Here is a 56,152-nt window from a genome sequence, read left to right as displayed (position 1 = left end):
TCAAGCACTTCAAGTGGATCCCGCGCGGCAAGCGGCGCCTGCACAAGACGCCGGGCCAGCGCGAGGTCGAGGCCTGCGCCCATTGGCTCGACGAGGAACGGGCGCGGGTGCGGCCGGCGGTCATCGTCACGTTGGGCGCGACGGCGCTGGCGGCGATCCTGGGCCAGAAAGCCAGCCTGCGGGACTACCTGAACCGGCCGGTGCGGCTCGGCGACGCCTGGGTCGTTGCCACCTGGCACCCGTCCTATGCGTTGCGCGTCGATGACGCCGGCAAGCGCGAGGACATCGTCGCGGCCATCGGCCAGGCCATCGCGCAGGGCCGGGAACTGGCCGCGGCGCCTGCCCCGCCTGCCCGGCCCCCCTCGCCTCCTTCGCCTACCCCGCCATCGCCGCCGCCTTCTGCTGCAGAAAGGCAATGAGCGTCGTCACGGCGCGCGTCTGGTAGCGCGCCGGCATATACAGCAGATACATCGTGGTGCGCAGGAAGGCCAGGTCATGCGGCGGCAGCGGCAGGCGAACCAGGGTCCCGGCCGCCAGATCGGACGCCACCATGTACTGCGGCACCAGGCCCACGCCGATGCCTTGAAGGATGGCGTCGCGCAGGAAGAAGAAGTTGGCCGACATCAGCCGCGGGCGGATCTGCGCCCGGCCGGCGGCCGTTCCCGCCAGCCCGGCCAGCTGCAGCCGCTCGCCGGTCAGCTCCGAAGTGATCAGCGGCAGGTCGCGGAACTGCTCCAGCGAACTCGGCATGCCGACCTCGCGGGCCAGTTCCGGCGTGGCGCAGGCAACGTATTCGATGTCCCCGAGGCTGCGCGCCACGGCATTGGTCGGCGTCTCGCCCATCACGCGGATGGAAAAGTCCACCGCGCCCTTGATCAGGTCCTCGATGTCGTTGTCGAAGATCACGTTGAGCGTGATGGCCGGATACATCCGCATGAACTCGATGAACCAGGCCGACATCGTGTGCTGGCCGAAGCCGCTCGGCACGCTCAGGCGCACCGTGCCGCTCAGCCGCTTGCCCAGGTTCTGCACGGACTCGCGCGCCGCCATCAGTTCCTGCCGGATGGCGCGGCCGTGTTCGTAGAGTTGCCGGCCCAGTTCGGTCGGCTCGAGCTGGCGGGTGCTGCGCCGGAGCAGTTCCGCGCCCAATTGCCGCTCGAAATGGTTCAGGCGCTTGCTGACGTTGGCGCGGCTCATGCCCAGCTGCCGGGCCGCCCGGCTCAGGTTGCCGGCGTCGATGATGTCCACCAGCAACGACAGCGCGCTCAAATCCATTGTCAACTCCGAGTTGTCATCTATGTTGATTCCCGGTTGCAATTGTCAAACTTTATCAACATATAGACAATCTGCGCTGACCAAAATAACCGGACCGTTCCCGGCAGGGGACGTTGCTCAATGCATCAGGAAAACAAAGGCGCATCGCTGCCGCTGGCCGGCGTGCGGGTACTGGACCTGTCGCGCGTGCTGGCCGGGCCGATGTGCGCGATGGCACTGGCCGACCTCGGCGCGGACGTCATCAAGGTGGAACACCCGGCCCGCGGCGACGACACCCGCGACTGGGGTCTGCGGATCGGCACGCGCAACACCTCGTACTTCAACAGCGCCAACCGCAACAAGCGCTCGATCACGCTGGACCTGCAAAGCGAGGCGGGTTTGAAGTTGGCGCGCGAACTCGCAGCGCGCAGCGACGTGGTGATCCAGAACTTCAAGGTCGGCGGCGCGGAAAAGCTCGGCCTGGGCTACGAGCAGCTGTCCGAGCTCAATCCCGGCCTGGTGTACTGCTCGATATCCGGCTATGCGCGCTTCACGCCCGAGGCCGAGCGGCCCGGTTACGACCTCGTCGTGCAGGGCGAGGCCGGCGTGATGGCCACCAATGGCGAGGCAGGCCAGGGCCCGCTTAAATTCGGCGTGGCGGCGGTCGACATGTTTACCGGCATGTATTCGGCGCAGGCGATCCTCGCCGCGCTGTACGCGCGCCAATCGAGCGGCCGCGGGCGCCACGTGCAGATGGCCCTGTACGACTGCGGCCTGATGATTACCTCGTACTACGGCATGGAAGCGCTGCTGCAGGGCGGCGACCCGGCCAAGTTCGGCAATGCGCATCCGTCCATCGTGCCCTACGGCGTGTTCGAGGCCGCCGATGGCCCGCTGGTGATCACCGTCGGGAACAACGGGCAATTCCAGCGATTCTGTCGCGACGTGATCGATCGGCCAGAGTGGGCCGAGGATGCGCGCTTCGCCACCAACACCGCGCGCTCGCAGCATCGCGACACGCTGCTGCCGCAGCTGCGCGAGGCCCTGCGCCGATTCACGCGCGCCGAGCTGCTGCAGCGCCTGACCGCCGCGCAGATTCCCTGCGGCGAGGTGCTCGGCATGTTCGAGGCGCTGCAGTCCGAGCGCACCGCGCAGGCCGGCCTGCTGCATCGCTACGAGGACAGCGAGGCGGGCGCGCAGTCGGTGCTGGCGCCGCCGTACGCCATCGACGGCCAGCGGATGCCGGTGCGCATGCCGCCGCCGCATATGGGCGAGCACACGCAGCAGGTGTTCAAGGAACTGCTGCAGCTCGAAGACAACGAGATCGCGGATCTGCGGTCCCGCGGCGTCATCTGAGCATCGAATTTCGCCTTTCCCAGTTCCCAGTTCCCAGTTCCCAGTTCCCAGTTCCCAATAGACGCTCTCAATGGACGGAGACAAGACGATGACCAAGCTGATCCTCAGCCGCCGCCAGATACTGAAGGCCGGTGCCGCCGCATCGATGGCCGCGATGATGCCCGCCGCGTTCGCACGCAGCGGCTGGCCCGACAAGATCATCAAGATGGTGGTGGCCTTCCCCGCCGGCGGCCCGACGGACACCGCCGCGCGCATCGTCGCGCAGAAGCTCTCCGAACGCCTGGGGCAGCAGGTCATCATCGAGAACAAGCCCGGCGCGTCGGGCTCGATCGGCACCGCCAGCTTCATCAAGAGCGCGCCCGACGGCTACAACCTGTCGATGTTCGGCATGCCGGCGCTGCTGGCCCCGCTGATGTACAACAACAGCGCGTATGACGTGAAGAAGGACTTCCAGTCCGTCGCCACCGTCTACGTGCTGCCGATGGCCATCGTCATCAACCCGAACGTGGTGCCGGGCGTGGAAACGCTGGCGGACCTGATCCGCTTCGCCAAGGCCAGCAAGACGCCGCTGAACTACACCAGCTCGGGCACCGGCAGCTTCGGCCATCTGGCGATGGAGCAGCTCAAGGACCTGGGCGGCTTCGACATGATGCACGTGCCCTACCGCGGCAGCGCGCCCGCGGTCGCCGATCTGCTCGGCGGCCAGGTCGGCACCATGTTCGCCGATGTGGTGGCGGCATTGCCGCATATCCGCGCCGGCAAGCTCAAGGCGATCGCGCTGAGCTCGCCCAATGCCAAGGTGCTGTTGCCGGGCGTCAAGACCGTGTCGGAGCAGGGCTTCCGCGGCTTCGACTTCGATTCGTGGGGCGGCCTGATCGCGCCGCTCAATACCCCGCAGCCGATCGTCGACCGCATCGCCAGCGAAACGCGCGACATCCTGTCCAACGACAAGGAACTGCAGCAGAAGCTGGTGACGGCCGGCGCGATCGCCTCGTTCCAGGACGGCAAGCAGATGCAGGCGCGCCTGAACAAGGACTACGACCGCTGGAGCGCCATCGTCAAGGCGAAGGGCATCAGCGCGACGTAATCGCGGTCGCACCGCGGTCTCTCATACCGCGGGCTCATGGCGCAGGCCAATGACGCGGCCTGATGGCGCAGCCCAATGACGCGGCCTCATGGCGGGGCCTGATGGCGCGCCGTCACCCCGCTGCCCTCTCCTTCACGGCGTCGGCAGCGGAAACACCAGCTCCAGCACCGTCAGCCCCTGCCGGCTCGACACGGTCGCGCGGCCGTCGTGCAGCCGCATGATGGAATCGACGATGGCCAGGCCCAGGCCCGTCGAGTGCGCCGAATTGCTGCGCGCGGGATCGCCGCGGTAGAAGCGTCCGAAGATATGCGCCAGCCGCTCGGGCGGGATGCCGGCGCCGCCATTGGCGACGCGAATACGGGTCGCTTCGCGCTCGGCGCTGACGATCACCGAGACCCGGCTGCCCTGCGGCGCATGGCGCAGCGCGTTGTCGAGCAGATTGGTCAGCGCGCGGCGCAGCAGGGTCTGGTCCGCGCGCACCGGCGCATGTCCCTGCAGCGACAGCGAGATCGCGCGCTCCGCCGCCACCGCCTCGAAGTACTCCGCCACGGCTTCCACCTCGGCGCGCGCGTCCAGCGTGCGCGGCGCCAGCGCGACCTGCGCGTGGTCGGCGCGGGCGAGAAACAGCATGTTCTCGATCATGCGGGAGAGGCGGTCGTATTCTTCCAGGTTCGATTCCAGCAGGGCCTCGTATTCCGCGACATTGCGCGCCTGGGCCAGCGTGACCTCGGTCTGTCCGATCAGATTGCTAAGGGGCGTGCGGAAGTCGTGCGCCAGGTCGGCGGAGAACTCCGACAGCCGCGAGAAGCTGTCCTGCAGGCGCGCCAGCATGCCGTTGAAGGCGTCGGCCAGCTCCCGCAATTCGCTGGGCGCGGTGCCGGCATCGAGCCTGGTCGCCAGACGGCTGGTCGTGACGGCCGACGCCTCCTCCGCCATCCTGCGCAGGCCGCGCAGCCCACGGCGCGCCAGCAGATAACCGAGCGCCGCGGCGGCGACGGTCGCGCACAGCGTCGCCCAGAAGACATGGAACTGGTAATCGCGCATCAGCACCGCGCGGTAACCGGCGTCGCGCAGCACGACGATCTCCACGGCCTCGTCGGTGTCGCCGAGCCGGCCCAGCGCGGCGATCGCGCGCGAGGGCACGCCATTGCGCGGATACCAGGTCTGCAGCATCGACGGTTCGGGATGCACGTCGGCCGGCAGCGCTTTCAGCGGCGGCACCGCCTCGTGGCGCGGATTCAGTGTCACCAGCGGCTCGCCGTGCCGGCTGCGCACCAGCAGGATCAGCCCTTCGTGACCGAGCGCGATATCGGCAAACCGGTGCATGCCCTCGCGCACGGCGGTTTCCGAATCCACCTCGGACAACAGATGCCGGACCAGGACCACCTCGCCGACCAGCTCGGCCTCGTCGCGCTCCTGCAGCTGGGTCGACAGCGCGCACGCGAGATAGGTACCCATCGCGGCCATGATGGCCGCTGCCACCGCGCCGAAGGCCAGCGCCATGCGGGCCGTCAGCGATTGAGGAAGCAGGCGCGCGGCCAGCGCCTTCGAGATGGCGAGCATGGCCGCTACCGCGCGATATCGTCCAGCACGTAACCCATGCCGCGGCGCGTGTGGATCAGCTTGGCCGGGAACGGGTCGTCGACCTTGGCGCGCAGGCGCCGGATCGATACGTCGACGACGTTCGTGTTGCTGTCGAAGTTCATGTCCCAGACCTGCGACGCGATCAGCGAGCGCGACAGCACCTCGCCGCGCCGGCGCGCCAGCAGATGCAGCAGCGCAAACTCCTTGGACGTCAGCTCGATCTTCTGTCCCGAACGCGTGACCCGCCGGCGCACCGCGTCGATGCGCAGGTCCGCCACCTCGATCCACTCGTTCTCGCGTACCGGTCCGCGGCGCAGGATGGTGCGAATCCGCGCGACCAGCTCGGCAAAGGCGAATGGCTTGATGATGTAGTCGTCGGCCCCGAGCTCGAGGCCCTTGAGGCGATCGGCCAGATCGTCGCGAGCGGTCAGGAACAGCACCGGCGTGTCCTGGTCGCGCCGCAGTTCTCGCAGCATCTGCCAGCCATCCATGCCGGGCAGCATCACGTCGAGCACGATCAGGTCGTAGGGCTGCGCGCGGGCGTGCGACAGGCCATCGACGCCGTCGCGGGCCAGATCCACGATAAAGCCGGATTCGGTCAGGCCCTTGTGCAGGTAGGCACCGGCCTTGGGTTCATCCTCGACAATCAGTACACGCATCGACATTCAACGAATCGCCGGACCGCCGGCAAGACGGTAACGGTACCGCAATCCCGGCGCCGGCGGCCGATCATGACAAATTTGTCATGTCGTCGTCAGATTGCGGCGGCGTGGCGCAACGTCGCGCGACGCATGTCGCGCTGGCGCCGCGACGGCGCGGGGTGGCCGTGGCGATGGCGTGGTGGTGGCGTGGCGATGGCGTGGTGGTGGCGTGGCGATGGCGGCGTTCGTCCAAATGACAGCATTGTCATGGGGTCGTCATGCTCCTGTGGCGGGCGTCTTCGTAGACTGCCTTCACCGGTCGCTACCGATCATTACCGGCCACCCTTTCGGAGAACACTGACGATGAAGCTGCTCAAGCACGCCCTGCTCACCACCACCCTGGCCCTGGCCGCCTTGCCCGCCCTGGCGGGCGCGAGTGCCATCGACGCCGGCAGTCTCGGTGCACGCAATGTCTACGCGGATGGCGCCCATCAGGGCCACGTCGATCCCTTCACCGACGGCGCACGCGGGGGAACGCGCGATGTGTTCAGCGACGGCGCTGCCACGGGCGGCCGCGACGTCCATGCCGACGGCGCCTGAGACAGGCGTTCAGCGCGGGGCATTGACGCCGCGCGCGCCTGGACCGCCGCGCCAGGCCATGAAGCGGGCGCGGATGCGGCAGGCCTCGCAGGTCCTCATCGGTCGCCGCAAGCCCTAATAACTTCTTAAACCCACCTCGGCACGATTCGAACCGTGGACGACGGCCATCGCCGGCCGCCACAGCAAACAGCAAGGTTCCTCGTGCCAATCCCCATGCTCCCTCCGCGCGCTACCCTGCGTGCGCCCGCGACGTCGGATGGCGGCCCTGCGGCCGCCATGGACGGTCGATGCCTTTGTCTGCGTTGCCGGACCCTTGCCGCGGCACGCCGGAACCAGGCGCCGCCCATCGGCGGCCGCCCTGCTGACTTTCCGATCGACTCTTGCCCGACGAAACCCGAATGAACGCAACAAGACCCGGTCGCCATGCGGCCTCCTTTCGAACCCCGGCCGCCGCGGCGGCCATCGCGTTGCTGGCCAGCCTGTGGACGCCACAGGGATGGGCCCAGGGCGGCGACGCCGCGCTCGAGCCCGCCGAACCGCAATGGGGACTCGGCGTCGGCGCGGCTGCCCGCCGCAAGCCCTATCGCGACGTCGGCACGGATTACCGGGCGATTCCCGTGCTGTCGTACGAAAACCGCTGGCTGCACGTGTCCGGCCTGACCGCGGACCTGAAGCTGCCTTCGCTCGGCCCGGTTTCGTTCCGGCTGCGCACCCGCTACGGCCTGAGCGACGGCTATGAGGCCTCCGACTCCGCCGCGCTCGAAGGCATGGCCGATCGCAACGCCCGCCTCTGGTTCGGTGGGGCGGCGATCTGGCACAACCCCATTGCCGATGTCTCGGCCGAATGGCTCGGATCGGCCGACGGGAACAAGGCCACCCTCCAGGTCAGCCGCGGCTTCCAGTACGGCAATTTCCGGCTGACGCCCCACGTAGCGGCGCAATGGCTCAGCACGGACAACGTGGACTACTACTACGGCGTCAGGGCATCCGAGGCGCGCATCGGCAGGCCGCAATACCAGGGCGATTCGACGGTGAACCTGACCGCGGGCTTGCGGGTGGATTACCGGCTTGCGCGGCATCACCAGCTGTTTCTCGATGTCAGCGCGACGCGACTGGGCTCGGCGATCAAGGACAGCCCGATCGTCGATCGCTCGAACATGACCAGCGTGGCGGTGGGCTACCTGTACCGGTTCTGATCGCCGGTTCTGATCGCCGGTTCTGACCGGCCGCCCCGTCAGGCCACCGGCGCGGCCTGCGCGAAGACGACGCGTACGCGAAAGCCGCGCCCATCCAGGCCGCGGCCCGTCTCGATGGTGGCCCCATGCGATTGCGCAATGGTGGCCACCAGCGAGAGTCCGATGCCGCTGCCGCGCACCCGATTGCCGCTGGCACGGTGGAATCGCCGGAAGATCGCCTGATGCTCGGCTTGCGGCACGCCGGGCCCGTCGTCCGCGACTTCCAGATAGACCGCATCGCCGGCACCCGCGGTGCCGCAGGCAATCCTGATCCGCCCACCCGGCGCCGTATACCGCAGCGCGTTGTCGACCAGGTTGCGCAGCAGGATGCCGATCTCGTCGATATTGCAGGCGATGCGGCCGCCGCCCGTTTCCACCGACAGCCTGCGCGCCTGCAGTTCGGCCTGCACCTCGAATTCGCTGGCGACATGCTGCACCAGGTTGCCGAGGTCCGCCGGTTCGTGCGGCGCCTGGCCGCAGGCATTCAGCCGGGCAAGGTCGAGCAGTTGTTCGGCGAGCCGCGTCGTCCGTTTGGCGGTGGCCAGCAGCTTTTCCAGCGCCGTGTCCTTGTCCTTGCCGCTCGGCGCGCGCAGCGCGATCTCGACCTGCGCCTGCAGCGCGGACAATGGCGTGCGCAATTCGTGGGCCGCATCGCCGATGAAACGCCGTTCGCTCTCCACCGCCTGATCGAGCTGCGCCAGCACGCGGTTGAACGACTGCACCAGCGGCTGCACTTCGGTCGGCAGCGACGTCGATGGCAGCGGTGTCAGGTCGAAGGTCGTGCGATCGCGCACCAGCCGTTCGAGGGCGGCCACGGGCTTCAGCGACCGGCGCATGGTGTGCCACAACAGCACGCCGACCAGCGCGAGCAGCACGCTGGTGGCCAGCAGCGCCTGCATCGCGGCCTCGCGCACCTCGGCGTTGATGACCTCGTGCGGGATGCCAACCTGTGCCTGCATGGTGCCGGTGCTGTCGGAGACGGCATAGACGCGCCAGCGCTCGCCATCGATGACACGCGTGGCAAATCCATCCACGAAGTCCGGCTTCAGCGCGGCCACCGGCGTATTGGCCTGCACGCGGGGACGCGGGCTCTGCACGGTCAGCAGCCTGCGCTGCGACCAGATCTGGATCACCAGGTCGAATTCGCTGGCGCGGTCGTCGTCGCGCACCTCCCGGCCGGGCCCGACCAGATTGAACGACTGCTTGTTCGCCGGCAGCGCGCGCACGATGCGGGTGGCGAAGGCCTGCAGCTTGTCGTCCCAGATACTGGAGCGGCTGTGCTGCAGATAGACCATCAGCGCGGCCAGCGACACCACCCAGCACAGCACGATGACACCGACCATCACCGCGAGCAGCCGTCCCTGCAGCGACTTCATGCGCCGGACTCCCCGATCATGTAGCCGTGGCCATGGACCGTGGTGATCAGGCCCTCGCCCAGCTTGCGGCGCAGCTGATGGATGAACACCGCGATGGTATTGCTCTCGATCGTGCTGGCGTTGCCGTATACCACGCGCTCCAGGTGTTCCCGCGTGACGACGCGGCCCGGGCGTTCGAGCAACGCCAGCAGCGTGCGGTACTCCTGGGCGCTCAGCGGCACCCGGGCACCGGCGCGCGTGACCACGCGGCGGCTGCGGTCGAGCTCGATTTCGCCCCAGCTGAACACGGGCACCACCCTGCCCTGGCTGCGCCGGATCACGGCGCGCACCCGGGCCCACAGTTCGTCGACCTGGAACGGCTTGACCAGATAGTCGTCGGCGCCGGCGTCCAGCCCTTCGATCCGCTCGCTCAGCTGGCCGCGTGCGGTCAGCATCAGCACGGGCGTCACGTCGTAGCCGGCGCGCATGGCGCGCAGCACGGTCAGGCCGGACTCGCCCGGCAGCCCGATATCCAGCAGCACCGCGGAATAGGCATGGTCGACCAGCGCGGCGCGGGCCGCGGCGGCGCAATCGGCATGGTCGATATGCCAGCCGTTCTGCCGGGCGCCATCGCAGATGACCTCGGCCAGCATGGGATCGTCTTCGACCAGCAGCAGGTCCATGGCGCTTGTCATGGGAAACGGTAGGGAAAGTCGCTGGGGCGCGCGATGATGACAGGGCGACATTAAGCGTTGATTAAGAACGGGAAGATCATTGCATCCGGCGCAACGTTCATTGCGGCGGCAGCGCCGAGCCTCAGATCAGCGGGAAGGCCTTGACCACATGCCGCAGCAGGCGGTCGGCCACCGGTGACAGCGGCCTGCCGGCCCGGGTAATGACGTGGATCCGGCTGTTGTTGAGGATCGGACTGGCCAGCGGCAGCGACACCAGCTGCTTGAACTGCGGCCCCTTCAGCGGCACCGAACGCGGCGTCAGGATGTAGCCGAGCCCCATCGCCGCGAATTCCCACAGCACCTTGAACGAGTTGGTCACCAGCATCGGCTTGAGCGTGATGTGTTCCTCCAGCTCGGCCGCCTGCACGTGCTTGCGCACGCCGAACGATTCGGCCAGCGCGGCGCCCTGGTGGGGCGCGAGGTCGGCCAGCGTCAGCGCGCGGCGCCGGCGCGCGAGCGGATGGTCCTTGCGGACATGCGCGCGGATCGGCGACACCCGTGAATAGTGCGAGCGCAGCCGGACATCGTTGGGCGGCTGGAAGGCAAAGCCGATATGCGCCAGGTCTTCGAGGATATGCCGCACCGTTTCGTCGGTGCCGGCCACCTGGATGCTGTAGGTCACGTCGGGGTGCGTGCGCAGGAAGCCCTGCAGCACCGGCTCGAGCACCAGGTCGACGAAGCCCTCGCCGAAGACCAGCTCCACGTGCCCGCGCTGCGCGTTCTTCAGATTGTTGATCTCGGCCAGAAAGGTATCGCTCAGGTCCTGCTGGCGCCGGGCGAACAGCGCCAGCAGCCGCCCGGCATCGGTCGCCACGACGCCGCGCCCTCGCCGCTCCAGCAGCGTCACGCCGAGATCCTGCTCCAGCTTGGCCACGGCCCGGCTCACCACCGAGGGATCGAGCTCCAGCACCTCGGCGGCGCCGCGCACCGTGCCGGTTTCGATGATCTGCAGCAAACACAGCGCCCGCTTGCGGTCCAGCACATGGTCCATGACGTCTCTCCCCTTGTCGACGCGGCGGGCCGTCCGAAGCACCGGCGCGAGTTTTTTAATGTTGCTATTTATACAACGATTTACGCCCATCATTGTCATGGATGCGGGACGGTCCATGGAAGCAGAATGGTGCGCATCATTCGCTCGCTGACCGCCATGCATACTTCCCACCTTGCCGACCTGCGGCAGTCCATCGCCACGCTGTCGGCCGAATTCGTCGAGATCCGCCGGCGCATCCACGCCCATCCCGAGCTGGCGTTCGAGGAACGCCAGACCAGCGAGCTGGTCGCGCAACGGCTCGCGGCCTGGGGCTACGAGGTGCATCGGGGGCTGGGCACCACCGGCGTGGTCGGGAAACTGACCAAGGGGCGCGGGCAGAAGACGCTCGGCATCCGCGCGGACATGGACGCGCTGCCGATCCAGGAAAAGACCGGCCTGCCCTATGCCAGCACGGTCGCAGGCAAGATGCACGCCTGCGGCCATGACGGCCACACCGCCATCCTGCTGTGCGCGGCCCGGTATCTGGCCGAGTCGGTGGATTTCAACGGCACGCTGAACCTGATCTTCCAGCCCGCCGAGGAGAACGAAGGCGGCGCGCTGCGCATGGTCGAGGAAGGACTGTTCGACCGGTTTCCCTGCGACGAAATCTATGCACTGCACAACTCGCCCGGCCTGCCGGTCGGGCAGATCGGTCTCATCACCGGGCCGGCCATGGCCTCATTCGACCGCGCCACCGTCACGCTGCGCGGCCGCGGTGCGCACGGGGCCATGCCGCATCACGGCATCGACCCGATGCAATGCGCCGCCAGCATCGTGCTCGGGCTGCAATCGATCGTCGGCCGGGAAATCGATGCGCTGAAGTCGGCCGTCATCACCGTCGGCTCCATCCAGGCCGGCAGCACGTACAACGTCGTGCCGGAAACCGCGACGATCAAGATCGGCGTACGCACGCTCGACCCGAAGGTGCGCGACCTCGTCGAGGAACGCATCCGCGGCTTCGTGGCGGCGCAGGCCGAGAGCTTCCGGCTGCAAAGCGAGGTGGTCTACGAGCGCAAGTATCCGGTGCTGGTCAACCATGCCGCGCAGACCGAATTTGCGCGGCAGGCCGCGATCCGGCTGCTGGGCGCCGACAACGTGGTCGAGCGGCCGCCGGTGATGGGCAGCGAGGATTTCGCCTACATGCTGGAGCACCGGCCCGGCGCCTATGTCCGGCTCGGCAACGGCCTGGGCGAGGACGGCGGCTGCATGGTCCACAACCCGCTGTACGACTTCAACGACAAGGCTCTGCCGGTGGGCGCCGCGTTCTGGGCGCACCTGGCACAAAGCTATCTGGTTTGACAACCGATCCCCGGGGACATCGATGCCATCTCTGAATCGCCGCCGTTTCCTGCAATATGCCGGCTCTGTCGCCGGGACCTCGCTGCTCGGCGCGCTGCCCGCGCGCGCGGACGGCTTTCCCGTCAAGCCGCTGGCCCTGGTGGTGCCCTACCCGGCCGGCGGTGCCAGCGACACGTCCGCCCGCATCTTCGGGGAATCGATCGCCAAGACGGTCAAGCAGCAGGTCGTCGTCGAAAACTACGGCGGCGGCACCGGCCTGATCGGCGCCAACAAGGTGCTGAGCGCGCCCGCCGACGGCTACACCTTCTTCCACGGCTCGATCAACGAGGTCTTTCTGGCGCCGATGCTCAATCCGGCCGCACGCTACAAGCCGCAGGACTTCATGCTGGCCGCGCCGATCAGCGACGCCACCATCGTGCTGATGGTGCGCAGCGGGCTGTCGGCGGAGACCTTCGACCGGTTTCTCGAACAGGCCAGACAGGGCAAGGACAAGCCGCTGACCTATGCCACGGTCGGCATCGATTCGATCTACCACCTGATGGGCGACGCGCTGGCAGCCAGGCTGGGCACCACCTTCCTGCATGTGCCATACAAGGGCGGTGCGCCGGCGCTGCAGGGCCTCGCGGGCGGCGAGGTGGACTTCGCCATCCTGCCCTACCAGTCGAGCTTCGACGCCATGCAGCAGCAGGGGCGGCTGCGCATCCTGACCAGCTTCTCGAAGGCCCTGCCCCCGGCGCTCAAGCACATTCCCTTGATCTCGCAGAGCCGCCCGGTGCCCGACTTCGAGTACACGATCAGCGGCGGGTATTTCGTCAAGGCCGGCACGCCCGAGAACCGGGTGGCGGTACTGCGCAAGGCGATCGGCGAAGCGCTCGCCAAGCCCGACATCCGCGCCCGGCTCGAGGCCGAGGGCCGCACCGTCGCGCAGCCGATCGACACCCAGGCCCACGCCAATCAGGTCTTCGACCGCTACATGACGCGGGTCACGCAGCTGGTTCGCAGCGTGGGGCGCAAGACCAACGGCGGCTAAGGCACGGCGAGCGCTGCCCCCAACGGTATTCGTGCAGTGCCGCAGCCGTGCCGGCGCCGACGCGGTGATTGCCTTTGCCGCGTCTCGCTGCGTCTCGCTGCGTCTCGCTGCGTCTCGCTGCGTCTCGCTACGTCTCGCTGCGTCTCGCTGCGTCTTGCCGCGTTTGGACCCGCATGTCTGCATTGTTCTTCGTGGCGACCCGCATTGACATTTCGGATCCATGCGCGCCGCTTTTCGGGGCGCGCATCGCTTGCGTTGCACGGTCTGCCACCTGTTGGCCCGTTCCTTGCATTTTGCTAAAAAACGTCATAGCTTTCGTCATGCTTGTCGACCGAACAGTCCTTGTTCGCCGATGGCACGAGGGGTCGAGAATCAGCCTGACAAAGCGCGGACAACGAACTCGCGCAGCGGGCTGATTCGATAAATCGAACTGGGAGGAATCGATTTGTTCGGCGGCGTCGGCATGTTGCGCGGCGCCGCCTCGGTGTTTCGTCGGCGGCCATCCGATCGGCTTGCCGAACCCGAATACGACCGGCTCTTGGGCGCCCCCTCGATGATCCATTTGCCCCCACGTGTGCAAAGCCTGACGATCCGCATGAGAACGGTCGCGCTGTCCGCGGCCTTCATGCTGGTGGTCTTCGTGTTGGTGACCTGGGCGGTCTCGTACCAGATGGTCAGCCATTCGCGGCAGGATCGTCAGCAGGTGCAGGCCGTCTACGTGGCCAGCAAGGAAAAGGAGCTGCGTCACTACGTCGAGCTCGGACATGCCACGCTGGTGCGCATCGCCCACGGCAGCGGCGAGGAGGCGGACCTGCAGCAGCAGGCGCTCGCCGCCCTGTCGCGCATGCACTTCGGCAATGACGGCTACTTCTTCGTCTACGACCGCCTCGGCAATGTGCTGCTGAACCCGGGCAGCATGGGAATCCAGGGCGTCGATTTCTGCGATCCGGCCGATGCCGGCAGCGACCAGGCCATGTTGCTGATCAACAAGGCCCGTTCCGGCGGCGGTATTGTTCGATACAACTGGATCAAGCCCTCTTCCCGTACCGAAGCGCCCAAGATGTCCTATGTGCGGGCCGCCGACCAATGGGGCTGGATTCTGGGCGCCGGTCTCTACATGGACGACATCGAGCGGGAGCTGGCGGCCTTCGATGCCAATGCCGCCCGCACGCTGCGCGAGACGCAGATCCGGATCAGCGCCTTCGCGCTCGGATCGATCATGCTGATCAGCCTGGGCGGCCTCGCCTTGAACCTGCACAACTCCCGCATATCGGGCGAGAAGCTGCGCCGGCTGGCGCGGCGCGTGGTCAGCTCGCAGGAAGAGGAGCGTGCCCGCGTCGCGCGCGAGCTGCATGACGGCGTGGTGCAGGTGCTGGTGTCGTCCAAGTACCTGCTGGAAACGGCGCAGGTCCATCTGGAACAGGAACAGGAAAAAGGACCCGTACAGGGCCGGAACGACGCCCCGCCGCCGGCGCGGCGCCACGCCCCGCATGAACTGCTGGCGCAGGGGCTGGGCCGCCTGCAGGAGGCGCTGATCGAGATCCGCCGCGTCTCGCATGGGCTGCATCCGGCCCTGCTGAGCGACCTGGGCCTGGCCGCCGCGCTGCGCATGCTGGTCGAACAGTTGCGGCCGCAGTGCCCCGTCGATCTGCGCTTCACCGAGCAGGGCGCGATACCGGCGCTGTCCGAGGCGCAGGCCACGGCGCTGTTCCGCGTCGCGCAGGAAGCGCTGAACAACGCCCTCTCCCACGCCCATGCCGGCTGGGTCCAGATCGCGCTGACCGGCACCGACCGCCATCTCGTGCTGACGATCGAGGACAACGGCCGCGGCTTCGATCTGAAGAAGGTGCGGGCCGACCGCAAGGGCGGCATCGGCCTGCGCAATATGCGCGAACGCATCGAAAGCCTGGAGGGCAGCGACTTCGCCATCCATACCGGAGCGGACGGCACCCGCGTCGAGGTACGGCTGGCGCTGCGCGCGCCCGAGCCCGACTCCGACAGCCGCGCTGACTTCCGCGCCGACTTCCGCGCGGAGATCCGCGCCGACGGCCGCCCCGGCATCCAGCCCGACATTCCGGCCACCGTTCCCCTGCAAGGAGCCCTGCTGCATGACCTCGAACCTGCGAGTGCTGCTCGTCGATGACCATCCCTTCGTGCTGGACGGTGTCCGCCTGCGCCTGGAGGCCACCGGCGAAATGACGGTGGTCGGCGAGGCGTCCAATGTGGAGGACGCCGTCGTACTGGCCGAGCAGCGCCGTCCCGACCTGGTTGTCTCGGACATTCACATGCCCGATGCCAACGGCCTGCAGCTGGCGACACGGTTCGCCGAGCGGTTTCCGTCGATACGGGTGGTCGCGTTGTCGATGCACAAGGACCCGGAGTACGTGCGCCGCGCCTTCGCGCTCGGCGTCGCGGCCTATGTCCTCAAGGAAGCGCCCGCGCATGAGCTGGTGACAGCGATCCGTACGGTCGCCGCGGGCGGCACCTATCTGAATACCGAATTGCAGGCCTTCCTGCAGACCGACGAACCGCCTCCCTCCTCGCGCCGGACGCTGACGCCCAAGGAGGCCACCGTGCTGAAGCTGGTGGCCGAGGGCTACTCCAACAAGGAGATCGCCGAGCGGCTCGGCACCTCGGTACGCACCGTCGAGACGCATCGTCTGCACGTCCGCCGCAAGCTGCAGGTCGGCGGGCGCGCCGAGCTCGTCAAATACGCGGTGCATTTCTCCGATCTGCATGCGATCGGATTGGCCGACGAGGCATTAGCGGCAGACTGCTGACGATCTTTCCTGTTGCGGTGCCATCCCCTTGATGGTGCCGTTTGCACTGCGCAAGACCGCTTGCGCATCGCCCTTGTGCATGCCCGGAAAGCCCACTCTCGGTATTACTGCGTAGGGGAAAGTCGTCCTGATGCAGGAACCGTAGTTTGCGTAGACTTTTTTTGGACAGGCGCCATGCGTTCGAACACGCGGACGCGCCGATGCGCCGATCGCTGGACGAAAACGGGAGAGCACCATGGACGAGTTGAAGCAAACGCAGAGACGGGCTGTCGCGACGCAACCGCAGGTGGACGACTTGTCGACGTGGACGCCCAAGCGGCGCGAATTCCTGCGCATGCTGGCCTACGGCGCCGGCTCGCTGGCCCTGGGGCCGCTGATCGGCGCCTGCTCCGACGACGCGTCGGCGCAGGCCTCGGACCTGCGCTCGCGGCTGACGCAGGACGAAGCCTTCTGGGCGCAGGTGCAGGGCATGTTCGTGCTCAAGCCCGAGAAGGTCTACATGAACATCGGCACCGGCGGCTCGATGCCGCAGGTCGTGCTCGATACCTTCCAGCAGGAGAACTTCGCCAAGGCAGCCGACTCGGCCAGCGGCTATGGCAACCTCGCCGACCTGCGCGAGGCCGTGGCCAAGGGCTTCGGCGTCGATCGCGACGAACTGGCCTTCTCGGCCAACACCTCGTCGGGCATGTGCCATGCGATCCTGGGCATCAAATGGGAGCCGGGCGATGTCGTGGTGACCACCAACCATGAGCACGGCGGCGGGCTGACGCCGCTCAATATCGCGGTGGACCGCTACGGCATCGAGGTGTCGATGATCCCGCTGCCGACCGGCAACCGCCAGAGCGCCAGCACCTATGTCCAGTTGTTCGACGAGCGCATCCGTGCGTTGAAGGGCCAGGGCAAGCGGGTGCGCGCGATGATGTGGTCCTCGCCCACCTACAAGACCGGCACCATGCTGCCGATCGCCGATCTGATGGAGGTGGTCAAGGCCCACGGCCTGATCAGCATCGTCGACGGGGCACACCTGCCCGGCATGATGGCGTACGACTACGGCGCTCTCGGCATGGACTTCATGTCCGGCGCCGGACACAAGTGGCAGTGCGGCCCGGGCTCGACCGGCATCCTGGTCATCCGCAACAAGATGCGCGCATCGAACCCGCTGCCGCTGCCCGACTGGTTCCCGATCCATACCAGTTCCTACGCGAGGCAGCAGCCGCGCGGCTCCTATGACATCGCGGCCACGGTGACGTCCTGCGGCAGCCTGCACGTGCCGATGTTCAAGTCGCTCGCCCGCGCCTGCGAGATGTGGGACTCGATCGGCCGGAAGAAGATCGAGACCTACGACCTGACGCTGTCGGCCTATCTGAAGGAAAAGATCGTCGAGCGCTGGGGCATCGATTCGCTGTACTCGCCGAAGGACGATCCGAAGCTGGTCTCGGCGCTGACCTGCTTCAACCCGTTCCGCAACCGCGACGATGCGATGAACCAGCAGAAGGCAACGACGTTCGTCAACCGCATGCTGAGCGACTTTTCGCCGGGCTTCGTGATCCGCTCGGTCAATTTCGAAGTCATCGGCGCGCCCGCCCAGCACTACGGCATCCGCATCTCGACGCACCTGTGGCACGACGCCAACGACATCGACCGGCTGGTGGATTCGATGTGGAATCTGTCCGGCGCCATGGCGTAACCGACCCCAATCCAATTCCAACAAGAGTCAGCCCATGAAACGATCGATCGCATTGATTGCCGCCGCGGCTTGCGGGGTGGCATCGCTGTCCGCCTGCGCCCAGCATGGCGGCGCCATGCAAGGTGGTGCACTGCGTGCCGTCTCGTCGCCCGATGCGCCCAAGGCCATCGGACCCTATTCGCAGGCGGTCCGTGCCGGCAATGTGCTGTACCTGGCGGGGCAGATCCCGATCCATCCGAAGACCGGGGAGTTGATGAAGGACGCGCCGATCGAGGCGCAGACCCGGCTGGTACTCGACAACCTGAAGGCGGTGCTGGCCGCCGACGGGATGACGATGGCCAACGTGGTTTCCACCACGGTCTACCTGAAGGACCTGAACGACTTCGCCAAGATGAACGAGGTCTACGGGACCTACTTCACCGGCGTCACGCCGGCGCGCGCGACGGTGCAGGTAGCCAGGCTGCCGCGCGATGTGGCCGTGGAGATCGGGGCGATTGCAGTGAAGCCCTGAGCGGGCTGCATTGCGGTAGGGAGGCCCTTTCGGCGGGGCGGGCGGGGCGCGGCGCGAGTCGCGCCCCGCCGCGTCGTTGTTCGCCTCATTCCGGGCAGCGGATCGCTTCGATCACCAGCCTCAGCGCCCGGGAGGCATGGCGCCGGTTCGGATAGTAGGCAAACAGTCCCGGAAACTTCGGACAGAAATTGTCCATGACCCTGCGCAGACTCCCGTCGCGCAGATAGGGTTCGGCCAGGTCCTCCGTCACGAAGGCCAGGCCGCCGCCGCTGGCCGCGGCACGCACCATCTGATAGGCGGTGTTGAAGGTCAGCTGCCCGCTGACGCAAACCTGGACCGCGCGCCGCTTGTGGCGGAGTTCCCAGGCATACAAGCCGCCGCCGCTGAGCCGCAGCGTGATGCAGTTGTGCCTGAGCAGGTCTTCGAGAGAGCGTGGTTCGCCGTGCGCCGCGAAATAGTCCGGCGCGCCGACGATCATCATCTGTACATCCGGCGTCAGCCGCACCGCGATCATGTCCTTGGCGATCTGGTCGCCCCAGCGCACGCCGATATCGTATTGCTCGGCCGCGATATCGACCATCCGGTAGTCCGAATTCATTTCGACGCGCAATTCGGGATAGGCCGCCAGCAGGCTCGACAGCCGCGGCATCAGGATATTGTCGATGACATGATCGATCGCCGTGATGCGCACGGTGCCGATCGGCTTGTCGCCCAATTCCCTGACCGCGGAAATTTCGGCCTCGACCTCTTCCAGCCTGGGCGCCACGGTCTGGATCAACCGTTCACCGGCCTCGGTCGGCGATACGCTGCGCGTGGTGCGGGTCAGCAGCCGCACGCCCAGCCGCGTCTCCAGCGCGCGGATGGTATGGCTGAGCGCGGATTGCGAGACGCCGAGCCTGGCGGCCGCGCGCGTGAAGCTGCGTTCCCGGGCGACGGCCAGAAAGGCGAGAATGTCGTTGATGTTATCGCGTGCCATGCGAGCTGCGGTTGGGGTTTGCGGTTGCAATTGCCGTTGCGGTGACTGCCCGCATTCCATACGGATAGCGGGATGGCGGGATAGCGGAATATCGTCTTCGTCGTCCCCTGCAGGGGAAAACATTGATGAATACAATACATGAGTGCTTGCCGATTGGCGTAATGATCCATTCCAAATAACCGAATATCATTGCGCTGACGCGCAGCCCGGCTGCAGGCTCGCCGCCGAATAAAAAACCCACCCCCATTCCATTACTCCCCTATTGCACCATGGCACGCCTCCAATTGAACGGTCAGATCAAGGAAGTCGACGTCCCGGGCGACACCCCACTGCTGTGGGTGTTGCGCGATGAGCTGGGCATGACCGGCACCAAGTTCGGCTGCGGCATGGCACTGTGCGGCGCCTGCACGGTGCATATGGACGGCTCGCCGATTCGCGCCTGCATCACCGCGGTCTCCGCGGCGGACGGGCACGCCATCACGACGATCGAGGGCGTGGAAGCCGATCGCGTCGGCCGCGCGGTGCAGAAGGCCTGGGTAGAGAACAACGTCGCGCAGTGCGGTTACTGCCAGGCCGGGCAGATCATGTCCGCGGTCAGCCTGCTGAAGGCCACGCCGGCCCCCAGCGAGCGCCAGATCGACGAGGCGATGAGCGGCAATATCTGCCGCTGCGGCACCTATCCGCGAATCCGCGCCGCCATCAAGCAGGCGGCCGGCGCCCTGGCCAAGGGAGGCAAGTGATGCGCGACAACGACTCGATCCAGGCACCGGACCTGTCCCGCCGCGGCTTCCTGCAGGGAACGCTGCTCGGCACGCTGTCGCTGGCGGTCGGCGCCAATGGCGTCATTGGCGTCATTGGCCTGGCGCACGCGGACGACGACGCGCCGAAGAAATACGGCGCCGACTCCATGCCCGGCGGCACGGTGTCCGACCCGCTGGTGTTCGTCTCGATCGGCGCGGACGGCACGGTGACCATCGTCGCGCACCGCGCCGAGATGGGCACCGGCGTGCGAACCAGCCTGCCGATGGTCGTCGCCGACGAGATGGAGGCGAACTGGGACCGCGTCAAGGTGGTGCAGGCCGAGGCCAACGAGACCCGCTACGGCAACCAGAACGTCGACGGGTCCCGCAGCGTGCGGCACTTCCTGATGCCGATGCGGCGCGTCGGTGCGGCGGCACGGCAGATGCTGGAAGCAGCGGCCGCCGCGCGTTGGGCCGTGCCGGTCGGCGAGGTCCGCGCGCAACGGCATGAAGTGGTGCACCTGCCAACGGGCCGGCGCCTGCCTTATGGCGAGCTTGCCGCCGACGCCGCGAAGCAGCCAGTCCCTGCCGAGGGCACGCTCAAGCTGAAGACGCCAGACCAGTTCCGCTACATCGGCAAGGACCGCGTGCGGATGGTCGATCTGGAAGCGATCGGCAAGGGTCAGGCCACCTACGGCATGGACGTGCGCCTGCCGAATATGGTCTATGCCGTGGTGGCACGGCCGCCGGTGGTTGGCGGCAAGGCGCGGGCCGTCCGCGCCGAGAAGGCGCTGGCCGTACCGGGCGTGCTGAAGGTCGTCGAAATCCCGCCGTTCAGCGGCGCGCCGGCCTTCCAGCCGCTGGGCGGCGTCGCCGTGGTGGCGCGCAATACCTGGGCCGCGATGCAGGGCCGTGCCGCGCTCGAGATCGACTGGGACGATGGGCCCAACGCCGGCTACGATTCCGCCGCGTATCGCCGCACGCTCGAGGTCGCCGCGCGCAAACCGGGCAAGGTCGTGCGCAACGAAGGCGATGCGCCGGCCGCGTGGAACAACAGCGCGGAGGCCGAGCGCTACGCCGCCGAGTACTACGTCCCCCATCTGGCCCACGCCTCGATGGAGCCTCCGGTTGCCACCGTGCGCGTCAGCGGCAAGTCCGCCGAGGTATGGACGTCGATCCAGAATCCGGTTGCCGCGCAGACCGCCGTGGCCAAGCGGCTCAAGCTCGAGCCCAAGGACGTGCGCGTCAACGTGCTGCTGCTGGGCGGCGGCTTCGGCCGCAAGTCCAAGCCGGACTTCGTCGACGAGGCCGCGATCGTCGCGCAGGCCATGCCGCGTACGCCGGTCAAGCTGGTATGGACGCGCGAGGACGACATCCATCACGACTACCTGCACACGGTGTCGGTGGAGCGGATCGAAGCCGTGGTCGGCAAGGACGGCAGGCCGCAGACCTGGCTGCACCGCAGCGCGGCGCCGACCATCGGCTCGCTGTTTACGCAGGGCGCCAAGGGCCAGCAGCTGTTCGAGTCGGGCATGTCGGCCATCAACATGCCGTACCGGATTCCGAACGTCCGGGTCGAGACCGCCGAGGTCGAAGCCCACGCCCGCATCGGCTGGTTCCGCTCGGTCGCCAATATCCCGCATGCCTTTGCCGCGCAGTGCTTCATTGCCGAACTGGCGCATCGCGCCGGCAAGGACCACAAGCAGTTCGCGCTGGACCTGATCGGCCCGGCACGCAAGATCGATCCGCGCACCATGGCGGACACCTGGAACTACACCGAGTCGCCGGAGCGCTATCCCTACGACACCGGCCGGCTGCGCGACGTGATCGAGGCCGCCGCCCGCGGCGCGCGCTGGGGCCGCAAGCTGCCGCGCGGGCATGGCCTGGGCCTGGCCTTCTGCTACAGCTTCATGAGCTACACGGCCACGGTGGTCGAGGTCGCCGTGAACGACAAGGGCGAGGTGCAGGTCGTCGCCGTCGACATGGCGATGGACTGCGGGCCGCAGATCAACCCGGAGCGCATCCGCGCGCAGATGGAAGGCGGCGCCATCATGGGCCTGAGCCTGGCGCTGACCAGCGAGATCAGCTTCGAGAAAGGACGCGTGAAGCAGAGCAATTTCCACGACTACGAGGTGCTGCGCCACCACGCCTCGCCGCGCGTGATCCGCACCCACCTGGTCAACGGCAGCCACGACACGCCGCCCGGCGGCGTCGGGGAGCCCCCGGTGCCGCCCGTGGCGCCCGCGCTGTGCAACGCGATCTTCGCGGCCACCGGTAAACGCATCCGCAGCCTGCCGGTCCGCACGGTCGCGTAAGCGCCGCGCTTTCCGCCCCGATCGCCGTCCCGATCGCCCCCCGCGCAGGTCACGCTGACCTGCGCGGGGCCCCCTTTTACTCCGACGTGCCCTCCGACGTGCCCGCCATTGCGCTGAACGGCCGCAAGGGCTCGTCACGCCTTCGTGGATTGATATTCAGACGTCGATGCGCTTCGATACCGTGACAAATTCCGCAGCCCTGCCCCTTGCCTCATCGCGCCGCGAGCGCTGGAGCGCCATCGGCACGATGACCATGTGCGTGGCCATGCTGATCGCCTCCGAGTTCATGCCGATCAGCCTGCTGACGCCGATCGCCGCCGACCTGCATGCCACCGAAGGGATGGCGGGACAAGCCATCTCGATTTCCGGCCTGTTCGCCGTCATCGCCAGCCTGTTCATCGCCACGGTCGCCGGCCGCTTCGACCGCCGCCGCGTGCTGATGGCGCTGACCGGCGTCATGCTGGCCTCGCTGGTGCTGATCGCAATCGCGCCGAACTTCGCGGTGCTGATGGTGGCGCGCGGGCTGCTGGGCATCACCATCGGCGGCTTCTGGGCCCTGGCGACCGCGACCATCATGCGGCTGGTGCCAGCCGCCGACGTACCCAAGGCGCTCGGCATCATGTACACCGGCAATGGGATGGCCACGGCGTTTGCCGCACCGATCGGCAGCTACCTGGGCGGCATCATCGGCTGGCGCGGCGTGTTCTGGGTACTGGTGCCGTTCGTGCTCGCCAATCTGCTCTGGCAATGGTTCAGCCTGCCGTCGATGCCGCCGCGGGCCACCAATCCGGTCGGCAAGGTCTTCCGACTGCTCGGGCGCCCGCATGTCGCCATCGCGATGGTCGCCGTGATGCTGACGTTCGGCGGGGCCTTCGCGGCCTTCACCTACTTCCGGCCGTTCCTGGAGCGCTACACGCAGGTCACCGTGCCAGAGCTGTCGCTGCTGTTGCTGGGGCTCGGCGTCGCGGGCTTTATCGGGACGTACTACGCCTCGGCGTGGGTGGGCCGCTCGCTGTATCGGCTGCTGATGGGGCTGCCCTTGGCGCTGGCGGCCGCGACCGTCGCCATGCTGGCGTTCGGGCACAGCTTCTGGGCGGTTGCTGTCGCGATGGTGGCATGGGGCGCGCTGAACGCCGCGATCCCGGTCTGCTGGTCGACCTGGCTGTCCCGCGGCATCGAGGACGAGCCCGAGAGCGGCGGCGGCCTGATGGTGGCGGCGATCCAGCTGGCGATCATGCTGGGCGCCGCGTTCGGCGGCATGCTGCTGGACCGCATCTCCATCGCTGCGACCTTGATCGGCGGCGCGGTGCTGCTGGTGTTGGCGGCGCTGACGGTGGGCAGCGGCCGGCGGCTGATGGGGCGCGGCTGAGCGGCCTGCTTCGCCGCCACCTCGCCGGCCACATGGACACCACCTCGCCACTACTTCGCCGCCACCTTCACCAATATCCGCTCCTGCCCCCTGCGGACAGCGAGTGCGGCGCGCCGCCGTGTACCCGGTCGCGCCGCCCGGCATCAGGCCTGGGCCCGGGCGCCGTCGAGGTAGGGATTGAAGCCGCGCGCGCCTTCGCTGAAGGCATCGAAGCCGCGGGCGCCGTCCGTGTACGCATCGGCGGCCCGACCGGGCGTGGCCGAGACGCCCACGCGATCCAGGCCGGCAACCTTGCGCGCGCCGTCGACATAGGGGTCGGCCTTGCGGGCGCCCTGCGTGTACGGGTCGAAGCCGCGGGCGCCATCGCTATGCACGTCGAAGGTGCGGGCACCATCGGTGAACGTCTGCGGCGTGCGGAACTCGTAGCCGTACTTGTCCGCGGGGACCGTCGCGGCCTGCGCGATCCCGGCACCGGCGAGCGACAGCAGCAGAGCGGAGGCGATCTTCAGGGTCGCGTTCTTGGGCATGGCTTTCTCCTTTATTAGTCAGCAGATTTGAATCGATCCGGACGCTGCCGCGCTTGGGTTTGTTGCGCCGTCGCGTTGTCCATGTGCCGAACTATAGAGGTCCGCCGAGCCTGAAGAAGTACGTTGGTTTGGTCTTTTTATTCAAATATTTTGATATTTCGTTGGTGGCGCTATTCGGGACCTTGGAGGATACGGAGATCATCGATGTACCGAGCGGGCGCGCTGGCCGGGCGGAGAAGACGAGCCAATCCCCGTCAGGTTGACACCGCCATGGCGCGTACCAATACTGCCGCTTGGCAGTCGCTTTGGTTCGCATCACGCCTGCGCCCACGTCGTCCTCGCCCACAACGCCCGGAGGAAGCCATGCCACAAGCGCGCCCCCTTCTGCTCGCCGCCCTGCTGACGTTGCTCGGTGCATGCGCCACCGCGCCTACAGGCCCGACCGCCCCCACCGCGACGTCCGCCTCCACACCGGCCCTCCTGCCGTCCGCCGCGGGCCAGACTGCCGCAGGCAAAACCGAGGTCCTGTGGCTGGGCCAGGCCGCCACGCGCATCACGACGCCCGGCGGCAAGGTCATCGTGATCGATCCCTGGCTGACGGGGAACCCCAAGACGCCCGCCCCATTCAAGCAGCTGCAGACGCTCGGCAAGGTCGATCTGATCCTGGTCACGCATGCCCATGGCGACCACCTGGGCGATGCGCCGGCGCTGGCGAAGATGCATAACGCACCGATCTACAACGGTGGCGGCATGGGGCAGACGCTCGTCAGCCTCGGCATGGTGCCGGCCAACCTGTCGCAGCGCTTCGGCAAGAGCGGTACGGTCACGCCCTTCGGTGCCAACGGTCCGAAGATCACCGCCGTGCATGCCGAGCACTCTTCCGAGCTGGTCTGGAAGAACCCGAGCTCGGGCAAGGACGAGGTCCACTACGGCGGCGAGCCGGTGGGCTACATCATCGAGATGGAGAACGGCTTTCGCATCTGGCACATGGGCGATACCGGCCTGTTCGCCGACATGCGGCTGGTGGCGGAGCTCTACAAACCGGACCTGGTGCTGATCCCCATTGGCGGGCATTTCACCATGGGGCCGCGCGAGGCGGCGATCGCCGTGCGCGAGATGATCCGCCCCCGGTATGCGATCCCGATCCACTATCTGACCAGCCCCATGCTGCGCGGCACGCCGGCGGAGTTCACCGCGGCGCTGGGCGCCACGGATGCGACCCGCGTCATCGTGCCGGAGCCCGGGCAGAAAGTGGATTTCTGAATCTCCGCCGACGCGGCCGAGGCTGAAGGAAGGGCATCGCCCTGCGGCCAGTCTCGGCCCTACGCGTTCTCGCGCCTCATTTGCGCGGTTCAGGCGCGAAATACGTCATCCAGGCACGCCGCCTCCAATGCCCGGTCCTGCCAGGCGTCCAGCTGATCCGTTTAGGACGCGCGGCGAAGCCCTGCATGCGCCGGGCGCTTCGGGCGATTGCGGCTGCCCGTTCCCTACCTCCTTCAGCGCCCGCGATGGCCCTCCCTTAGACCCATCCATCTCCCTCCTACCGCCGTTAGTGGTAACCTCCGCTATTTTTAAAACGCATATCTGGTCTCTGAAAATATGACTTCGCCCGCTCCACTCCCGCCCTCTAGACTTGCTCCAGCCCAGCGGGACCGGCGCCATCCGGCCGCGACAAGCCAGCAACACGACTGGTTCGGGACATCCCAAACAAGGAGACAGACGATGAAGAAGGCGTTGCTCGCCCTTCTGGCGGCCTGCGGCATGGCCGCCGTCGCCCCGGTGCAGGCCGACACGGCCTGGCCTGCCAAGCCGATCCGACTGGTGATTCCGTTCCCTCCGGGCGGCGGCACCGATATCCTCTCCCGCCTCGTCGCCAATCAGCTGACCCAGAGCGCCAAATGGACCGTGGTGCCGGACAATCGCCCGGGCGCCGGCGGCACCATCGGCATTGCCGAGGTCGTGCGCGCGGCGCCGAGCGGCTACGAGCTGGTGATGGGCCAGAAGGACAACCTCGTCGTGGCCCCGTGGCTGTACAAGACGGTCAAGTACGACCCGAGCAAGGACCTGGTCGCGGTGACGCATGTCGCCTACACACCGATCATGATCGTCGCGCCGGCCAATTCGCCGTTCAAGAACATCGCCGACGTGGTGGCCGCCGCCAAGCGCGCGCCCGGCTCGATCAAGTACGGCTCGCCCGGCAATGGCACGACCATTCATCTGGCCGCGGAGATCTTCAGCCAGGCCGCGGGCATCAAGCTGCTGCACGTGCCGTACAAGGGCTCGAACGCCGCGATGATGGACGCCATCGCCGGCAACGTGGACCTGATGGTGGCCTCGGTGCCGTCGGCCATGGCGCAGATCAAGGCGGGCAAGCTGCGCGCGCTGGCCGTGACCTCGGCCACGCGCAGCACCTCGCTGCCGGATGTGCCCACGCTGGCCGAAAGCGGCTACAAGCAGGTCGACGTCAGCACGTGGTACGGCATCTTCGCGCCGGCGAAAACGCCGCGCGAGGTGGTCGACAAGCTGGCTGCCGAAGTGAACAAGCAGCTCGCCACGCCGGCGATGATCCAGGCGATTCACGAGCAGGGCGCCGAGCCGAAGCTGATGTCGCAGAAGCAGTTCGCCGATCTGGTCCAGTCCGACTACAAGAAGTGGAAGACCATCGTGCAGGAGTCCGGCGCAACGGTGGAATAAGCCGCAGCGCAGCTTCGCCGGGCGTCTCGCCGACGCCTGCATGATCCCGGTGCCGCCGCCCCGCCGGCGGCACCGGCGCCCCATCTCCCCCCTCCCCCTTCCCCGCTCCCCCTTCCCCGTTCTCCGTTCTCCGTTCTCCGTTCCCCGTTCTCCGCCTCCCCTCCCCGCTCCGCGCCTCCCCGCACCCGCGCCTTCCCTGCACTGCCGCCGTTCCCCGCACTGCCACCTTCCCCGCACCGCCGCTCTCGCCCGCCATCCCGAGGCAAAAATCACTGACTTTGCCGGCCCCGCCGGCATCCCCCGCCCGCTCACCTATATTCCAGTGAATCGGTACACGCGAAACCGAGACGCCGCGTACCGCCCGCTCCACCGCGGTACGAGAGTGCGGTCCGGGACGCAAGGCAAGGAGGCAAACCATGGCCACGCCCAACTGGAACATCGAGGGTCAGTATTACGAGACCTGCAACTGCGACTTCATCTGCCCGTGCCTGCCCGGACAGCTGGCCGCGCCGCCCACCAAGGGGCACTGCATCTTCGCCATGGGCTTCCAGATCGAGCAGGGCCGATATGGCGAGGTGTCGCTCGATGGGCTCGGCTTTATCGTGCTGGGGTCGACGCCGGAGGAAATGGGCAAGGGCAACTGGTCCGTCGGCGTGATCGTCGACGAACGCGCCGATGCCTCACAGCGTGATGCGATCACCGCGATTGCCAGCGGCGCCGCGGGCGGGCCGATGGCGGCGCTCTCCCCGCTGGTCGGCTCGTTCGCCGGGGTGGAATCGGCGCAGATCCGCTTCGACCGCAACAGCCGCAGTTGGTCGGTCACCGCGCCGAACCTGGTCGACATGGCGGCCGAAGGCGTGATGGGCATCAATCCGAATGCGACCGAGCCGATCCATCTGGATAACACCGGTCACCCGGCCGCAGACCGCGTCGCGCTGGCGCGCCCCGCACGCAGCCACGTCCATGCGCTGGGCATGGTCTGGGACGATGACAGCGGCCGCAACAATGGCCAATATGCGCCATTCTCCTGGCAGGGAGCCTGAGCCCGCCGGCGCGGTGCCGCTACCGGCCGGCGTTCGGGACAACGATCGGGACAACGATCGGGACGGCGGTAGAGACGGCGGTCGGGACGCCGCCCGGTACGGCGCATTGCAGCGGCGCGACCGGCTGTTCGGCTGGGCCTGCATGCTCGCCATAGCGGCGCTTGCGTGGGGCTATCTGATCCATCTGGACCGGTCGATGCCCCCCACTGCGGATCACGACGCCATGATGGCCGGCATGGGCATGGGCAAGGACATGCCGATGCCCTGGACGGCCGCGGACCTGCTCTACACCTTCGCAATGTGGGTCGTCATGATGATCGGCATGATGGCGCCGGCCGCCGCGCCGGTGGTGCTGATCTACGCCGGACTGCAACGCCGGCGGGAGAACCGCAGGCTGCCGGCGACGGTGGTCTGCTTCGGGCTTGGCTATCTGGCCGTCTGGACCGCTTTCAGCGCGGCCATGACGCTCGTGCAATGGGCCCTGCACGAGGCCCTGCTGCTGTCGCCCGCGATGGCGATGTCGAGCCGCGTGGCCGCGGGCGCGATCCTTTGCGTGGCGGGCCTCTATCAGCTGACGCCGTGGAAGCGGGTCTGCCTGACCCACTGCCGCAGCCCGCTCGGCTTCCTGATGACGAACTGGCGCGACGGCAAGCGTGGTGCGCTGACGATGGGCATGCGGCATGGCGCGTTCTGCCTGGGCTGCTGCTGGGCGCTGATGGGCGTACTGTTCGTGACCGGCGTGATGGCGCTGGCCTGGGTCGCCGCGCTGGCCCTGCTCGTGCTGCTGGAGAAAGTGGGGCCCGGGGGCTTGCAGGTGGCGCGCCTGTCCGGAATCGTGCTGATCGCAGCAGGGGCGCTGCTGATCTGGCTTGGCGCGGCGCCGATGGCGGCCTGATCCTGGGGCCTGTCGCGGCTGTGTCAGCTGTCGCCATTGGGGGCCGCTGGGGCCGCTGTTGCAGCTGTGGCGGCCGTCGAGGCTGTGGAGGGCGTTCGCCCCCGGTACACTGCGGTATTCCCCCTCGGAGACCGCATCCATGCCCTCGCTGCGCACGCTCTATCCCGAAATCGAACCCTACGAGACCGGCACGCTCGATGTCGGCGATGGCCACGTCATCTACTACGAGCGTGCCGGCACGCCGGGCGCCAAGCCGGCGGTGTTCCTGCACGGCGGGCCGGGCGGCGGCATCTCGCCCGACCATCGGCGCCTGTTCGATCCGTCACGCTATGACGTATTGCTGTTCGACCAGCGCGGCTGCGGCCGCTCGACACCGCATGCCGGGCTAGAAGCCAATACGACCTGGCATCTGGTCGACGACATCGAACGGCTGCGCGCGCTGGCCGGTGTCGAACGCTGGCTGGTGTTCGGCGGCTCGTGGGGTTCGACGCTGGCGCTGGCCTATGCGCAGAAGCATCCCGAGCGGGTCAGCGAGCTGGTCTTGCGCGGCATCTACACGGTCTCTCAGGCGGAGCTCGACTGGTACTACCAATATGGCGTGTCGGAGATGTTCCCCGACAAGTGGGCACGTTTCCAGGCGCCAGTGCCCGAGGCCGAGCGCGGCAACATGATGGCGGCCTACCGCAAGCTGCTGACCGGCGAGGACAAGGCCAAACAGATCGAAGCCGCGCGCGCATGGAGCGTGTGGGAAGCCGAGACGATTACGCTGCTGCCCGATCCGGCGATCGCCGCCAGGCACGACGACGGCCATTTCGCGCTGGCGTTTGCGCGGCTGGAAAACCACTACTTCACGCACCGCTGCTGGCTGGAAGAAGGCCAGCTGCTGCGCGACGCGCACAAGCTGGCCGGCATTCCCGGCGTCATCGTGCATGGCCGCTATGACATGCCATGCCCCGCGCGCTATGCCTATGCGTTGCACCAGGCCTGGCCGCAGGCCGATTTCCATCTGATCGAGGGCGCCGGCCATGCGTGGACGGAGCCGGGCATCCTCGATCAGCTGATCGCCGCGACCGATCGCTTCGCCGACGCGCAAGCCCTCACTGCACGCGAATCTTCGCGGTCTTGACGATCTCGCTGTACTTCTTCAGGTCGTTCTGGATCTCGCTGGCGAAGGCCTCCGAAGTATTGCCCGACGGCACGATCCCCAGCGTCGCCAGCCGCTCGCGGGTATCGGGCATATTGACGACCGCATTGAGCTCGCGCGCCAGCTTGTCGACGATCTCCTTCGGCGTATTGGCAGGCGCCAGCAGCCCTACCCATGAGTCGCTGACGAAGCCGGGCACGCCCGACTCCGCCAGCGTCGGCACGTCCGGCAGCGACGGCACGCGCTTCGCGGCGGACACCGCGATCGCGTTGGCCTTGCCGTTCTTCACGTATTGCTGCGCGCCGGCCACCGCGGTAAACAGCACCGGCAGCGTGCCCCCGACCAGATCGCCCATGGCCTGTCCGCCGCCCTTGTAGGGCACGTGGACCATGTTCAGCCCGGTGCGCGCCTTCAGCAGTTCGCCGGCCAGATGCGGTGTGCTGCCGGTGCCGGCGCTGCCATAGGACAGGCCCGCCGAGGTGGTTCGCGAGTACGCCACCAGCTCGCTCAGGTTCTTCGCCGGCACCGACGGATGGGTGATCAGGATCAGCGCGGCGTCGCCGATCTTGCTGATCGGCACGAAATCCTTGACCGTATCGAACGGGACCTTGGCGAACACATGCGGGTTGATCACCATGGTGCCGTCGAAGCCGAGCAACAGCGTATAGCCATCGGGCGCCGCCTGCGCGGCCATCGCGGTGCCGATATTGCCCGACGCCCCTGGACGGTTGTCGACCACGACCTGCTGACCGAGCCGCTGGCCCAGTTTGTCGGCGATCACGCGCGCGCTGGTGTCCGAGACCCCGCCGGGAGCGAACGGCACGATCAGCCGGATCGGCCGCGCCGGATAGTCCTGGGCCAGGGCGTTGGAACCCGGCCCCGCGGCGAGCGCCAGCACGGCGGCCCCCAGCGCCTGAATCAGTTTGCGGCGTTGCATCTTGTCTCCTCCTGCTCGTTATATCGCGGGTCGTTGCGTCCGCGCTGCGCTACTCGGGGCGAATGCCGCCGCGGCGTGCCACTTCGGCCCACTTCTGCGTCTCGCTGCCGATAAACGCGCGGAACGCGTCCGGCGGGGTCAGCACGATGGCGGCGCCCTGGTCCCGCATCTGCTTGGCGACCGTGGGGTCGGCCGTGACCTCGCGCAGGTCGCGGTGGATCTGTTCGACCGTGGCCGCGGGCATGCCGGCGGGTCCGAACAGGCCATACCAGTTCAGCGACTGCACGCCCTCGAGGCCGGCTTCCTTGAACGTCATCGCGTCGGGGAAGATCGGCATGCGCTCGTCCGCGGCAACGCCGATCACGCGCAGGTTGCCGCCGTTGACGTGCGGCAAGGCGGTCAGCACGCTGGTAAAGCCCGAGGCGAGATGGCCGCCGATGATGTCGACCATGATCTGCGCCCCGCCCTTGTACGACACCGGGATCGTCTGCAGCTTGCCGACCTGGCGCAGCAGCTCGCCGGTCAGGCGGGTCTGCCCCTCCGAATAACCCACGCCGAGCGGTTGCTTGCGCGCGGCCTCCACCAGGTCGTTCAGCGTCTTGTACGGGCTCGACTTGGCGACCACCAGCACCATCGGCGACACCGCCAGCCGCGTGATCGGCGTGAAGCCCTTGGCGGTGTCATACGGCAGGCTCTTCATCAGCACCGGATTGATCGCGTGCGAGCCGACCACCATCAGCAAGGTGTGGCCATCCGGCGCCGACTTGGCGACGTGGCCGGTGCCGATCACGCCGTTGGCGCCGGGGCGGTTCTCGACCACCACCGACTGGCCCCAGCGCTCCGACAGCTTCTGCGCCACCAGCCGGCTGACGATATCGGTGCCGCCGCCTGGGGCATAGGGCACGATCAGCGTGACGGGTTTGTCGGGCCATTTGGCGGCGGCGTGGCCCCAAGGCACGGCGGCGGCCAGGCAAGCCAGGCTCATCATGGCCGCGCGCATCCAGCGATGGTTCAGCATCGGTTGTCTCCTGTTGTGTTCGTTGTGTGTTGTGCTTGTTGTGCTTGTTGTGCTTGTTGTGCTTGTTGTGCTTGTTGTGCTTGTTGTGCTTGTTGTGCTTGTTTTGCTTGTTGTGCTTGTCGGGGCTTGCTGGTGCTGTAGCGTGATTCCGGACGGCGGACTCATGTCACCGGTTCAGCCCCGTACCGGCGCCGCAGCCATGCGCTGGATCGCCCGCCCAACGGACGTCCCAGCAGCGACTCCGCATAACCGACGGCATCGAGCAGGCCCTCCAGCGCGATACCCGTGGCAAAGCCGCTCTGCTCCGCCATCAACACCAGGTCCTCCGTCGCCAGATTGCCGGCCGCGCCGGGGGCGAAGGGGCAGCCGCCGATGCCGCCGACGCTGGCGTCGAAGCGACGCACGCCTGCTTCCAGCGCGGCCCACGCATTGGCGGCACCGAGGCCGCGCGTATCGTGCAGATGAACCGCGAGCCGGTCGATCTCGAAGGTGTCGGCCAGCGCGGCAATGCGCGCCTTGACTCCGGCCGGTGCGGCGGCGCCGATGGTGTCCGCAATCACGATCTCCTGCGCACCGGCCTCGCGCATGCGCTGCGCCAGCCGGACCACGGTGGAGAGCGGCACCTCGCCCTCGAACGGACAGACAAAGGCGACTGCGACATAGGCGCGCGTGCGCAGGCCGAGCTCGCGTGCGTGGGCAAGCGTCTCTTCGCTGACCGCGGTGGCCTGCGCCAGATCCATATTGATGTTGCGCAGGTTCATGGTCTCGGTCGCGGACAGCACCACGGCGATCTCCGGCGCGCCAGCGGCATGCGCGCGCTCCAGTCCCTTGCGGTTCGGCACCAGCGTCGACAGGCGCAGATCGGGCAGCTCCCCGCGCAAGCGGGCCACCACGTCGGCCGCATCGGCCATCTGCGGTACCGCGCGGGGCGAGACGAAGCTGGTCGCCTCGACGCTGCGCACACCGGCCGCGGCAAGGCGGCGGACCAGCTCCAGTTTTCCCTCGGTCGAAATCGCCACGGCCTGGTTCTGCAGGCCATCGCGTGGCGCGACATCGGTGATGACGATCGTTTCCTGTTCCATCGTCGTCGCCTCCGTCATGCGACCGCACCCGCGGCGCGCAACCGCTCCAGCCGATCGGCGTCGTAGCCGAGCAGATCGCGCAGCACGGCCTCCGTGTGCTCGCCGACCGCGGGCGGACAGCTGTAAGCCGGCGCGGCCGCGCGCGACAGCTTGACGGGATTGCCGGGCATGCGCACCGTCTCGCCAGTCTTGAGCTCGACCTCGACCACCATGTCGCGGCCGAGCACCTGCGGTTCGCGCAGCGCGTGGGCGAAGTCATTGACCGGGCCGCACGGAATGCGGGCCTGGCGCAGCCGGTCGAGCCAATATGCCGACGATTCGCCGCGCAGCACATCGCCGATGATCGCGTCGATACGGTCCTTGTCGGCGTAGCGGCCCGGCTGGCGCAGATATTCCGGGCGGCGCAACTCGGGATGGTCGATCACGCTCAGGAAGCGCTCGAAGAACGCATCGCCGATGCAGGCGATGATGATGTGGCCGTCGCGGGTGGGATAGGTGTTGTACGGCACGTGCACGAAATGGCTGTTGCCGATCCGCTCCGGCACGATGCCCGACATCAGATGCATCGTCGCCATGTAGTTCAGCAGCGAGATCTGCGCATCCAGCATCGAGATATCGACGTGCTGTCCCACGCCGCTGCGCTCGCGCTCGGCCAGCGCCGCCAGCACGCCAATCGCGCCGAACACGCCGCCGCCCAGATCGCCGATCGGAATGCCGCTGCGCACTGGCGGTCCATCGGCCATGCCGGTGATCGACATGCCGCCGCCCATCGCCTGCACGACCTGGTCGAAGGCTGGCTGCTGCCGGTCCGGGCCGGTCTGGCCGAAGCCCGTCACCGAGCAGGTGACGATGCGCGGATTGACCTGCGACAGCGCGGCATGATCGATACCCAGCCGCTCGGTGACGCCGGCGCTGAAGTTGTCGAACACCACATCGGCATGGCGCACCAGATCGAGAAACACCGCGCGGCCGGCGTCGGACTTCAGGTCGATGCAGACGCTCTCCTTGTTGCGGTTCAGCGTCAGGAAGTAGGCGCCCATGCCGTCGCGCGCATAGTCCTCGCTCTCGGCCAGCAGCCGCCGCGTCCCCTCTCCGGCGCCGGGCGGCTCGACCTTGATGGTGCGCGCGCCGAGATCGGCCAGCAGCATCGTGCCGTACGGGCCCGACAGCATATGGGTCAAATCCAGCACGGTGATATGGCTGAGCGCCTGCATTCTTTCCTCCGTCGGTAGCATGCGGCTTGTTCCGCAAGCCCCATGCCACCTTTGCGGCGCGAGATAAGCCATTGATTATTTTGGACAATTCATTCTGCTACTCGCGTTTCACCGTTTCATGAAACACTGGCGAGACATCGATGAAACACGGCGAACGCGCGCGGGCTGAGCTTCGAGGCGGGACGAAGCGCGCAGACCGCCGGCGAGACCATGCGCAACACCCCGAACGACCGCGGCACCCGGCCGCGGCTCTGCTTCATCAGCTACAAGCACCTGAGCCGGTTCGCGATGACCGTGTTGGACGAATACGCGGACCGGGCCGAGATCGAGGTGGTCAACGCCTCGTTCGAGGCGGCCCTCGACGCCGCGCGCGAACGCATCCGCGACGGCTCGACCGACGCGCTGATCAGCGCCGGCGCCAACGCCACCATCCTGCGCAACGCGGTGGTGGCGCCGGTCGCCACCATCAAGCTGTCCGGCTTCGACATCCTGCTGGCGCTGCTCAACGCGCGGCGCATCTCGTCCAAGGTCGGCGTGGTGATGTACGGCGCGTGCATCCCGGAGCTCGATGCGGTGCGCGACCTGCTGAAGATCAAGGTGGCGCAGTACGCCTACCGCACGCCCGACGAAGCCAGGCAGTGCTTTGAACTGCTGGCCCGCGACGGCTACGAAGTGGTGGTCGGCTCGAGCATCGTGGTGGAGTTGGCCGAGCAGTATGGCTTGCAGGGCCGCCTCGCCTACTCGCTCGGCGCGGTGCGCCAGGGCATCGAGGACGCGATCGAGCTGGCGCGTGTCGCCCGGCTCGAGGCGGGCCGCTACGAGCAGCTGAACGGCGTGCTGCACAACCTGCAGGAAGCCGTGCTGGCGGTCGATCGCGACAATCGCCTGATCGCGGTCAATCCGCCGATGGAGAAGCTGCTGGGACGCGTGCGCGCCCGCTTGCTCGGCCAGCATCTGGACGACATCGAGCCGGCGCTGTCGCTGCGGACCACGCTGGACAGCGGCCTGCAGGAGCGTGGCAGCGTGCTGCGCTACGTCCAGCGCGACTGGATCGCCAATCGCACGCCGATTCGCGAGCACGGCGATACGGTCGGTGCCGCCCTGACGCTGTACGACGCGCGCAATATCCAGGACGCCGACGCCAGCCTGCGCAGCCAGCAGCGCCGCCATCAGCCGACCGCGCGCCATCGTTTCGACAATCTGATCGGAAGCAGTCCGTCCTTTCTACGGGCCTGCGCAACCGCCAGGCGCTTCGCGCGGACCGACCTGACCGTGCTGATCTCCGGCGAAAGCGGCGTCGGCAAGGAGCTGTTCGCGCAGGCCATCCATAACGACAGCAAGCGCGCCGGCAAGCCGTTCGTCGCCGTCAATTGCGCGGCCTTTCCGGAGGCGCTGCTCGAGAGCGAACTGTTCGGCTACGAAGAAGGCGCGTTCACCGGCTCGCGCCGCGGCGGCAAGCGCGGCCTGTTCGAAGCGGCTCACACCGGCACGCTGTTCCTCGACGAGATCGGCGACATGCCGGTCTCGTTGCAGACGCGGCTGCTGCGCGTGCTGCAGGAGCGCGAGATCGTGCGGCTGGGCGGCGGCGTACCGATTCCCGTCGACGTGCGCATCATCGCGGCGACCCACCAGCCCTTGCCGCAGCGGATCGCGGCGAAGCAATTCCGGCAGGACCTCTACTATCGGATCAACACGCTGCAATTGCGCATCCCGCCGCTGCGGGAGCGGACGGAGGACATCGAGGCGCTGGCCACCGTGCTGCTGCGGCGAAGCCTGGACAGGCTCGACAGCGACCTGGACGCCACGGCCTTGCTCGCGCCCTTGCGCGAGCGGCTGCGAGCCTACCGCTGGCCGGGCAATGTGCGGGAGCTCGAGAACCTGTGCGAACGGATGGCGGTGTTCTTCTCGCAGTGGCAGCACGTCGACGCGATCGCGTTCGACGAACTGCGCCACGACTGTCCCGAGCTTTATGGGTTGGATAGCGGGGGCTCGGACATTCGCTCGGACGTTGGCTCAGGCCCCGGCGCCAACGCCGCGTCTCGCGCGCGGGTGCTGGAGGTGCTGGCGGCCTGCGGCGGCAACCGCCAGCAGGCCGCGCAGCGGCTGGGCATCAGCCGCGCGACGTTATGGCGATGGGTGAAGGAAGCGAACGGGCAAGCCGCGCCGCCCATCGCACCCGACGACTAACTTGACGCCTCGCCTGACGCCTCGCCTGACGCCTCGCCTGACGCCTCGCCTGACGCCTCGCCTGACGCCTCGCCCGACGACTCGCCTGACGACTCGCGTGGCGACTCGCCTCATGACTGACCCGCCTCCGTCAGACCTCGCCCATCGCGGGGTCACTGACCGTATGCCGCCCGTTTTCCACCCGGCCGGCAAAGCGGCGATAGAAGGCCGGATCGCTGCTGCACGTCACCGCGAAGTCGTACCACTGGCCGCTGTCGGCCAGCGACCAGTGCCGCGAGGCCGTGCCGCCCGCGGCGACGTCGACCTGCCAGGGGCCGTCGGTGCGATAGGCCAGCGGCGCGATGGCGAACTGGCACGCGGCGGCGCCCGGATTGAGCAGATCCACGTAGACGTCTCCGTTGGCAATGTCGTAGCAGACACGGATCTCCGGCGCGGCCTGCGCAGTGCCGAGCCGGTTCAGGTCGCCCTTGAAATGCCGGTGGTAGCCGTTGGGGCCGAGCACCCACAGATCGTAGCGGCCGAAATTGTCGGACCCGGCGTTCCAGGTATCGGACAGCGTCTTGCCGGCCTCGACCATATAGCGGCGCGGGATGCGGTCCAGCTTGTGGCCGTCGTAGACGTGGAACACGGCGGCCTGCGTACCGGTATTCGAGAACAGCAGCTCGACCTGGCCCGACCCCTGGCCCGATGCATGGCAACGCGCGCTGGTATGCAGCTCGTAGGGCAGCGCGCGCGAAGGACGCGTGCCCGGTGCCTGCAGCGGCAGCGCCATGTCGCGCGGCACCGGCACGGCCGGCAGCCGCTGCTGCGCGGCGCGCAGCGCGTCGGCCGCATCCCGCGTGGTGCGGCCCGCCAGTGTCGGCAACGCCTCGGTATTCGGCGTCTTGAAATTGAAGGCGCTGGTCAGGTCGCCGCAGACGGCGCGCCGGAACGGGCTGATGTTCGGCTCCTGCACGCCAAAGCGGGCCTCGAGGAAGCGCAGCACCGACGTGTGGTCGAACACCTGCGAATTGACCCAGCCGCCGCGGCTCCACGGCGAGATCACGTAAAGCGGAACGCGCGGTCCCGGCCCGTAGACGCGGCCGTCCGGCGCCGGCTGGCTGGTGCTGCCCTGCGGCGGCGGCTGCGTGAAATACTCCGGTGCCAACTCTGCCTCGCTGAGCGTGGTCTTGCCGGCGTACGTGTTGTCGGGATTGCGCGACGGCGCCGACGGCGACGGCACGTGATCGAAATAGCCGTCGTTCTCGTCGAAATTGACGATCAGGACCGTCCTGCTCCAGACCTCCGGATTGGCGGTCAGCGCATCGAGGACCTCCTGCAGGAACCACGAGCCCTGTACCGGACTCGAGGGCCCGGGATGCTCGCAGTAGATCGACGGCGCATTGATCCACGATACCTGCGGCAGCTTGCCTTCGCGCACGTCGCGCCTGAAGGCGTCGAGATACTGGTCCGGCTGGCTGCCCGGCAACGTGTTGGCGACGCCCTTGTAGAGCGGATTGCCGGCGTTGTCGGTCGCCGCATCGTAGGCGTGATACGGCAGCGGCTGGCCCGTATCGTTGTACGGCGCGCCGGGCGTACCGCCGCTCGACACCGGAAAGCCGGACGCCAGATTGGCGCGGCGGAAGGTCTGGAAGGCGCCGAGCATGTTGTCGCCCCACTCGTCCGGCATGTTCTGGTAGCTGATCCAGCTGATGCCGGCCTCTTCCAGCCGCTCGACATAGGTCTTCCACGTGTAGCCGACGTTCGCGTCCGACGGGATGCCGTTGATCGCATCCCACTCGTTGTTGACGAAGGCCACGTTCTGCGGCACCGGACCGTTGGTGCCGGTCAGATGGAAGGCCCGGTTCGCGTCCGTGCCGGTGTGCATCGAGCAGTGGTAGGCGTCGCAGATCGTGAACGCATTGGCGAGCGCGAACTGGAACGGGATCTCCTGCTCCTTGTAATAGCCCATCGACGTGTCGGTCTTGGCGACGGGCCAACGCGACATGCGGCCGTGATCCCAGGCCTCCTGGCTGTCCTTCCACGAGTGCGGCGTGCCGGCGACGCGCTGCGCGTTGTTGGCGGTGCCGTCCAGATGGTAGGGCGTGATCACCGTGCCGTTGGCGCGCTCCTGCTGCCAGACCTTGCGGCCGTTCGGCATCGGGATCGTGAGGCGGTCACCGAATCCGCGCACGCCGCTCAGCGTGCCGAAGTAGTGGTCGAACGAGCGGTTCTCCTGCATCAGGATCACCACGTGCTGCACGTCCATGATGGTGCCGGTGGCATTGTTGGCCGGAATGGCCAACGCGCGGCGAATGCTGGGAGGAAAGGCGGCGAGCGCCGCGGCCGAAAAGCCCGCGGCCGCGCTCGCCTGCAGGAATCTGCGGCGGGAGGTCATTTCTGTTTGTTGTTGTGGGCGGAGTCGTAGGGCCGGGTGCGGATTGCGCTCAGGGAGCGCAGCGCAGTTCCGGCTTGGGCGTCTCGGGGGGCTTGGGCGTTTCGCCCGGCTTGTCGTCGTCGCCGCCGCAGGCGGTCAGCACGGCGGTGGTCAGAAGAACGGCCAACAGCGCTCTCGTCATTCTCAGGGCTTGCATTGGAACCTTCGCTGGCGTGGAAAGAAGGGGGAGAGATTTTTCCGGCTTCGGAAAATCCCGCCAGCCTAGTGCGCCTGCATGACGGCACTGTGACCCGACGCCGAACTCCCGCACTGTTGCGGAGTGGTCCTTGTCATCGCCGCGTCATGCCGCTGACATCGCCGTTCGGTACGGTGCCGGCTTCGGCTGTCCGGCGCCCCGCTGCCTCGGGCGCCGGCGCCAATGGTTTCCCGATCGCCGCCCTGCCGGTACCATCCCGCCATCCCAGCCGCCTTTCGCCATGCCATCGAACAGCCGTCGTCAATTCCTGAAGATCGCCAGCACCGGCGCCGCCGCTGCCGCCACCCTCGCCGCCTTCCCGCCTGCGATCCGCCGCGCCCTTGCCATCCCCGCCAATAACGCCACCGGCACCATCCGCGATGTCGAGCACGTCGTGATCCTGATGCAGGAGAACCGCTCGTTCGACAACTATTTCGGAACGATGAAGGGCGTGCGCGGCTTCGGCGACCGCTTTCCGATTCCGCTTGCCGGCGGGCGCAACGTCTTCGAGCAGACCTATACCGAGAATGGCGTCAGCCGCATCGTGCTGCCCTACCACCTGGACAGCAGCGCCGGCAACGCGCAGCGCGTCAGCGGCACGCCGCACAGCTATCCCGATGCGCAGGACGCCTGGGACCTGGGTCGCATGAACCAGTGGCCGACGTACAAGGAGCCGCATTCGATGGGCTTCTATACCGAAGCCGAACTCGATTTCCAGTACGCGCTGGCCAACGCCTTCACGATCTGCGACGCGTACTTCTGCTCGTTCCATGGCGGCACGAATCCGAACCGCCTGTTCCATTGGACCGGCACCAACGATCCCACCGGCGCGATGGGCGGTCCGGTGATCGACAACCGTGGCGATTCGCTCGATGCGACCAGCATCAGCTACCGCTGGACCACGTATCCGGAGCGGTTGCAGGCCGCCGGTGTCAGCTGGAAGGTCTACCAGAACCTGCCGGACAACTTCACCGACAATCCGCTGGCGGGCTTCAAGCAATATCGCGATGCCAACGCGGCGCGCGGCAACCTGCCCAACGGCAGCCCGTATCCGCCCTACACGCCGGCAGACGAATCGATCAGCCCGCTGATCAAGGGCATCGGCAACACGATGCCGGATGGCGGCTTTCTGCAGGCACTGAAGGACGATATCGCGGCGGGAACGCTGCCGCAGGTGTCGTGGATCGTGGCACCAGCCACCTACTCCGAGCATCCCGGGCCGTCGAGCCCGGTGCAGGGTGCCTGGTATACGCAAGAGGTGCTGAACGCGCTGACGGCCAATCCGGAGGTCTGGAGCCGCACCGTGCTGCTGATCAACTTCGACGAGAACGACGGCTTCTTCGACCACGTACCGCCGCCCTGCGCGCCCGCGTTCGACAACGGCACGCTGGCCGGCGCCTCGACGGTGGCGACCGACGGCGAGTATCACACCGACGGCAAGCCCTATGGTCCCGGCCCCCGCGTGCCGATGTATGTGGTATCGCCCTGGAGCCGCGGCGGCTGGGTCAATTCGCAGGTGTTCGACCACACGTCGGTGCTGCGCTTCCTCGAAGCCCGTTTCGGCGTGAGGGAGCCGAATATCAGCGCGTACCGCCGCGCGATCGCCGGCGATCTGCTCTCGGCGTTCAACTTCGTCAATCCGAATACCGAGACGCTGCCGACGCTGCCAACGCGGGACAAGACCAGCGCCGATGCGATCCGCACCGCGCAGGGCCAGTTGCCCCAGGTACCGCTGCCGCCGACGACCGCGCAGCAGATGCCGGCGCAGGCGACCGGCACGCGCCCCTCGCGCGCGCTGCCGTATGAACTGCACGTCAGCGGCCGGGAAGACCCCAGCGGCCGCGCGATGTGGCTGTTGTTCAGCAATACCGGAACGGCCGCGGCCGTGTTCCATGTTTACGACCGGCTGCACCTGGACCGCGTGCCGCGCCGCTACACCGTCGAACCGGGCAAGCAGCTCGACGGCCGCTATGAGGTCTTTGCTGGCGACGAAGGCCGCTACGACCTGTTCGTGCTGGGACCCAATGGCTTTCATCGCAGCTTCCGCGGCGACGTCAGCACGCTGGGCACCGCGGGTGCCAGCGCGCCGGAGATCCGCGTCTGCTACGACATCGCCAACGCGGCGGTCTACCTGACGATGATCAATGCCGGCGCCAGCGCCTGCACCTTCACCGTGGTGCCGAACGCCTACCGCAACGACGGCCCCTGGACCTTCGAAGTCCCCGCCGGCAAGCAGCTGGACCAGCACTGGCCGGTGGGCTCGCAGGGCAACTGGTACGACTTCACGGTGACTACCCAGCAAGGCAGCTTCCGCCGCCGTTTTGCCGGGCGCATCGAGACCGGCAAGGACCTCGTGTCGGACCCGGCGATGAGCGAACGCGACTGACGGGTCCGTCGGCGGGGCTTGGCTTAGCGGCCGGGCTTAGCGGTGCGCCTGGTGGTGACGTTGGCGCTGAGCCTGGTGGCGCGCTTGGTTGGGTGACTCAGTTGCTGCGGCGCTCCCGCTCTGCCCGCAGCTTTTCGTAGTACGCCCGCTTGGCCGCATACATGCGCGCGTCGGCCTGCTTGACCGCATCGGTCAGGCGCTCGCCGACCGCACAGGTGGCCGCGCCGATCGCGAAGTTCAGTGCCGCGCCCGGATAGAACTGGTTGTTCAGTTCGACGACCTGCTCGATCTGCGCGACGATCGAGGCCGTGGCATGTTCGTCGCGGTCCGGCAGCAGCACCATGAACTCGTCGCCGCCGACACGGGCGATGCAGAAGCCGTCGCCGACCGCCTTCTTCAGGGCCTCTCCCGCACGGCGCAGCAGCGCATCGCCATCGCCGTGGCCAAGGTTGTCGTTGATCTGCTTGAGTCCGTTCAGATCCACGGCGATCACGCTGACCGGCCACGGCCCCTTGCGGCCGAGACGCGCCAGCTCGTCCTCGTAATAGGCGCGGTTGTACAGCTTGGTCAGCACGTCGTGCTTGCCGAGGAATTCGACGTAGGCCTCGGCCTTCTTGCGCGCAGTGATGTCGGTCAGCGACACCAGCACCTGATCCCATTCGGCCTCGTGCCCAGGGAATACCGACCATTGCATGTACACATCGACCTGGCGGCCATCCAGCGCATAGTTGACGACCTCGCGCTGCTGCCACAGCTTCTCGTTCCACAGATCGACCAGCTGCTCGGCAAAGTGCCCCTGCATGTCGTCGCGGAACACGTCCCCAAGGCGCGACAGCAGCACCGGCTTGGATGGCGCGCTGAACATCAGCAAGGTCTGCTGGTTGACGTCGATCACGCGGATTTCCTGCATGCAGCGCGCGATGAAATCGGGATGGACGTTCAGGAAGGTCCGGAAATCGGTAATGCCGGCGGCGCGCACCTCGTCGAGCAACACCTTGACCGCGCTGAAGTCCTCGACCCACAGCGACACCGGCGAATGCTCGAACAGCCCGAGCGCGTATTGCTGGCTATTGCGCAGCTCCCGCTCGGCGCGCTGGCGCTGCGTGATGTCGTCGATCGACAGCAGCACGCGGTCCCAATGCTGCTCGTGGCCCGGCAGCACGCGGCCTGACAGCTGGATATCGAGACGCTGGCCATCGAGCGTGTAATTGACCGATTGGCCGCCGAAGACGCCGCGGCCGTCCCACAGGTCCACCAGTTCCTCGACGTGCTGCTCGAACATGTCGTCGCGGAACACCTTGTCCAGATTTCCGACCAGATCGGCGAGATCCCGGGCGCCGTAGAGCTCCAGCGTGCGGCGGTTGACATTGACGATGCGCATCAGCGACGAACAACGGGCAACCTCGTCGGGATGGCCATGCAGGTGGGCGCGCAGATCGGTGATGCCCGCGGCCCGCAGGCCATCGAGATGCCGTTTCAGGTCACTATAGTCTTCCAGCCACAACGAGACTGGCGCGAGATCGAACAGGTTCTGGTAGTCGTCGACGGTGGACGCGCTGCTTTCGGCCTTCAAGGCGGATTCCTCTGATTCCAGGCTGGCGTGGCGATCGCAACCGGGCCGGATGGCCGGGTTGCGCTGTGCTTGCTCTGCCTTGGCAAGCCACGCAAAGCCCGTAGCATAGGGCACCACGCCCCGGATGGGAAACCCGCCATCGTGGAGGGGCTCAGGTTCCGTCGATCTTGAAGCCGATGTCCTTGATGAACTTGCCCCACCGAGCATGATCGGTCTTGATCTGCGTGGCAAAGGCCTCCGGCGTGACGGCCTGCGGCGGCAATACGCCGACGCCCGCCAGCCGCTTGTGATAGGCCGGGTCGGCCAGCACCTTGCGCACGGCTGCCGATACCGCCTCGACGGTGTCCTTCGGCATGGCCTTGGGACCGAACAGCGCGAAATAGCCGCTCAACTGCTCCATCTCGGCAAATCCCAGTTCCCGGAACGTCGGCGCACCGGGCGCGAGATCGGAACGTTCCGGAATCGTGGTCGCCAGCACCTTGGTCTTGCCCGCCTGATAGAGCGGCACCCCCGTGGTCAGCCCGTCGATCATCAACGGCACCACGCCGCCGACCAGGTCCTGCGTGGCCGGCGCCGAGCCCTTGTACAGCACGGGCTCGATATGCGTGCCGGACAGCCGGTTGAACAGCAGCGGCCCGAAGTGCGACGAGGTTCCCGGCCCGTACGACGCGGAATGCAGCGGCTTGCCGGGATTGGCCTTGGACCAGGCAATCAGTTCCCTCAGCGAGGAGAACGGCGCGTCCTTGTTCGCCACCATCACGACCGGCGCCTTGCCCAGTTCCGCCAATGCGGTCAGATCGGTCAGCGGGTCGTAGGGCACGCGGTTGATATGGGCGCCGGAGGTCGCCGACGAGCCGAGCGTGACCAGCAAGGTGTGGCCGTCGTTCTTCGCGCGGATCACGTCCTGCGTGGCGGGGATCGTCGCCCCGCCCGGCTTGTTTTCCACGACGACCGACTGGCCGATGACCTTCGTGAAGTAATCGGCGAACAGCCGCGCCACCACGTCGGTGCCGCCCCCCGGCGGATAGGCGACCACCAGCCGAATCGGCCGGCTCGGCCAATCCGCCGCCCATGCGCTTGGCGCCAGGCCGGTTGCCGCGAGCGTCGCGGTGGCGCAGGCCGCCGCGCCGAGGAACTGTCGTCGATCCATGCTGATGTCTCCGGCTGTTGTTTTGGGTCAGCTGATTTTGGGGTCCGCTGCTGCCGGTTCATCTTAGTGGCTGTTCCAGCCCGCGGCACGTTGGGGTTTTCCGCCATTTTCCGCATGGCAGAACGGGCGCGATGCAGGCCCGGTCGCGCCGGCTCAGGTTCCGCTTTCCTGATCGGGGACCAGCTTGATGGTCAGCGGCGCGAGCGCGGGGCCCGACAACACGCTGCCGTCCGGCGCGAAACGGCTGCCGTGGCAGGGACAGTCCCAGCTCATCTCGACAGCATTCCAATGCACGATGCATTTCATGTGCGTGCAGACGGGCGATACCGCGAACAGGCGCCCCGCGGCATCGCGATAGGCCGCGACGCGTTCGCCTTCCAATTCCGCGATCGCGGCGCTTCCCGGTGCGAGGCTCTGCAGCTGCTCGTGCTGGCGACGCGACAGATAGTCCTGGATCAGCGCCTTGCCCATGCTGACCACTTCCTCGGCGGTCCCCTTTGCCGATTTCACCGCGGTCAGCCGCGTCGCCTTGTAGAGCTCGCTCCAGCGATTGTCGACGCCGAGAATCTGGTCCGCGAGGATGGCCGCGGCCAGCGTGCCGTAGGTCAGGCCGTCGGTGGCGAAGCCCGTCGCAATGTAGCTGCCGAAGGCATCCTTGCCGATATAGGGCAAGCCGTCCGGTGACGGGAAGTTCTGCGCCGACCAGCGAAAGGCAATCTGCCGAATGCCGAGGCGCTGCCTTGCCGATTCCTCCAGCTTTGCCATGGCCGCTGCCGCGTCATGCTGACCGGTCTTCGCTGTCTGGCCGACGCAGACCAGGTAGTTGCCCTGCGTGGTGTCGAGCCCGCGCACCGACAGGCGCTCGCTGCCCTCTGCGTAGAAGATCCCCACCGGAAACGAATCGCCGTCCAATGGCGCCGCCAATCCGTACTCGCGATGCGGCACCATGCCGGCTTGCATCAGATGGAAGCCGCTCGGCGAATGCGTGGCGAGCACGATGTGCTGCGCCTTGACGCTGCCCCGCTCCGTTCGCAGCAGTTGCTGCGCGCGGTCGATTTCGACCACCGGCGAGCGCTCGAAGATGCGGCAGCCATTGTCGGCCGCATGCCGGGCCAGCGCCAGCACGTAGGCAAGCGGATGGAATTGCGCCTGCTGCTCGAGCACCAGCGCATCGCCGTGCGCATGCGGCAATCCTGGCGGCAAGGCCCCTTCCCTGCGGATCGCAAGACCGGCGGCCAGCGAGGCCTCGAATTCCGCCTCGATCCCGTCGCGCGCGTTGGCCGAGGCCGGATAGCGCACCAGGGGGCAACGCCGGAAGGCGCAATCGATGCCGAGGCGATGGACATGTTCCTCGATCCAATCGACCGCTTCCGCGCGCGACTGCGTGACCTGCCGCACGACCTCGTCGCCCCACTTGTGCCGGAGCGCATGCAGGCCGCTGGCGACCGTTGCGTAGAGATTGCCGGTGGAATTGCCGGTATCCCCGACGCCCAACCCATTCGCCTCCAGCAGCACCACGCTGCGGCCAGCTTGCACGAGGCGCCAGGCGAGACTGACCCCGGTAATGCCGCCACCGACGATCGCGATATCGGTCTGGATGTCCTCGACCAGCAAGGGCCAGCCGGTCGGATTTGTGGTGCCACGCCAGAGTGAAATTGTCATGTGGGGTCTCCTTGCGGCGTTGGCGGTTCCGCCCCTCCGCTCAAGCCTTGCCTGCGCTCTCGCGGTCCAGGCGCGCCATCACGCCTTGCACGATCCGGTCGCAGCGCACGCCGCCGAATTCGTACAGATCGCGGCCGGCGAGATCGATCTCGCGAGCGAGCGCTTCCCGCAGCAGGCTGCGTGCACGGAAATGCCGGCTGCGGACCGTTGCCTCCGGAATATCGAGACACTGCGCGGTCTCCTCCACGCTCATTTCCTCGACTTCGCGCATCACGAAAACGAGACGGAACGTCTTGGGCAACCGGTCCAGCTGGCGCTCGATCAGTCCGCGCAATTCGGTACGCGCGAATGCCCTGTCCGGTGCATCGTCGTCGGGTGCGGGATAGTCGTGCTCCATAGCGTCATCCCCGGATGAAGCCACCATCGGAATCACCTTCTCGCGGCGTGCATGGCGTCGCAATCGACCGAGGCATTGATTCAGTACCAGCCGCGACAGCCAGGTCGCCAGCGCCGCGTCGCCGCGGAACTCGCCGATCGCGCGATAGGCCGACAGATAGGCCTCCTGCAGCGCGTCTTCCGCCTCCGCATCGTCACGTAGTGCCGCGCGCGCCAGACGGTACAGACGCCGGTTGTTCCGCCGGATCAGCAATTCGAACGCGGAACGATCGCCCGCCGCGATACGCCGGGCCAGCTCCTGGTCTTCGCCATGAGGCTGGCCGGTAGCGGGCGTCGTTGCACTGGAAGGGATCATCGCTTGCGAATATCCAGAACCGCCTGCATGGTCGGATGGAGCGTGCAGACGTAGGGCACCGATCCATCGCCCTGCACCACGTGCTCCCATGACGCACCGGGTGCGATATGGCCGGAATCGAAGGTCCTGCCGTCCGCCGACGTCGCGGTATGCGGCACGATATCCTGATTGACCCAGACGACGCGATCGCCGCGGTGCACCATCAATGTCGAAGGACGAAATTCCATTCCCTCGATGGTGACAATATAGGTCGCCGCACCGACCTCCGTGCCGCCAAGGACCGCCGCCATCACCAGCAGTCCCAGAATGGTCCCCCGGCTCCAATTCATGGCTTCTTGTTCGTCTTCGCGTTCTTGGTCTTCGGCAGCGAGGCTTGCAGGTGCTTCGCATGCTCCAGATGCGCGACGAACGCCGGCCGCACCTTGACCAGCAGAGCCTTCAACTCGGCATTGCTGGCGCTCGGCACCAGGGTCTTGTCCAGGGCATTGAGCACGGCCTGGTGGTAGTCGACCTCCTGATCGACATAGGCCTTATCGAAGGCCTCCCCCTTGAGCCCCTTCAGTTTGGCGATGTTTGCTTCCCCGCCGCACTTCAGGGTCTGCGCCGTGGGGTTGTCTTCGGGCTTGAGATCGAGCTTCTTCGCCAGGTCCATTGCGGACTTGTTGACGCTGGAGTGGTCGGTGACCATCAGGTCCGCGAACTCCTTCACCTCCTTGGACTTCGCCTTCGTCCGCGCCAGCTCGCCGGCGTCGATGTCGACTTGATTCGCTGTGACCACGATGGCCGCAATCTGGGCGTCGTTCGGGGATTGGGCCCACGCGATTGCCGCGGCGCAGCATAGGGATAGGGCCGTCAGGATGTGTTTCATGTCATCGCTCCTCCATGAAGTGGACTCGGTTGCCGCGGCGCCGGGGGGCGTGGGCGAGCGGGTTCTTTCATGGGGATGGATGTCATGAGGGGCGACGGCGTTCCCACGGAGTCGACGGTATCGCGCAACGGAAATGCCCGCTCACCCCGCCGCCCCCGCCTCCGCCCCCAACCTCTCCCTCACAAACCCCAGAAACGCCCTCACCCCCTCCGGCAGCGTCCGCCCCGCCAGCGTCTGTAGTTCGATCGCCCTGCCCTTCATCCCCCGCTCCCGGATCACCGCGGCGTGCAGTTCTCCCCGGCGCAAGCGGTCGCCTACGGTCACCGCACCGGAAATCGACAACCCTCCCCCGTGCAGCACGAAACTGGTCAGCGTCTCGAAATGATTGGTGACCAGCACCGGCTCGAACACGATGCCGCGTTCGCCGGCGGCGATATCGAACAGCTGGCGCACCGTGTTGTCGGCCTCCGGCAATGCCAGCGGATACGGCTGCATCTGCGCCAGCGTCACGCTGCGAAAGCGCGCCAGCGGATGGTCGGGGCGCATGATGGCGATCACGGGCGCGGGCTGGCGGTGTTCGACGCGGATGCCCTGCTCGCCAGCGCGGCTATAGGTGATGCCGATATCGGCGTCGCCGTGCAGCACGATGCCGGTGACATCGGCCGGCGACGCCACGCGGACATGGAAGTGCAGTCCGGGATAGCGCTCGCGGAATTCGGCGATGCAGCGCGGCAGGAATTCGATGGCGAAGCCCGCGGAGCTGGCGATGCGAACACGGCCGCGCCGCAAGCCCTGCAGGGCGGCGATTTCCGAGACGACGCGGTCCGCTTCCAGCGCGCCTCGCAAGGCATAGGCCGCCAGCACTTCCCCGGCGGCGCTGGCGACCATGCCGCGCGGGCGGCGGTCGAACAGTGGCACGCCCAGCAGCGTTTCCAGCGCGGCCACCTGGCGGCTGACCGCCGATACGGTGACGTTGAGCCGCTGCGCCGCCTCGGTCAGCGAGCCGCTGCGTACCACTTCGAGGAAATAGCGCAGGGCTGTGTCCTGCAGGCGGTGCGACAGCATCGGTCCGGCTCCTTGGCGCAAAGGCCCGTTCTGGTTTGCGTTTTACGCAAGGATATTTGAAAAAATCGTCGATTGTGCGAAACCCGGCCCGACCCGTATGCTTTTCCGGAACAACGAAGGAGACACCACCACCATGGCGCTCGACCAGACCGCTTCCAGCCAGTCCACGAATCAGCCCGCCAATCGGCCGACCGCCCAGCCCACCGACCCGATCGTCGAACTCGATGCCGTCGCGCTGTCCCGCGCCATCCATGCGCGCGAGGTCTCGTGCGTCGAGGTGCTCGACGCCTTTTTCGACCAGATCGACCGCCACAATCCGCGCGTCAACGCCATCGTCGCCCCGCTCGACCGCGATCCGCTCCGTGCCCAGGCGGCCGGGCGCGATGCCGAACTCGCCAAGGGGCAAAGCCGTGGTCCCCTGCATGGCTTCCCGCAGGCCCCGAAGGACATCAGCCCGGCCGCGGGCATGGTCACGACCAAGGGCTCGCCAATCTTCGCCGGACAGGTCACGCAGACCGATGCCGCGATCTTCGCGCGCATGCGCAAGGCCGGCGCGCTGTTTGTCGGGCGCACCAATTCCCCCGAGTTCGGCCTCGGCGGCCATACCTACAACCCCGTCTATGGCACCACGCGCAACGCCTTCGACCCCTCGCGCTCCGCGGGCGGCAGCAGCGGCGGAGCGGCGGTCGCCGTCGCACTGCGCATGCTGCCGGTGGCGGATGGCTCGGACATGATGGGATCGCTGCGCACGCCGGCGGCGTTCAACCACGTGTACGGGCTGCGCACGTCGTTCGGGCTGGTGCCGCACGGCCCGACCGACGAGGTCTTCTTCCAGCAGTTCAGCGTGGCCGGCCCGATGGCGCGCAACGTGCCGGACCTGGCGATGCTGCTGTCGGTGCAGGCTGGTTTCGATGCGCGCCTGCCGCTGACGCGCCGCAGCGAGCCGCCGGGCAGTTTCGCGCTGCCGCCGGAGCGCGACTGGACCGGCGTACGGATCGGCTGGCTGGGCGATCTGGGCGGCCAATTGCCGACCGAGCCGGGCCTGCTCGATACCTGCGCCCGCGCGCTGGACCACTTCCGGACGCTGGGCTGCACGGTCGAGCCCGCCCTGCCCGCATTCGATCTGGAAAAGCTGTGGCACGCATGGATCGATCTGCGCAGCTTCTCGGTGGCCGGCGCCAATGCCGCGCTATGGCACGACCCCGCCAAGCGCGCGATGCTCAAGCCCGAGGCCGCATGGGAGATCGAGCGCGGCATGGCGCTGCCCGGCACGCGCGTGTACGAAGCGATGTGCGTGCGCAGCGCCTGGTATCAGGCGCTGGTCCAGCTGTTCGCACACTACGACTATCTGGTGCTGCCCGCCGCGCAGGTGTTTCCGTTCGACGCCGAATGGGACTGGCCGCACGCCATCGACGGCCGCGACATGGACACCTATCACCGCTGGATGCAGACCGTGGTGCCGGCGACGATGGCCGGTCTCCCGGCACTCGCCGCGCCGGCCGGTTTCGGGCCGCAGAGCCTGCCCGCCGGCATTCAGATCATCGGGCCCGCGCAGACCGATGCCGCCGTGCTGCAGCTGGGCCATGCCTACGACCAGGCGGGCGGATTCTCGCGGGTCCGCAGTCCCTGGCTTGGCTGAGCCACACCACATACGGCAATAACGCAGCCTCTCGATCGATTTCGAAATCCACCACTGCTGGCAGGAGTGCCCTTGATGACCGTAATGCCCCCGAAGCGATTCTTCCTTGCATGCACCGGCCTGGCCGCCGCATTTGCCATGGCGACGGCGCCGGCCGCGGCGCAGACGTATCCCGATCGCCCGATCCGTCTGGTGGTGCCCTTTGCCGCGGGCGGCGCGACCGACGTGCTCGGGCGTCTGCTGGCCGTGGGCCTCGGCGAGAAGCTCGGCCAGACCGTGGTCGTGGAAAACAAGCCCGGCGCCAGCACGGTGATCGGGGCCACGCAGGTCGCCAAGGCCGCGCCCGATGGCTATACGCTGCTGCTGGCGGCCAGCACCACGCTGACGCTGAACCCGGCAATTCGCCCCAACCTCGCCTATGACCCGATCAAGAGCTTCACGCCGCTGGGCCTGGTCGCCGATATGAGCCTGGTGCTGGTCGCCAATCCCGACACGTCGCTGCATTCGCTCAAGGACCTCGTCACGCAGGCAAAGGCCGATCCGGACAAGTTCTCCTACGGCTCGTTCGGCACCGGTTCGTCGGTGCATTTCGGCGGGGAGATGCTGAAGTCCGCCGCCGGCATCCGCATGGTGCATGTGCCCTTCAACGGCAGCGCGCCCAATCTGACGGCGCTGGCTGGCGGCCAGGTCCAGGTCGCGGTCGACACCGTGGTGGCGGGTCTGCCGCTGATCAAGGCCGGCAGGATTCGTCCGCTGGCCGTGCTGTCGCCGCAGCGCCTGCCGGCCTTGCCGCAGGTGCCGACGGTCGCCGAGAGCGGCTATCCGGGCTTCCAGATGGGAACGTGGTTCGCGCTGATCGCACCGGCCGGGCTGCCGGCGCCGGTCCAGCAGAAGCTGGAGAAGGCCTTGGCTGACGTCGTCAACGCCCCGGCCACGCGCGCCCGACTGGTGGAACTGGCGCTGACGCCCGCCTATGGCAATGGCGCCGCGGTCAAGGCCAGGGTCGAGAAGGAGTTGCCGGAGATGCGAGCCGTCGCGGCGCGGGCGAATATCCGGGCGGAATAAGGGCGGAATAAGGGCGAAGTGGGGGCGGAGTGCGGGCGAAGTGCGGGCGGAGTGAGGCAGCGCCGTTGCGTACCCTGCGCGTTCAGCCGCGGCAATCCACAACGGCGCACCGGCATTATTTGACTGATCGGTACAAAACAAATTATGCTCGTCGGCACGCGCTCAGCCGCCTGAGCGCAGTACCTCTTCGAGCAACGATGCAACGGGTCTGACGCACCCGTTGTTTTTTGCCCATTTCTGTACCGATCGATAAATTTCTAGCCGCGAAGAATACCGATGAGCCATCCCGTCAGCACCGACATTCGCCAGATTCCAACCGCCACCGGCATGGTGGCCATCCCGGCCGAGCTTGAGGACGATGTTGCGCAGTTCCACTATGCCCCTGCCCGCCGCGTCGGCGACTTCGTCTATCTCTCCGGCGTGGTCGCCTGCAACAGGCGCACCGAGCCGATGGACGAGCCGGCGTTCTGCGACGAATTGCGTGGGGTCTTCCGGCAGATCGAGCGCTTGCTGCTCGCCTGCGATGCGCGGCTGGACGATGTCGTCGAACTGCAGATGTTCCATGTCTTCGGCAGCGAACGGCTCGCCCTGGACAAGGCCGGCCAGCTGGCGGCCATCGGCCGGGTTCGGGACGAGTTCTTTGCCGCGCCGTATCCGGTCGCGGTGGAATTGGGCGTGGCGGACCTGAACCCCGATGGCGGCCTGGTCGAAATCAAGGCCACGGCGTTTGCACCACGGGACCGTGCCGGCAAACAGCCGCGCTAGCACGCCAGGCGGCCGTCGAGGCCCTGAGACGCGCTCAAGCGTGCGGATATGCCTCGAATGCCGCGAAGCGCTCCGCCGCCGCGGTCAGCGACGCGATGGCCGGATGCTTTGCCGGATCGACCGCGCCCGGCAGCATGGCCTGCGTAAAAGTCCACACCACCGCGGTGGTCAGTTGCGCCTGCGACAGCGCGCTCTCCTGTACCGGCACCGCCAGGCGCGCGACCTCTTCCTCCAGCAAGGCAAAGGCGCTGGTGCGCTGGCCGTCGACGCGCTCCACCCACGGCTGGTGCTGCTTCTCGGCCGGCCGCAGCTGGTGCTCGTAGACGTTCTGCACGGCCTTCTCGCACGCGGCCAGCGCCAGCCCGATAACGCGCAGATCGCGCTGGCGCGCCGCCAGGTCCGCCGGCATCAGGCTGCGTCCGGCCAGCGCCTCGACGTAGTCGATGATCAGCGTCGAGTCCATCAGCACCACGCCGTTGTCGCAGACCAGCGACGGCGCCTTGACGACCGGATTGATGGCGCGGAACTGCTCGAAGGTGCGGAACACCGAAACCGGTTCATGGTGGAAGGACAGCCCCAGCAGGCGCATCGTGATCGCGGCGCGGCGCACATAGGGGGAATCGAGCATGCCGATCAGTCTCATCGTTTTACTCCAGGGGTCGGTTGACGGGGATGGCGCCTATCTTCCTTTGTCCACCGCCCGCTTGCCAAGCCCCATCGCGTCGAATCCCCGCGCCGCCCCGGCTCAGTCGCGCTTGTCCCGGGACGGTTTCCGCGATTGCAACGGCAGGCGCCACAGGTCATAACGCTCCTCGCCGGCCTTGACCACCCCCGCGAAATGCCCGTTCAGATGGCTGGCGGTGAACACCAGGTCGCCGTTGGGCAGCAGCGCGGGCGTATCGGGCCAGAGCACGCCCTCGTCGGCCGCGAGCAGCGACATCGCGCCGGTGGCCGGGTCGTACTTGACGATGCCGTTGCGCGTCACGTCCGTGATGTACAGCTTGCCCTTCGCGTCGGTGACGATGCCATCGGTATTGCCGCCGACGTCGCCGAGATCGCGCACCGCCGCGGACAACGTCTGCGCACTGGCGCCCTTGTCGCGCAGCAGCCGCGTCGGCACGGCATAGGCGTGCGTGCCCGTGGTAACGGCCCAGTACAGCGTGCCGGCATCGGGCGACAGCGCGATGCCGTTGATGCCGAGCGTCAACGGGTTGCCCGGCCACACCTCGGCGCCATGCGAGACGACCTTCGCGCCGGGCTCCGGCAACAGGCTCGCGTGGCGGTCCAGCACGCGCCGCGCCTTGCCGGAGGCAAAGTCCACCACGATCAGCCCCGCCTGATTGTCTGGGGCGCTGCGCAGGCCGCTGTCGGAGATATAGGCGATCCGGCGCCGCTCGTCGACGACGATATCGTTCAGGAAGCTGCCCTTGCGGTCCGCCACGCCATCGAGCGCGATACGCCGCACCGTGCGGCCGGTACGCAGGTCGTAGACCATCACCTTCTGCGCGCCCACCGGCGCCTCGGCCTGGCCCGCGACGAAGCCCATGTCGAGCGCCCACAGCCAGCCGTTGCGGCGGTCGATATGAAAGCCGAGCACGTTGCGCAGATGCGTTTCCGGGGTGGCATCGACCGCATTGCCATCCACCGACGGAAAGGCCGACAGACGGGCCGGCCCGCTCCGCGCGCTGGTATCGAGCAGGCTCAGCGTCGCCGGCGCGTCGGCGGAGACCAGCCGGGGCGTGCTGACGAAGGCGCGGCCCCGCGCATCGAAATGAATGCCGGCGATCGGCGCGTTGACCGAGCCGGCGAAGGGCGCCGGGTCCGCGCCCTGCCGGGACGGCTCCCAGCTGACGCCCTTATAGCTGCGCCAGCGTTCGAGGGGGATCTGGGCGGCGGTATCGGCGAATGCCGGGACGGCGGCGATCGCGGTAAACGCGGCAAAGGCGGTGAACGTCAGCGCGGCGAGGCGGGGTCGGGTAAGCAGCATGATGATGTCCGGAAGGTTGGGCCGAGAGGCAGCGACGGTATGTGGCCGTGCCTGCCGGCGATCGGTGGTCGCCGGTCGGTGACGGTCGGTGGCCGGACGGCCGAGGTCGGCCAAGGGTCAGTGATGAGCAATGAGCGGTCAGCGGTCAGCGGTCAGCGGTCAGCGGTCAGCAATCAAAGAATCGAACGGAACGACCCGCCCTCGACACGAACGGCGGCCCCATTGGACGCCGCGCCGAGCGGGCTGACGAGCAGCGCCACCATCGCCGCGATCTCGTCGGCCTCGATCATGCGGGCGATCAACGAGCTGGGCCGGTACGTCTCGAAGAAGTGCGCCTCGATCTCGGCGTCGCTCATGCCCGGGCGCGGCGCGGTCTGGCGCAGGTATTCGACGATGCCGTCCGAGCGCGTCGCCGCCGGCAGCACGCTGTTGACCGTGACGCCGGTCCCCTTGGTCAGCTCCGCCATGCCGCGCGACACCGCCAGCTGCGCCGACTTGCTGACGCCGTAATGCACCATGTCCGGCGGCGTGAAGGCGCCGACCTCGCTGGAGATGAAGATCACCCGGCCCCAGTTCCTTTCCAGCATGCGCGGAAAGTAATGGCGCGACAGCCGCACGCCGGACATCACGTTGATGTCGAGCATGCGCAGCCAGTCCTCGTCCGTGATTTCCGCGAAGGGCCGGGCTTCGTAGTAGCCCAGGTTGTTGATCAGGATGTCGGTGTCCGGCACGGCCTCGGCCAGCGCGGCCGCACCGCGCGCGCTGCCGAGGTCGGCGACGAAACACGACACGCTGGCGGAGGGCGCGGCCGCGGCGATCTCCGCGACGGCGGCATCGAGCTTGTCGCGATGACGGCCCGTGATGGTCACCGCGGCGCCCTCGCGCGCCAGGGTGCGGGCGATGGCCAGGCCAATGCCGGCCGTGGCGCCGGTGACGATGGCAGTCCTGCCTTGCAGTTGAAGGTCCATGGGGTTCCTCGTTGTCGGGTGGTGATGTCGGGTGGTGATGCCGGACTTTATTACCCGCACCAACGGAGATAAACTCGCCCGTCAGGAATTCATTTGTTCTTCGGAGGACATAATGGCGCGCCGCTTCGACCATCTTGGGGACGTGGAAGCCTTTCTGGCGGTGGTCGAGCACGGGTCGTTCACGGCGGGCGCGGTGGCGTTGTCGACCACGCCCTCGGTGCTGAGCCGCGCCATCGCCGGGCTCGAGGCCCGGCTCGGCAGCCAATTGCTGCGCCGGACCACGCGCCGCATCGGGTTGACCGACGCGGGACGGCAGTACGTCGAGCAGGCGCGCGCCGCCTTCACGCTGCTCGACGACGCCGAGCGCGAAATACAAGGACAGGAAGGGGAACTGTCGGGAAGGGTCCGGCTCAGCGTGCCGACGACCTATGGCCACTACCGGCTGCCGCCGCTGCTGGCGCGCTTTACGCGGCAATATCCGCGCGTGCAGGTGGAGCTGAACATCACCAACCGCAATGTCGACCTGGTGGCGGAAGGCTTTGATCTGGCCATCCGCCTCGGCGACCTGCCCGACAGCGGGCTGGTGGCGCGCAAGCTCGAGGACGCGGCGCTATGCCTGGTCGCGGCGCCCGACTATCTGCGCCGCGCGGGCACGCCGCGGACGCTGGACGATCTGCATCGCCACGTCTGCCTGCCCTTCGTGCTGCCAAGGACGGGCCGCATCGCGCCGTGGGTATTCCGCGACGGCGATCGGGACATCGACTGGCAGACCGCCTCGCCCATCGCGATCTCCGACGATGTGCTGGGCGTGGTGTCGCTGGCCGAGCACGGCGCCGGCGTCTGCCAGAGCTACGACTTTATCGTGCGCGATCGCATCGAAAGGGGAAGACTGGTCGAATTGCTGCCGCACCTGCGCGGACGCTCGCGGCCGTTCTCGCTGATCTACGCGCCGCACCGCCGCCAATCGGCGGCGGCACGGGCGATGATCGATCTGCTGACCGCGGGTTGAGCGGCAGCGGCTGCCCAGCTGCCCGGCTGCCTCAATCGAGATAGTCCGGCTCCAGCCGCGCCAGCTGCCGGTGGATGCTGGCCAGATGCAGACGCGCGCTGTCGGGATCGCCCTCCCGCATCTGCTGCGCACACATGGCGGCGACGTCGGGCGCCACGGGCAGCAGCGGGCGGCCGGTACCGTGCGCGCGCACCTGGACTTCGGCGGCGCGCTCGAGGTAGTACAGATCGTCCCAGGCCTGGGCGATGCTGGGCGCGGTCACCATCACGCCGTGGTTGCGCAGGAAGGCGATGTCCGCCTCCCCCATCGCGTCCGCGATGCGATCGCC

Annotated in this window: 50 protein-coding genes (2 of these 50 only partly in view); 26 read left to right on the top strand and 24 right to left on the bottom strand. The window is 67.5% G+C overall.

Translation table 11 applies throughout. The features are described from left to right. Window positions 1-419: the 3' portion of a UdgX family uracil-DNA binding protein gene (locus F1599_RS17620; protein WP_150083937.1), read on the top strand. It extends 1,285 nt beyond the left edge of the window; the window shows 419 of its 1,704 coding nt (coding positions 1,286-1,704); the start codon falls outside the window, past its left edge; the stop codon is at window positions 417-419. On the opposite strand, the gene F1599_RS17615 is transcribed toward F1599_RS17620, so the two are convergent. Continuing rightward, window positions 376-1,275 carry a LysR family transcriptional regulator gene (locus F1599_RS17615; protein ID WP_150083936.1) on the bottom strand — a complete coding sequence of 300 codons (900 nt, stop codon included), beginning with the start codon at window positions 1,273-1,275 and terminating at the stop codon, window positions 376-378. The genes F1599_RS17620 and F1599_RS17615 overlap by 44 nt on opposite strands. Window positions 1,276-1,395: 120 nt before the next feature. Here F1599_RS17615 and F1599_RS17610 point away from each other — a divergent pair, with 120 nt between their 5' ends. Beyond that, window positions 1,396-2,610, top strand: coding sequence for a CaiB/BaiF CoA transferase family protein (locus F1599_RS17610; RefSeq protein WP_150083935.1), 1,215 nt, complete (start codon window positions 1,396-1,398; stop codon window positions 2,608-2,610). 88 nt (window positions 2,611-2,698) lie between these two features. Next, the gene (locus F1599_RS17605) at window positions 2,699-3,697 is read left to right on the top strand and encodes a tripartite tricarboxylate transporter substrate binding protein (protein WP_150083934.1); all 999 of its coding nucleotides are present in this window, start codon (window positions 2,699-2,701) and stop codon (window positions 3,695-3,697) included. Window positions 3,698-3,829: 132 nt separating this feature from the next. Here F1599_RS17605 and F1599_RS17600 read toward each other — a convergent pair whose 3' ends face one another. Beyond that, on the bottom strand, window positions 3,830-5,260 hold the full coding sequence (locus tag F1599_RS17600) for a heavy metal sensor histidine kinase (protein ID WP_150083933.1): 1,431 nt from the start codon (window positions 5,258-5,260) through the stop codon (window positions 3,830-3,832). A gap of 5 nt (window positions 5,261-5,265) precedes the next feature. After that, window positions 5,266-5,940 (bottom strand): heavy metal response regulator transcription factor, encoded by a 675-nt coding sequence (locus F1599_RS17595; RefSeq protein WP_149315934.1) that lies wholly within the window; start codon window positions 5,938-5,940, stop codon window positions 5,266-5,268. Between the two features lie 86 nt (window positions 5,941-6,026). Here F1599_RS17595 and F1599_RS25940 point away from each other — a divergent pair, with 86 nt between their 5' ends. The 3 genes from F1599_RS25940 to F1599_RS17585 all read left to right on the top strand — a co-directional run bounded on the left by F1599_RS25940 (window position 6,027) and on the right by F1599_RS17585 (window position 7,718). Beyond that, window positions 6,027-6,179 carry a hypothetical protein gene (locus F1599_RS25940; protein WP_190286391.1) on the top strand — a complete coding sequence of 51 codons (153 nt, stop codon included), beginning with the start codon at window positions 6,027-6,029 and terminating at the stop codon, window positions 6,177-6,179. A gap of 106 nt (window positions 6,180-6,285) precedes the next feature. Beyond that, window positions 6,286-6,522: a hypothetical protein gene (locus tag F1599_RS17590; protein WP_150083932.1), complete on the top strand. Its 237-nt coding sequence runs from the start codon at window positions 6,286-6,288 to the stop codon at window positions 6,520-6,522. A gap of 398 nt (window positions 6,523-6,920) precedes the next feature. Next, window positions 6,921-7,718 carry a MipA/OmpV family protein gene (locus F1599_RS17585; RefSeq protein ID WP_150083931.1) on the top strand — a complete coding sequence of 266 codons (798 nt, stop codon included), beginning with the start codon at window positions 6,921-6,923 and terminating at the stop codon, window positions 7,716-7,718. Between the two features lie 38 nt (window positions 7,719-7,756). Here F1599_RS17585 and F1599_RS17580 read toward each other — a convergent pair whose 3' ends face one another. The 3 genes from F1599_RS17580 to F1599_RS17570 all read right to left on the bottom strand — a co-directional run bounded on the left by F1599_RS17580 (window position 7,757) and on the right by F1599_RS17570 (window position 10,837). Further along, window positions 7,757-9,133 carry a sensor histidine kinase gene (locus F1599_RS17580; protein WP_150083930.1) on the bottom strand — a complete coding sequence of 459 codons (1,377 nt, stop codon included), beginning with the start codon at window positions 9,131-9,133 and terminating at the stop codon, window positions 7,757-7,759. Then, window positions 9,130-9,795, bottom strand: coding sequence for a response regulator transcription factor (locus F1599_RS17575; RefSeq protein WP_149315937.1), 666 nt, complete (start codon window positions 9,793-9,795; stop codon window positions 9,130-9,132). Before F1599_RS17575 ends, F1599_RS17580 begins: the two co-directional genes overlap by 4 nt. A gap of 133 nt (window positions 9,796-9,928) precedes the next feature. Further along, window positions 9,929-10,837 carry a LysR family transcriptional regulator gene (locus F1599_RS17570; protein ID WP_150083929.1) on the bottom strand — a complete coding sequence of 303 codons (909 nt, stop codon included), beginning with the start codon at window positions 10,835-10,837 and terminating at the stop codon, window positions 9,929-9,931. Window positions 10,838-10,993: 156 nt separating this feature from the next. Between F1599_RS17570 and F1599_RS17565 the strand changes: the two genes are divergently transcribed. From F1599_RS17565 to F1599_RS17540, 6 genes are all read left to right on the top strand, one after another. Then, window positions 10,994-12,175 carry a M20 aminoacylase family protein gene (locus tag F1599_RS17565; RefSeq protein ID WP_150083928.1) on the top strand — a complete coding sequence of 394 codons (1,182 nt, stop codon included), beginning with the start codon at window positions 10,994-10,996 and terminating at the stop codon, window positions 12,173-12,175. A 22-nt stretch (window positions 12,176-12,197) separates the two neighbouring features. After that, window positions 12,198-13,205, top strand: coding sequence for a tripartite tricarboxylate transporter substrate binding protein (locus F1599_RS17560; protein WP_150083927.1), 1,008 nt, complete (start codon window positions 12,198-12,200; stop codon window positions 13,203-13,205). Between the two features lie 595 nt (window positions 13,206-13,800). Then, window positions 13,801-15,348, top strand: coding sequence for a cache domain-containing protein (locus F1599_RS17555; protein ID WP_223819714.1), 1,548 nt, complete (start codon window positions 13,801-13,803; stop codon window positions 15,346-15,348). Continuing rightward, entirely contained in the window at window positions 15,314-15,985 is a 672-nt protein-coding gene (locus tag F1599_RS17550; protein ID WP_149315940.1) for a response regulator, read from the top strand. Before F1599_RS17555 ends, F1599_RS17550 begins: the two co-directional genes overlap by 35 nt. Window positions 15,986-16,220: 235 nt before the next feature. Continuing rightward, a complete protein-coding gene (locus F1599_RS17545) occupies window positions 16,221-17,672 on the top strand; it encodes an aminotransferase class V-fold PLP-dependent enzyme (RefSeq protein WP_149315941.1) in 1,452 nt (483 codons plus the stop codon). A 34-nt stretch (window positions 17,673-17,706) separates the two neighbouring features. Then, on the top strand, window positions 17,707-18,183 hold the full coding sequence (locus F1599_RS17540; RefSeq protein ID WP_150083926.1) for a RidA family protein: 477 nt from the start codon (window positions 17,707-17,709) through the stop codon (window positions 18,181-18,183). An 85-nt stretch (window positions 18,184-18,268) separates the two neighbouring features. Here the strand turns inward: F1599_RS17540 and F1599_RS17535 are convergent, their stop codons facing one another. After that, a complete protein-coding gene (locus tag F1599_RS17535) occupies window positions 18,269-19,159 on the bottom strand; it encodes a LysR family transcriptional regulator (protein ID WP_150083925.1) in 891 nt (296 codons plus the stop codon). Between the two features lie 269 nt (window positions 19,160-19,428). Between F1599_RS17535 and F1599_RS17530 the strand changes: the two genes are divergently transcribed. From F1599_RS17530 to F1599_RS17520, 3 genes are all read left to right on the top strand, one after another. Beyond that, complete coding sequence (locus tag F1599_RS17530) at window positions 19,429-19,899, top strand: (2Fe-2S)-binding protein (protein WP_150083924.1); 471 nt, start codon at window positions 19,429-19,431, stop codon at window positions 19,897-19,899. Continuing rightward, a complete protein-coding gene (locus tag F1599_RS17525; protein ID WP_150083923.1) occupies window positions 19,899-22,214 on the top strand; it encodes a xanthine dehydrogenase family protein molybdopterin-binding subunit in 2,316 nt (771 codons plus the stop codon). The genes F1599_RS17530 and F1599_RS17525 overlap by 1 nt, the downstream gene beginning before the upstream one ends. A gap of 181 nt (window positions 22,215-22,395) precedes the next feature. Continuing rightward, the gene (locus F1599_RS17520; RefSeq protein ID WP_223819713.1) at window positions 22,396-23,583 is read left to right on the top strand and encodes an MFS transporter; all 1,188 of its coding nucleotides are present in this window, start codon (window positions 22,396-22,398) and stop codon (window positions 23,581-23,583) included. A 143-nt stretch (window positions 23,584-23,726) separates the two neighbouring features. On the opposite strand, the gene F1599_RS17515 is transcribed toward F1599_RS17520, so the two are convergent. Continuing rightward, window positions 23,727-24,110 (bottom strand): hypothetical protein, encoded by a 384-nt coding sequence (locus tag F1599_RS17515; protein ID WP_150083921.1) that lies wholly within the window; start codon window positions 24,108-24,110, stop codon window positions 23,727-23,729. 363 nt (window positions 24,111-24,473) lie between these two features. Here F1599_RS17515 and F1599_RS17510 point away from each other — a divergent pair, with 363 nt between their 5' ends. The 5 genes from F1599_RS17510 (at window position 24,474) to pip (ending at window position 29,868) form a co-directional block, all read left to right on the top strand. Then, window positions 24,474-25,373, top strand: coding sequence for a metal-dependent hydrolase (locus F1599_RS17510; protein WP_150083995.1), 900 nt, complete (start codon window positions 24,474-24,476; stop codon window positions 25,371-25,373). A gap of 459 nt (window positions 25,374-25,832) precedes the next feature. Then, the gene (locus F1599_RS17505; RefSeq protein WP_150083920.1) at window positions 25,833-26,804 is read left to right on the top strand and encodes a Bug family tripartite tricarboxylate transporter substrate binding protein; all 972 of its coding nucleotides are present in this window, start codon (window positions 25,833-25,835) and stop codon (window positions 26,802-26,804) included. 416 nt (window positions 26,805-27,220) lie between these two features. Continuing rightward, window positions 27,221-27,847: a DUF1326 domain-containing protein gene (locus F1599_RS17500; protein WP_149315960.1), complete on the top strand. Its 627-nt coding sequence runs from the start codon at window positions 27,221-27,223 to the stop codon at window positions 27,845-27,847. Window positions 27,848-28,043: 196 nt separating this feature from the next. Continuing rightward, window positions 28,044-28,742, top strand: a complete 699-nt coding sequence (locus F1599_RS17495) for a DUF2182 domain-containing protein (protein WP_223819712.1) — start codon at window positions 28,044-28,046, stop codon at window positions 28,740-28,742. 139 nt (window positions 28,743-28,881) lie between these two features. Next, window positions 28,882-29,868, top strand: a complete 987-nt coding sequence (pip, locus tag F1599_RS17490; protein WP_150083919.1) for a prolyl aminopeptidase — start codon at window positions 28,882-28,884, stop codon at window positions 29,866-29,868. Here pip and F1599_RS17485 read toward each other — a convergent pair. The 4 genes from F1599_RS17485 to F1599_RS17470 all read right to left on the bottom strand — a co-directional run bounded on the left by F1599_RS17485 (window position 29,840) and on the right by F1599_RS17470 (window position 34,137). Beyond that, window positions 29,840-30,823, bottom strand: coding sequence for a Bug family tripartite tricarboxylate transporter substrate binding protein (locus F1599_RS17485; protein ID WP_223819711.1), 984 nt, complete (start codon window positions 30,821-30,823; stop codon window positions 29,840-29,842). The two genes, pip and F1599_RS17485, sit on opposite strands and share 29 nt — an antisense overlap. Before the next feature lie 49 nt (window positions 30,824-30,872). After that, window positions 30,873-31,841 carry a Bug family tripartite tricarboxylate transporter substrate binding protein gene (locus F1599_RS17480; RefSeq protein ID WP_149315962.1) on the bottom strand — a complete coding sequence of 323 codons (969 nt, stop codon included), beginning with the start codon at window positions 31,839-31,841 and terminating at the stop codon, window positions 30,873-30,875. A 161-nt stretch (window positions 31,842-32,002) separates the two neighbouring features. After that, a complete protein-coding gene (locus F1599_RS17475) occupies window positions 32,003-32,923 on the bottom strand; it encodes a hydroxymethylglutaryl-CoA lyase (RefSeq protein ID WP_150083918.1) in 921 nt (306 codons plus the stop codon). A 14-nt stretch (window positions 32,924-32,937) separates the two neighbouring features. After that, a complete protein-coding gene (locus tag F1599_RS17470; protein WP_150083917.1) occupies window positions 32,938-34,137 on the bottom strand; it encodes a CaiB/BaiF CoA transferase family protein in 1,200 nt (399 codons plus the stop codon). A gap of 210 nt (window positions 34,138-34,347) precedes the next feature. Between F1599_RS17470 and prpR the strand changes: the two genes are divergently transcribed. Then, window positions 34,348-36,324 (top strand): propionate catabolism operon regulatory protein PrpR, encoded by a 1,977-nt coding sequence (gene prpR / locus F1599_RS17465; RefSeq protein ID WP_150083916.1) that lies wholly within the window; start codon window positions 34,348-34,350, stop codon window positions 36,322-36,324. A gap of 130 nt (window positions 36,325-36,454) precedes the next feature. On the opposite strand, the gene F1599_RS17460 is transcribed toward prpR, so the two are convergent. After that, a complete protein-coding gene (locus F1599_RS17460) occupies window positions 36,455-38,701 on the bottom strand; it encodes a phosphocholine-specific phospholipase C (RefSeq protein ID WP_150083915.1) in 2,247 nt (748 codons plus the stop codon). Between the two features lie 476 nt (window positions 38,702-39,177). On the opposite strand from F1599_RS17460, the gene F1599_RS17455 reads away from it, so the two are divergent. Then, the gene (locus F1599_RS17455) at window positions 39,178-41,322 is read left to right on the top strand and encodes a phosphocholine-specific phospholipase C (protein ID WP_150083914.1); all 2,145 of its coding nucleotides are present in this window, start codon (window positions 39,178-39,180) and stop codon (window positions 41,320-41,322) included. Between the two features lie 97 nt (window positions 41,323-41,419). Here F1599_RS17455 and F1599_RS17450 read toward each other — a convergent pair whose 3' ends face one another. From F1599_RS17450 to F1599_RS17420, 7 genes are all read right to left on the bottom strand, one after another. Next, complete coding sequence (locus F1599_RS17450; protein ID WP_150083913.1) at window positions 41,420-42,895, bottom strand: sensor domain-containing diguanylate cyclase; 1,476 nt, start codon at window positions 42,893-42,895, stop codon at window positions 41,420-41,422. Between the two features lie 151 nt (window positions 42,896-43,046). Continuing rightward, a complete protein-coding gene (locus tag F1599_RS17445; RefSeq protein ID WP_150083912.1) occupies window positions 43,047-44,045 on the bottom strand; it encodes a Bug family tripartite tricarboxylate transporter substrate binding protein in 999 nt (332 codons plus the stop codon). A gap of 153 nt (window positions 44,046-44,198) precedes the next feature. After that, a complete protein-coding gene (locus F1599_RS17440) occupies window positions 44,199-45,707 on the bottom strand; it encodes an FAD-dependent oxidoreductase (RefSeq protein ID WP_223819710.1) in 1,509 nt (502 codons plus the stop codon). Between the two features lie 40 nt (window positions 45,708-45,747). Next, the gene (locus F1599_RS17435; RefSeq protein WP_150083911.1) at window positions 45,748-46,458 is read right to left on the bottom strand and encodes an RNA polymerase sigma factor; all 711 of its coding nucleotides are present in this window, start codon (window positions 46,456-46,458) and stop codon (window positions 45,748-45,750) included. Further along, entirely contained in the window at window positions 46,455-46,787 is a 333-nt protein-coding gene (locus F1599_RS17430) for a cupredoxin domain-containing protein (protein ID WP_190286390.1), read from the bottom strand. The genes F1599_RS17435 and F1599_RS17430 overlap by 4 nt, the downstream gene beginning before the upstream one ends. Next, entirely contained in the window at window positions 46,784-47,326 is a 543-nt protein-coding gene (locus F1599_RS17425) for a DUF4142 domain-containing protein (protein ID WP_150083910.1), read from the bottom strand. The genes F1599_RS17430 and F1599_RS17425 overlap by 4 nt, the downstream gene beginning before the upstream one ends. A gap of 141 nt (window positions 47,327-47,467) precedes the next feature. Continuing rightward, window positions 47,468-48,391, bottom strand: coding sequence for a LysR substrate-binding domain-containing protein (locus tag F1599_RS17420; RefSeq protein ID WP_150083909.1), 924 nt, complete (start codon window positions 48,389-48,391; stop codon window positions 47,468-47,470). Between the two features lie 133 nt (window positions 48,392-48,524). Here F1599_RS17420 and F1599_RS17415 point away from each other — a divergent pair, with 133 nt between their 5' ends. From F1599_RS17415 to F1599_RS17405, 3 genes are all read left to right on the top strand, one after another. Beyond that, window positions 48,525-50,030 carry an amidase gene (locus tag F1599_RS17415; RefSeq protein ID WP_150083908.1) on the top strand — a complete coding sequence of 502 codons (1,506 nt, stop codon included), beginning with the start codon at window positions 48,525-48,527 and terminating at the stop codon, window positions 50,028-50,030. Window positions 50,031-50,105: 75 nt separating this feature from the next. Next, complete coding sequence (locus F1599_RS17410; RefSeq protein WP_150083907.1) at window positions 50,106-51,095, top strand: Bug family tripartite tricarboxylate transporter substrate binding protein; 990 nt, start codon at window positions 50,106-50,108, stop codon at window positions 51,093-51,095. 276 nt (window positions 51,096-51,371) lie between these two features. After that, a complete protein-coding gene (locus tag F1599_RS17405; RefSeq protein ID WP_150083906.1) occupies window positions 51,372-51,860 on the top strand; it encodes a Rid family hydrolase in 489 nt (162 codons plus the stop codon). A gap of 34 nt (window positions 51,861-51,894) precedes the next feature. Here the strand turns inward: F1599_RS17405 and F1599_RS17400 are convergent, their stop codons facing one another. From F1599_RS17400 to F1599_RS17390, 3 genes are all read right to left on the bottom strand, one after another. Beyond that, window positions 51,895-52,503: a glutathione S-transferase gene (locus F1599_RS17400; protein WP_150083905.1), complete on the bottom strand. Its 609-nt coding sequence runs from the start codon at window positions 52,501-52,503 to the stop codon at window positions 51,895-51,897. A 102-nt stretch (window positions 52,504-52,605) separates the two neighbouring features. Further along, entirely contained in the window at window positions 52,606-53,847 is a 1,242-nt protein-coding gene (locus tag F1599_RS17395) for an L-dopachrome tautomerase-related protein (protein ID WP_150083904.1), read from the bottom strand. Between the two features lie 173 nt (window positions 53,848-54,020). Beyond that, window positions 54,021-54,815 (bottom strand): SDR family NAD(P)-dependent oxidoreductase, encoded by a 795-nt coding sequence (locus F1599_RS17390; RefSeq protein ID WP_150083903.1) that lies wholly within the window; start codon window positions 54,813-54,815, stop codon window positions 54,021-54,023. 112 nt (window positions 54,816-54,927) lie between these two features. On the opposite strand from F1599_RS17390, the gene F1599_RS17385 reads away from it, so the two are divergent. Beyond that, window positions 54,928-55,824, top strand: a complete 897-nt coding sequence (locus tag F1599_RS17385; protein WP_150083902.1) for a LysR family transcriptional regulator — start codon at window positions 54,928-54,930, stop codon at window positions 55,822-55,824. A gap of 31 nt (window positions 55,825-55,855) precedes the next feature. Here the strand turns inward: F1599_RS17385 and F1599_RS17380 are convergent, their stop codons facing one another. Further along, window positions 55,856-56,152, bottom strand: partial view of an aldolase gene (locus F1599_RS17380; protein ID WP_150083901.1) — the end only. Its footprint extends 492 nt past the window's final position; the window shows 297 of its 789 coding nt (coding positions 493-789); the start codon falls outside the window, past its right edge; its stop codon occupies window positions 55,856-55,858.

Origin of the sequence: Cupriavidus cauae, assembly GCF_008632125.1 — a bacterium.
GTDB lineage: Bacteria > Pseudomonadota > Gammaproteobacteria > Burkholderiales > Burkholderiaceae > Cupriavidus > Cupriavidus cauae.
This window is presented reverse-complemented; position numbering and strand designations above follow the sequence as displayed.

Excerpts from the sequence above, each read along its gene's own strand:
- F1599_RS17495 (WP_223819712.1), top strand. The coding sequence starts at position 28,044 with ATGCCCCCCACTGCGGATCACGACGCCATGATGGCCGGCATGGGCATG.
- F1599_RS17525 (WP_150083923.1), top strand. The coding sequence starts at position 19,899 with ATGCGCGACAACGACTCGATCCAGGCACCGGACCTGTCCCGCCGCGGC.
- F1599_RS17550 (WP_149315940.1), top strand. The coding sequence starts at position 15,314 with ATGACCTCGAACCTGCGAGTGCTGCTCGTCGATGACCATCCCTTCGTG.
- F1599_RS17505 (WP_150083920.1), top strand. The coding sequence starts at position 25,833 with ATGAAGAAGGCGTTGCTCGCCCTTCTGGCGGCCTGCGGCATGGCCGCC.
- F1599_RS17455 (WP_150083914.1), top strand. The coding sequence starts at position 39,178 with ATGCCATCGAACAGCCGTCGTCAATTCCTGAAGATCGCCAGCACCGGC.
- F1599_RS17485 (WP_223819711.1), bottom strand. The coding sequence starts at position 30,823 with ATGCAACGCCGCAAACTGATTCAGGCGCTGGGGGCCGCCGTGCTGGCG.
- F1599_RS17385 (WP_150083902.1), top strand. The coding sequence starts at position 54,928 with ATGGCGCGCCGCTTCGACCATCTTGGGGACGTGGAAGCCTTTCTGGCG.
- F1599_RS17435 (WP_150083911.1), bottom strand. The coding sequence starts at position 46,458 with ATGATCCCTTCCAGTGCAACGACGCCCGCTACCGGCCAGCCTCATGGC.
- F1599_RS17595 (WP_149315934.1), bottom strand. The coding sequence starts at position 5,940 with ATGCGTGTACTGATTGTCGAGGATGAACCCAAGGCCGGTGCCTACCTG.
- F1599_RS17515 (WP_150083921.1), bottom strand. The coding sequence starts at position 24,110 with ATGCCCAAGAACGCGACCCTGAAGATCGCCTCCGCTCTGCTGCTGTCG.
- pip (WP_150083919.1), top strand. The coding sequence starts at position 28,882 with ATGCCCTCGCTGCGCACGCTCTATCCCGAAATCGAACCCTACGAGACC.
- F1599_RS17410 (WP_150083907.1), top strand. The coding sequence starts at position 50,106 with ATGACCGTAATGCCCCCGAAGCGATTCTTCCTTGCATGCACCGGCCTG.
- F1599_RS17560 (WP_150083927.1), top strand. The coding sequence starts at position 12,198 with ATGCCATCTCTGAATCGCCGCCGTTTCCTGCAATATGCCGGCTCTGTC.
- F1599_RS17475 (WP_150083918.1), bottom strand. The coding sequence starts at position 32,923 with ATGGAACAGGAAACGATCGTCATCACCGATGTCGCGCCACGCGATGGC.
- F1599_RS17415 (WP_150083908.1), top strand. The coding sequence starts at position 48,525 with ATGGCGCTCGACCAGACCGCTTCCAGCCAGTCCACGAATCAGCCCGCC.
- F1599_RS17580 (WP_150083930.1), bottom strand. The coding sequence starts at position 9,133 with ATGAAGTCGCTGCAGGGACGGCTGCTCGCGGTGATGGTCGGTGTCATC.
- F1599_RS17400 (WP_150083905.1), bottom strand. The coding sequence starts at position 52,503 with ATGAGACTGATCGGCATGCTCGATTCCCCCTATGTGCGCCGCGCCGCG.
- F1599_RS17510 (WP_150083995.1), top strand. The coding sequence starts at position 24,474 with ATGCCACAAGCGCGCCCCCTTCTGCTCGCCGCCCTGCTGACGTTGCTC.
- F1599_RS17395 (WP_150083904.1), bottom strand. The coding sequence starts at position 53,847 with ATGCTGCTTACCCGACCCCGCCTCGCCGCGCTGACGTTCACCGCCTTT.
- F1599_RS17545 (WP_149315941.1), top strand. The coding sequence starts at position 16,221 with ATGGACGAGTTGAAGCAAACGCAGAGACGGGCTGTCGCGACGCAACCG.
- F1599_RS17565 (WP_150083928.1), top strand. The coding sequence starts at position 10,994 with ATGCATACTTCCCACCTTGCCGACCTGCGGCAGTCCATCGCCACGCTG.
- F1599_RS17405 (WP_150083906.1), top strand. The coding sequence starts at position 51,372 with ATGAGCCATCCCGTCAGCACCGACATTCGCCAGATTCCAACCGCCACC.
- F1599_RS17575 (WP_149315937.1), bottom strand. The coding sequence starts at position 9,795 with ATGGACCTGCTGCTGGTCGAAGACGATCCCATGCTGGCCGAGGTCATC.
- F1599_RS17610 (WP_150083935.1), top strand. The coding sequence starts at position 1,396 with ATGCATCAGGAAAACAAAGGCGCATCGCTGCCGCTGGCCGGCGTGCGG.
- F1599_RS17390 (WP_150083903.1), bottom strand. The coding sequence starts at position 54,815 with ATGGACCTTCAACTGCAAGGCAGGACTGCCATCGTCACCGGCGCCACG.
- F1599_RS17605 (WP_150083934.1), top strand. The coding sequence starts at position 2,699 with ATGACCAAGCTGATCCTCAGCCGCCGCCAGATACTGAAGGCCGGTGCC.
- F1599_RS17500 (WP_149315960.1), top strand. The coding sequence starts at position 27,221 with ATGGCCACGCCCAACTGGAACATCGAGGGTCAGTATTACGAGACCTGC.
- F1599_RS17470 (WP_150083917.1), bottom strand. The coding sequence starts at position 34,137 with ATGCAGGCGCTCAGCCATATCACCGTGCTGGATTTGACCCATATGCTG.
- F1599_RS17570 (WP_150083929.1), bottom strand. The coding sequence starts at position 10,837 with ATGGACCATGTGCTGGACCGCAAGCGGGCGCTGTGTTTGCTGCAGATC.
- F1599_RS17530 (WP_150083924.1), top strand. The coding sequence starts at position 19,429 with ATGGCACGCCTCCAATTGAACGGTCAGATCAAGGAAGTCGACGTCCCG.
- F1599_RS17425 (WP_150083910.1), bottom strand. The coding sequence starts at position 47,326 with ATGAAACACATCCTGACGGCCCTATCCCTATGCTGCGCCGCGGCAATC.
- F1599_RS17555 (WP_223819714.1), top strand. The coding sequence starts at position 13,801 with ATGAGAACGGTCGCGCTGTCCGCGGCCTTCATGCTGGTGGTCTTCGTG.
- F1599_RS17445 (WP_150083912.1), bottom strand. The coding sequence starts at position 44,045 with ATGGATCGACGACAGTTCCTCGGCGCGGCGGCCTGCGCCACCGCGACG.
- F1599_RS17585 (WP_150083931.1), top strand. The coding sequence starts at position 6,921 with ATGAACGCAACAAGACCCGGTCGCCATGCGGCCTCCTTTCGAACCCCG.
- F1599_RS17460 (WP_150083915.1), bottom strand. The coding sequence starts at position 38,701 with ATGACCTCCCGCCGCAGATTCCTGCAGGCGAGCGCGGCCGCGGGCTTT.
- F1599_RS17420 (WP_150083909.1), bottom strand. The coding sequence starts at position 48,391 with ATGCTGTCGCACCGCCTGCAGGACACAGCCCTGCGCTATTTCCTCGAA.
- F1599_RS17600 (WP_150083933.1), bottom strand. The coding sequence starts at position 5,260 with ATGCTCGCCATCTCGAAGGCGCTGGCCGCGCGCCTGCTTCCTCAATCG.
- F1599_RS17430 (WP_190286390.1), bottom strand. The coding sequence starts at position 46,787 with ATGAATTGGAGCCGGGGGACCATTCTGGGACTGCTGGTGATGGCGGCG.
- F1599_RS17440 (WP_223819710.1), bottom strand. The coding sequence starts at position 45,707 with ATGACAATTTCACTCTGGCGTGGCACCACAAATCCGACCGGCTGGCCC.
- F1599_RS17590 (WP_150083932.1), top strand. The coding sequence starts at position 6,286 with ATGAAGCTGCTCAAGCACGCCCTGCTCACCACCACCCTGGCCCTGGCC.
- F1599_RS17480 (WP_149315962.1), bottom strand. The coding sequence starts at position 31,841 with ATGCTGAACCATCGCTGGATGCGCGCGGCCATGATGAGCCTGGCTTGC.
- prpR (WP_150083916.1), top strand. The coding sequence starts at position 34,348 with ATGCGCAACACCCCGAACGACCGCGGCACCCGGCCGCGGCTCTGCTTC.
- F1599_RS25940 (WP_190286391.1), top strand. The coding sequence starts at position 6,027 with ATGTCGTCGTCAGATTGCGGCGGCGTGGCGCAACGTCGCGCGACGCAT.
- F1599_RS17615 (WP_150083936.1), bottom strand. The coding sequence starts at position 1,275 with ATGGATTTGAGCGCGCTGTCGTTGCTGGTGGACATCATCGACGCCGGC.
- F1599_RS17540 (WP_150083926.1), top strand. The coding sequence starts at position 17,707 with ATGAAACGATCGATCGCATTGATTGCCGCCGCGGCTTGCGGGGTGGCA.
- F1599_RS17535 (WP_150083925.1), bottom strand. The coding sequence starts at position 19,159 with ATGGCACGCGATAACATCAACGACATTCTCGCCTTTCTGGCCGTCGCC.